Source organism: Prosthecobacter sp. (genome assembly GCF_046154365.1).
Classification (GTDB): Bacteria; Verrucomicrobiota; Verrucomicrobiia; order Verrucomicrobiales; family Verrucomicrobiaceae; genus Prosthecobacter.
This window is the reverse complement of the sequence record NZ_JBJXFV010000058.1, coordinates 1-45,855: the sequence shown is the minus strand read 5'-3', so window position 1 is coordinate 45,855 and position 45,855 is coordinate 1. Positions and strand designations below refer to the sequence as shown.

General features: G+C 59.6%; 41 protein-coding genes and 2 tRNA genes. 31 read left to right on the top strand and 12 right to left on the bottom strand.

Translation table 11 applies throughout. The features are described 5' to 3' along the window. Nucleotides 1-231: 231 nt before the first annotated feature. Nucleotides 232-1,860: a sulfatase gene (locus ACKVY0_RS06375; protein ID WP_409213956.1), complete on the bottom strand. Its 1,629-nt coding sequence runs from the start codon at nt 1,858-1,860 to the stop codon at nt 232-234. A 96-nt stretch (nt 1,861-1,956) separates the two neighbouring features. Between ACKVY0_RS06375 and ACKVY0_RS06370 the strand changes: the two genes are divergently transcribed. Together ACKVY0_RS06370 and ACKVY0_RS06365 are read left to right on the top strand one after the other, a co-directional pair. Beyond that, complete coding sequence (locus tag ACKVY0_RS06370; RefSeq protein WP_409213955.1) at nt 1,957-2,259, top strand: hypothetical protein; 303 nt, start codon at nt 1,957-1,959, stop codon at nt 2,257-2,259. Nucleotides 2,260-2,323: 64 nt separating this feature from the next. After that, nucleotides 2,324-3,751, top strand: coding sequence for an efflux transporter outer membrane subunit (locus ACKVY0_RS06365; RefSeq protein WP_409213954.1), 1,428 nt, complete (start codon nt 2,324-2,326; stop codon nt 3,749-3,751). 55 nt (nt 3,752-3,806) lie between these two features. On the opposite strand, the gene ACKVY0_RS06360 is transcribed toward ACKVY0_RS06365, so the two are convergent. Further along, a complete protein-coding gene (locus ACKVY0_RS06360) occupies nt 3,807-6,398 on the bottom strand; it encodes a hypothetical protein (RefSeq protein ID WP_409213953.1) in 2,592 nt (863 codons plus the stop codon). Nucleotides 6,399-6,477: 79 nt separating this feature from the next. Between ACKVY0_RS06360 and ACKVY0_RS06355 the strand changes: the two genes are divergently transcribed. The 10 genes from ACKVY0_RS06355 to map all read left to right on the top strand — a co-directional run bounded on the left by ACKVY0_RS06355 (nt 6,478) and on the right by map (nt 14,733). Continuing rightward, the gene (locus tag ACKVY0_RS06355) at nt 6,478-8,562 is read left to right on the top strand and encodes an FAD-dependent oxidoreductase (protein ID WP_409213952.1); all 2,085 of its coding nucleotides are present in this window, start codon (nt 6,478-6,480) and stop codon (nt 8,560-8,562) included. A gap of 246 nt (nt 8,563-8,808) precedes the next feature. Next, nucleotides 8,809-9,066, top strand: a complete 258-nt coding sequence (locus ACKVY0_RS06350; protein WP_409213951.1) for a hypothetical protein — start codon at nt 8,809-8,811, stop codon at nt 9,064-9,066. Nucleotides 9,067-9,244: 178 nt separating this feature from the next. Continuing rightward, on the top strand, nt 9,245-9,832 hold the full coding sequence (rplE, locus tag ACKVY0_RS06345) for a 50S ribosomal protein L5 (protein ID WP_409213950.1): 588 nt from the start codon (nt 9,245-9,247) through the stop codon (nt 9,830-9,832). Between the two features lie 30 nt (nt 9,833-9,862). Continuing rightward, on the top strand, nt 9,863-10,252 hold the full coding sequence (rpsH, locus tag ACKVY0_RS06340) for a 30S ribosomal protein S8 (RefSeq protein ID WP_409213949.1): 390 nt from the start codon (nt 9,863-9,865) through the stop codon (nt 10,250-10,252). A 22-nt stretch (nt 10,253-10,274) separates the two neighbouring features. Beyond that, a complete protein-coding gene (gene rplF, locus ACKVY0_RS06335) occupies nt 10,275-10,814 on the top strand; it encodes a 50S ribosomal protein L6 (protein ID WP_409213948.1) in 540 nt (179 codons plus the stop codon). Nucleotides 10,815-10,832: 18 nt separating this feature from the next. Beyond that, nucleotides 10,833-11,189 carry a 50S ribosomal protein L18 gene (gene rplR / locus ACKVY0_RS06330; RefSeq protein WP_409213947.1) on the top strand — a complete coding sequence of 119 codons (357 nt, stop codon included), beginning with the start codon at nt 10,833-10,835 and terminating at the stop codon, nt 11,187-11,189. A 21-nt stretch (nt 11,190-11,210) separates the two neighbouring features. Beyond that, a complete protein-coding gene (gene rpsE / locus ACKVY0_RS06325; protein WP_409213946.1) occupies nt 11,211-11,822 on the top strand; it encodes a 30S ribosomal protein S5 in 612 nt (203 codons plus the stop codon). A gap of 28 nt (nt 11,823-11,850) precedes the next feature. Further along, nucleotides 11,851-12,294 carry a 50S ribosomal protein L15 gene (gene rplO / locus ACKVY0_RS06320; RefSeq protein ID WP_409213945.1) on the top strand — a complete coding sequence of 148 codons (444 nt, stop codon included), beginning with the start codon at nt 11,851-11,853 and terminating at the stop codon, nt 12,292-12,294. Nucleotides 12,295-12,385: 91 nt separating this feature from the next. Next, on the top strand, nt 12,386-13,888 hold the full coding sequence (gene secY, locus ACKVY0_RS06315) for a preprotein translocase subunit SecY (protein ID WP_409213944.1): 1,503 nt from the start codon (nt 12,386-12,388) through the stop codon (nt 13,886-13,888). Nucleotides 13,889-13,905: 17 nt separating this feature from the next. Further along, nucleotides 13,906-14,733, top strand: coding sequence for a type I methionyl aminopeptidase (gene map, locus ACKVY0_RS06310; protein WP_409213943.1), 828 nt, complete (start codon nt 13,906-13,908; stop codon nt 14,731-14,733). Between the two features lie 158 nt (nt 14,734-14,891). Here the strand turns inward: map and ACKVY0_RS06305 are convergent, their stop codons facing one another. Both ACKVY0_RS06305 and uxaC read right to left on the bottom strand, forming a co-directional pair. After that, on the bottom strand, nt 14,892-15,746 hold the full coding sequence (locus ACKVY0_RS06305; RefSeq protein ID WP_409213942.1) for a PAS domain-containing protein: 855 nt from the start codon (nt 15,744-15,746) through the stop codon (nt 14,892-14,894). A 120-nt stretch (nt 15,747-15,866) separates the two neighbouring features. Beyond that, entirely contained in the window at nt 15,867-17,273 is a 1,407-nt protein-coding gene (uxaC, locus tag ACKVY0_RS06300; protein WP_409213941.1) for a glucuronate isomerase, read from the bottom strand. Between the two features lie 55 nt (nt 17,274-17,328). On the opposite strand from uxaC, the gene ACKVY0_RS06295 reads away from it, so the two are divergent. Continuing rightward, entirely contained in the window at nt 17,329-18,369 is a 1,041-nt protein-coding gene (locus ACKVY0_RS06295; RefSeq protein ID WP_409213940.1) for an aminopeptidase, read from the top strand. A gap of 12 nt (nt 18,370-18,381) precedes the next feature. Here the strand turns inward: ACKVY0_RS06295 and ACKVY0_RS06290 are convergent, their stop codons facing one another. Next, the gene (locus tag ACKVY0_RS06290) at nt 18,382-19,719 is read right to left on the bottom strand and encodes a CCA tRNA nucleotidyltransferase (RefSeq protein ID WP_409213939.1); all 1,338 of its coding nucleotides are present in this window, start codon (nt 19,717-19,719) and stop codon (nt 18,382-18,384) included. A gap of 95 nt (nt 19,720-19,814) precedes the next feature. Here ACKVY0_RS06290 and ACKVY0_RS06285 point away from each other — a divergent pair, with 95 nt between their 5' ends. Beyond that, a complete protein-coding gene (locus ACKVY0_RS06285) occupies nt 19,815-20,294 on the top strand; it encodes an Lrp/AsnC family transcriptional regulator (RefSeq protein ID WP_409213938.1) in 480 nt (159 codons plus the stop codon). A 20-nt stretch (nt 20,295-20,314) separates the two neighbouring features. Then, nucleotides 20,315-21,496 carry a pyridoxal phosphate-dependent aminotransferase gene (locus ACKVY0_RS06280; RefSeq protein WP_409213957.1) on the top strand — a complete coding sequence of 394 codons (1,182 nt, stop codon included), beginning with the start codon at nt 20,315-20,317 and terminating at the stop codon, nt 21,494-21,496. A gap of 109 nt (nt 21,497-21,605) precedes the next feature. On the opposite strand, the gene ACKVY0_RS06275 is transcribed toward ACKVY0_RS06280, so the two are convergent. Beyond that, nucleotides 21,606-23,744: an alpha/beta hydrolase family protein gene (locus tag ACKVY0_RS06275; RefSeq protein ID WP_409213937.1), complete on the bottom strand. Its 2,139-nt coding sequence runs from the start codon at nt 23,742-23,744 to the stop codon at nt 21,606-21,608. Nucleotides 23,745-23,906: 162 nt separating this feature from the next. Here ACKVY0_RS06275 and ACKVY0_RS06270 point away from each other — a divergent pair, with 162 nt between their 5' ends. From ACKVY0_RS06270 to rpsI, 4 genes are all read left to right on the top strand, one after another. After that, nucleotides 23,907-27,071, top strand: coding sequence for a tetratricopeptide repeat protein (locus ACKVY0_RS06270; protein WP_409213936.1), 3,165 nt, complete (start codon nt 23,907-23,909; stop codon nt 27,069-27,071). Nucleotides 27,072-27,198: 127 nt separating this feature from the next. Next, nucleotides 27,199-27,283 (top strand) — tRNA-Leu (locus ACKVY0_RS06265). A 158-nt stretch (nt 27,284-27,441) separates the two neighbouring features. After that, nucleotides 27,442-27,873: a 50S ribosomal protein L13 gene (rplM, locus tag ACKVY0_RS06260; RefSeq protein WP_409213935.1), complete on the top strand. Its 432-nt coding sequence runs from the start codon at nt 27,442-27,444 to the stop codon at nt 27,871-27,873. 22 nt (nt 27,874-27,895) lie between these two features. Beyond that, entirely contained in the window at nt 27,896-28,288 is a 393-nt protein-coding gene (gene rpsI / locus ACKVY0_RS06255) for a 30S ribosomal protein S9 (protein ID WP_409213934.1), read from the top strand. 91 nt (nt 28,289-28,379) lie between these two features. On the opposite strand, the gene bcp is transcribed toward rpsI, so the two are convergent. Together bcp and ACKVY0_RS06245 are read right to left on the bottom strand one after the other, a co-directional pair. After that, entirely contained in the window at nt 28,380-28,850 is a 471-nt protein-coding gene (bcp, locus tag ACKVY0_RS06250) for a thioredoxin-dependent thiol peroxidase (RefSeq protein WP_409213933.1), read from the bottom strand. Nucleotides 28,851-28,881: 31 nt separating this feature from the next. Next, complete coding sequence (locus tag ACKVY0_RS06245) at nt 28,882-29,913, bottom strand: hypothetical protein (protein WP_409213932.1); 1,032 nt, start codon at nt 29,911-29,913, stop codon at nt 28,882-28,884. A 274-nt stretch (nt 29,914-30,187) separates the two neighbouring features. On the opposite strand from ACKVY0_RS06245, the gene ACKVY0_RS06240 reads away from it, so the two are divergent. The 4 genes from ACKVY0_RS06240 to ACKVY0_RS06225 all read left to right on the top strand — a co-directional run bounded on the left by ACKVY0_RS06240 (nt 30,188) and on the right by ACKVY0_RS06225 (nt 34,653). Beyond that, nucleotides 30,188-32,566 (top strand): ABC transporter permease, encoded by a 2,379-nt coding sequence (locus ACKVY0_RS06240; protein WP_409213931.1) that lies wholly within the window; start codon nt 30,188-30,190, stop codon nt 32,564-32,566. A gap of 39 nt (nt 32,567-32,605) precedes the next feature. Continuing rightward, complete coding sequence (locus ACKVY0_RS06235; protein ID WP_409213930.1) at nt 32,606-34,096, top strand: DUF1501 domain-containing protein; 1,491 nt, start codon at nt 32,606-32,608, stop codon at nt 34,094-34,096. Nucleotides 34,097-34,123: 27 nt separating this feature from the next. After that, complete coding sequence (locus ACKVY0_RS06230) at nt 34,124-34,498, top strand: DUF423 domain-containing protein (RefSeq protein WP_409213929.1); 375 nt, start codon at nt 34,124-34,126, stop codon at nt 34,496-34,498. A gap of 82 nt (nt 34,499-34,580) precedes the next feature. Continuing rightward, nucleotides 34,581-34,653 (top strand) — tRNA-Phe (locus ACKVY0_RS06225). Nucleotides 34,654-34,678: 25 nt separating this feature from the next. On the opposite strand, the gene ACKVY0_RS06220 is transcribed toward ACKVY0_RS06225, so the two are convergent. Both ACKVY0_RS06220 and pssA read right to left on the bottom strand, forming a co-directional pair. Further along, on the bottom strand, nt 34,679-35,878 hold the full coding sequence (locus ACKVY0_RS06220; protein WP_409213928.1) for a hypothetical protein: 1,200 nt from the start codon (nt 35,876-35,878) through the stop codon (nt 34,679-34,681). Nucleotides 35,879-35,969: 91 nt separating this feature from the next. Then, complete coding sequence (gene pssA / locus ACKVY0_RS06215) at nt 35,970-36,839, bottom strand: CDP-diacylglycerol--serine O-phosphatidyltransferase (protein WP_409213927.1); 870 nt, start codon at nt 36,837-36,839, stop codon at nt 35,970-35,972. Nucleotides 36,840-36,942: 103 nt separating this feature from the next. Between pssA and ACKVY0_RS06210 the strand changes: the two genes are divergently transcribed. The 3 genes from ACKVY0_RS06210 (at nt 36,943) to sufT (ending at nt 38,710) form a co-directional block, all read left to right on the top strand. Then, nucleotides 36,943-37,503 (top strand): rhodanese-like domain-containing protein, encoded by a 561-nt coding sequence (locus ACKVY0_RS06210; protein ID WP_409213926.1) that lies wholly within the window; start codon nt 36,943-36,945, stop codon nt 37,501-37,503. Nucleotides 37,504-37,617: 114 nt separating this feature from the next. Further along, nucleotides 37,618-38,106 carry an iron-sulfur cluster assembly scaffold protein gene (locus ACKVY0_RS06205; protein ID WP_409213925.1) on the top strand — a complete coding sequence of 163 codons (489 nt, stop codon included), beginning with the start codon at nt 37,618-37,620 and terminating at the stop codon, nt 38,104-38,106. A gap of 46 nt (nt 38,107-38,152) precedes the next feature. After that, nucleotides 38,153-38,710 carry a putative Fe-S cluster assembly protein SufT gene (gene sufT, locus ACKVY0_RS06200; RefSeq protein ID WP_409213924.1) on the top strand — a complete coding sequence of 186 codons (558 nt, stop codon included), beginning with the start codon at nt 38,153-38,155 and terminating at the stop codon, nt 38,708-38,710. A gap of 26 nt (nt 38,711-38,736) precedes the next feature. Here sufT and ACKVY0_RS06195 read toward each other — a convergent pair whose 3' ends face one another. Beyond that, nucleotides 38,737-39,207: a pentapeptide repeat-containing protein gene (locus ACKVY0_RS06195; protein WP_409213923.1), complete on the bottom strand. Its 471-nt coding sequence runs from the start codon at nt 39,205-39,207 to the stop codon at nt 38,737-38,739. Nucleotides 39,208-39,310: 103 nt separating this feature from the next. Between ACKVY0_RS06195 and ileS the strand changes: the two genes are divergently transcribed. The 4 genes from ileS (at nt 39,311) to ACKVY0_RS06175 (ending at nt 43,514) form a co-directional block, all read left to right on the top strand. Next, nucleotides 39,311-42,145 (top strand): isoleucine--tRNA ligase, encoded by a 2,835-nt coding sequence (ileS, locus tag ACKVY0_RS06190; protein WP_409213922.1) that lies wholly within the window; start codon nt 39,311-39,313, stop codon nt 42,143-42,145. A 48-nt stretch (nt 42,146-42,193) separates the two neighbouring features. Further along, nucleotides 42,194-42,985 carry a hypothetical protein gene (locus ACKVY0_RS06185; RefSeq protein WP_409213921.1) on the top strand — a complete coding sequence of 264 codons (792 nt, stop codon included), beginning with the start codon at nt 42,194-42,196 and terminating at the stop codon, nt 42,983-42,985. Between the two features lie 140 nt (nt 42,986-43,125). Beyond that, a complete protein-coding gene (locus ACKVY0_RS06180) occupies nt 43,126-43,323 on the top strand; it encodes a hypothetical protein (protein WP_409213920.1) in 198 nt (65 codons plus the stop codon). Further along, nucleotides 43,320-43,514, top strand: coding sequence for a zinc finger domain-containing protein (locus ACKVY0_RS06175; protein ID WP_409213919.1), 195 nt, complete (start codon nt 43,320-43,322; stop codon nt 43,512-43,514). Before ACKVY0_RS06180 ends, ACKVY0_RS06175 begins: the two co-directional genes overlap by 4 nt. Here ACKVY0_RS06175 and ACKVY0_RS06170 read toward each other — a convergent pair whose 3' ends face one another. Further along, on the bottom strand, nt 43,515-44,966 hold the full coding sequence (locus ACKVY0_RS06170) for a TIR domain-containing protein (protein ID WP_409213918.1): 1,452 nt from the start codon (nt 44,964-44,966) through the stop codon (nt 43,515-43,517). It abuts the gene before it with no gap. Between the two features lie 304 nt (nt 44,967-45,270). On the opposite strand from ACKVY0_RS06170, the gene ACKVY0_RS06165 reads away from it, so the two are divergent. Continuing rightward, nucleotides 45,271-45,855, top strand: a 585-nt coding sequence (locus ACKVY0_RS06165; RefSeq protein ID WP_409213917.1) for a transposase, incomplete at its 3' end; no start/stop codon positions are given.

The window sequence follows — 45,855 nt, the reverse complement described above, 5'->3', positions numbered from 1 at the left end:
CGCGGTGTAGCCGCATTCGCCAGAATGCGGATCTGGCATGTGTGCAGGATGCTCCACGCTCTGGCGAGCGTGGCTACGCGGTGTAGCCGCATTCGCCAGAATGCGGATGTGGCATGTGTACAGGACGCTCCACGCTCTGGTGAGCGTGGCTACGCGGTGTATCCGCATTCGCCAGAATGCGGATGTGGCGTGTGTGCAGGATGCTCCACGCTCTGGCGAGCGTGGCTACGATCACTTCGCCTTGCCTTTGCCTTTCTTCCCCTTGCCTTGCTGACCGGTCTTGGTGTCCTGCGTAAACGGCGGATTTTCAAACGGCACCGGATCAGCCGTGACACGCGGATCGCCCACCGCCTTGAGCTTAGCCATCAACTCCGCCGCCATGTTAGCCTTCGTCTCCGCGTAAGCGGGTTCGGCGGCTACGTTGACCGTCGAATCCGGGTCTTTGCTGAGGTCGTAGAGCTCTTCCTGCGGCCGTTTGGCAAAGGCGTAGTCGAAGTGCCACTTGTACTGCGAATCGTTGCGATGCGCGATGAGCCAGGCCTTCGCGGGTGAGGAATCCATGTCCGGGAAGGCCTCATAGGTGTTGTTTTCGAGCGCTTCCTGAGCGGGCGTGACGCTGTCGGTCAGATTCTTGTAGTCGCCCATCGGCATGCGCTCGGGTTTGAAGTTGTGGATGTAGAGAAAGCCGTCCTTGCGCAGCGCCCGCTGCGGATACGGCAGATTGCCTTCACGGGCGATGCTCACATGCCGCTCACGCCCTGTGATGACGTAATCACGCTCCTTCTCGACCTGGCCCGCCTTGCCAGCCTTCATCAAACTCACGATGCTTTTGCCATTCACGCCCGGCGGAATCGTCGCGCCGCCGATTTCCATGAAGGTCGGCGAGAGATCCATCAGATTGACGAAATCGTCGATGAAGCGTCCGCCGGGCTGGCCAGGCCAGCGAATCGCCAGCGTCACGTTCACGCCGAAGTCATAGAGGTTGCACTTGCCGCCAGGGAAGCCGGGTGCGCCATGATCGCCGCTGATGACGATGACGGTGTTGTCGAGTTCGCCCGCTTCTTCGACCTGCTTCACCAGCACGCCGACCTGCGCGTCGAACGCCTGAATCTCGCCGAGATAGCTGGCGAAGTCCTCGCGGAACTCCGGCACGTCGGGCAGATGTTTGGGCAGCTTGCCCTTCAAATCATCGGGATTGATGCCCCACAGTGCCTGGCCGCTGCCCTTGATCCATTTGCGATGCACATTCGTCGGCCCATGCCAGAACAGGAACGGCGCTCCTTTGGGCCGTGCAGCGAGGAAGCTGGCAAAATTGCCATGCACCTCGTCATACATCAGTTGCTTCGCCGCATCGAGTGCCGTGCCGCCCGCGACGAGCTTCGTCACCTCCTCCGAGAAATTGTTGAAGCGCCCGCCGGACTTCTGATACGCATGTGCCTGACCACCAAACGGTGCATCCGCTGGATCGCCCGGACTCCACACCTTGAACGCCTTGCCGATGTGATAGCCTTTGTCCTTCAGCAGCAGCGGAAAGCTCGGAATCGCCGGATCCCACACTGCGCCGTTCAAAATGGCCGCACGACCGCAGTTGAAGAAGTAGCGTCCTGACAGCAGCGCACTGCGGCACGGCGTGCAGCTCGGCGCATTCACATAAGCGCGGCGAAACAAGGCTCCCTCACGCGCAATGCGGTCGATGTTCGGCGTCTTCACCACCTGATTAGGGGAAGGGAACTTCTCATGCTCCGCATAGATGCTCGCATAGCGCCCCCAGTCGTCCGCGAAGCAGAACAGGATGTTCAACGGCTTCTCAGCCGCATGGCTGAGCGTGGCAAGAGCGAGGAGACAGGTCAGGAGGCGCATGGAGCCTCTCAAACGCCGCCTCGCACTCAAACCTTCGCCAAAATTGGAGGTAAACTCCCCATCGACAGGCCTTGCCTGCTCCCGACGTTTTCAGTCATGATTCACGCCCTGCTCGACACCACCCAAGTCATCGGCACTTTCGAAATCGACGGTGCCACGCATGAAATTTGCGCCGAAGCCGAAGCCACGCATGATCGGCGCACGAACCAGCTCACCATCAGCCTGCGCTCCTTCCTCCGCGCGACACAGCACGACCACATGGGCGAAACCACGACTCCCGCCTGGCTGCCTGCGCCGCAGACTGTGACCGAGCATGTTGAAGTCGATGAAGCACACGAAATGGCCAATGATGTCTTCGCAAGCTGGTGCCACAAGGTGAAGGGAGCGATTCCTGGATGAGACAGGCACTCCGCCGCCCTCATGTTGGTTGCACGCGCAGGGTTTCGCCACATGAATGCAGTTGATGAAAAATCCACGCACTGAGCACTGGGCACTGAGCACTTTTTGCCTGGCAACCTTGCTCGCCCTCTCCGCCTGCACGGTGGGGCCGAAATTCAAGCTGCCGGACGTGCTGCTGCCCACGAAGTGGAAGAACGGCGGTGCCGCGAGTGTGAGCGATCTGCCGGTGCCGGGCGAGTGGTGGCGGTTGTTTGGGTCTGCGGAGTTGAACCGGCTTGTCGCGCAGGCGCTGGAGAGTAATCAGGAACTCCGTGGTGCCTTGGCGCGCGTCGAGACGGCGCGGGCGCTCGTTGGTGTGCAGCAGGCGGACTGGTTTCCGCAGCTCAGCATGAAGAATGCGATGAGCTATGAGCACCTGTCGCAGAATTCCTTTGGTGCGAACCTGCCGGCAGGCGTGCCGCTGCCATCGCTGGAGCGGCGGCGGTTTCAAAATGTGTTCGAGTTGGGTTGGGAACTCGATTTGTGGGGCCGTGTGCGGCGTGGTGTGGAGGGTGCCCGTGCTTCGCAAATGGCAGCGGCGGAAACACTCGCGGCCCAACGTTTGAGCCTCGCCGCCGAAGTGGCGCGGTTGTACTTCCTGGCGCACTCGCTGGACCGGCAGATGCAGGTGGTGAGTGAGACGTTCGAATGGCGTGCAGAGGCCGTGAAACTGCAGGAATCACGCTTCCAAGGTGGTCTGGCGAATGAAATGGACGTGGCACGTGCTCGCACGGAACTCGAACTGTCCCGCAATGATCTCGCCGTGCTCGAACGTCAGCGTGGCAACGCGGAAAACGCCCTCGCGGTGATCTGCGGCCAGATTCCCTCGACCTTCCGCATCGCCCGCAACGCGAACCTGCCTGCTGCACCGAAAGTGCCGGGCGGACTGCCTTCCACGCTGCTGCAACGCCGCCCGGACATCCGCGCCTCCGAGCAGAAAATGCGCGAAGCGAATGCGCAGATCGGGGTGGCGAAGGCCTCCTTCTTTCCCGCGTTCAGCATCGGTGGCAGCGGTGGTCTGGAGAGTATCGGTGCGGCGCACTTTTACGACGCGCGCAGCAAGATCCTCAGCATCGGCCCCAGCATGACGCTGCCGATCTTCCAAGGCGGCAAACTGCGGGCAAATTTGCAGGCGAGCAAAGCACGTTACGAAGAAACGCTGGCCGCCTACCGCCAGAGCATCCTCATCGCACTCAAGGAGGTCGAAGACAGCATGCTGGATGCGCGGGCGTATGCGAAACAGCAAGCGGCGCTGGATGCGGCGATTGCCTCGGCGCATGACACGCAGCGTCTGGCGGACCTGCGTTATCAAAAAGGTCTCGCAAGCTATTTTGAAGTCGTGGATGCCAATCGCACCGTGCTGAATGCCAAACTGCTCGCAGCGCAGGTCGAGGGCCAGCGGTTGATGGCGAGCGTGGCGATGCTCAAGGCGCTGGGTGGTGGATGGAAGTGAGGAAAGTTGTCTTGTTGCTTCGCAACAAGACGGCTCCAGTTGCGAAGCAACTGGGCTACTTCACCTGCACCCACACCGGCGACGACCACGCCATGTTCCCATCCGTCTGCTCGACACGGAGGTAATAGCGATTTTCGCCCGCGATGGGCGCTTCATCCGTGAAGGTTTGTTCGAAGGTCTTTGCGTTTGGTTCCCACTGTTGATGATTCTGTTCGTTGCGGACGAGGGTGATGCGTTTGAGGGCGGCGGTGCCATCCACTTTGAGTTTGAGCACGGGTTTGCCGCTCACGGCGATCTCGGTGCCGAGGAGTTTTTCGTTGCAGGAGAATTCGACGAAGATCTTGTCGGTGGCGGCGATGGTGCGACGGGCGTTGAGGCCTTCGATGATGCCTTCGCGCGTGAAGTCCTTCACATAAACGCCGCCGTAGCTCGTGTGCGTGGAAATGTGGTCGCTGTTGGCCCACACGCCGAGCTTGTGGCCGAGTTCGAGTGCGTGCTGATACACGCCGTTGTTCTTCTCGGTGAAGCTGCGGATCGGTTCACCGACGACCGGTTTGCCGATGACCGTGGAGGAGTGGTTGTAGTCCTCACCCACGCGCAAGCCCACGGTGGGCTGCGGGGCGTTGAGACCTTCATAGCTGACACGCGCGCCTTGATAGATCTCGATGACGTTTTCGACGCGATGATCCACGGGCGGGATCTGATCCCAATCGGTGCCCATGCCGGTCGCGCCCGTGTGGGAGATGGCGGTGACGGGTTTACCGTAGCGCGTCAGCACGTCCCACAGCTCGGTGGGATGCAACTCGGGTGTGCCTTCGGTTTTCACGGGGAAAATCTTCTGCCAGGGCGAGTCGAGGTAGTTCTTGCGCTGGATGTACACAATGGGACCACCGCGTTGGGCAAAGACCATGTTGCGATGACCGAAGGGCCACTTCTGCTCGCGCTCATACGCATACATGCTGGTGAAAAAGCCGGGTGAGTAGAAGACATCGACGAGCTTTTGGTTCAGCCACCATTCATAAGGCGTATAAACCTTCGCGATGTCGGTGTGGTCGCTGGTGCCGAGGGTGTCGAGCTTGCCCATGTCGATGGCATATCGGAATTGTTCCTGCACGCAGCCGTCGTTGGCGGTGATGCAGTTGGAGACGTCGGTGTGGCGATGGTAATCGCCCCAGTAGAGCTTGTACGTCACACCGTCGTGCGTCCAGGTGTGGCGGTCATCGCGATCACGCTCTGGCGTAACAGGATTGATGTACTCGGGGAAAGGTTCACGCGGTTTTGCCACAGGCGCGGCGACAAGTGGCAGGTCCAAATCCGTGGCGATCTTCGCGAGATGAATGCCAGCGTTGAGTTGGAGCTTCGAGGTCCGCAAATCGCTCGGCCAGGCGATCCACAGGCTGCCGTCTTGAGATAGGGCGTGTGTTGTTTGGCGATCCTGTGAGTAAACACTGTCGGGAATGGCAAAGGGCTTGGTCCATTGCTTCGTGGCGGCATCGTAGCGCGTGAGGGCGATGCGCCAGCAGTAGGCTTTGAAGTAGCGCACGGTCAGCCATGGGCGACCAGCGGCATCGAGCATGAGATGCGGCAGATTGACGGCGGCGACGACGTTCGGCGCGGGCTGATTGCCTTTCTTCTTTGGTTCAGGGGCTTTGGCCTTGGCCTTCGCTTCTGCCTTGGCTTTCGCTTTGGGATTGTTGCCGCGTGGTGCTGCTGGCTTCATCGGCTGCGGACCGGGGAGATCGGTGAAGAGGGCGTCAGGGCTGGGCAATTCCTCAGTCTTGCCGCTCGCGAGGTCAAAGTAGGCGATCACCGTGTCCTTGCGGCCATTCAATCCTTGCGGATGGCCGTGTGCCCGCATGTCGAGTCCCCACTGCTGATTGCCGCGCTCACAGGCGAGCCAGATGCCGTTGCCGTCTTTAGTACCGATGGCGCTGACGCGGCCTTCGTAGCGGTCGGTGGCGATGAGTTTCTTCGTTTCGCCGACTTGGAGATCGGCGCTGATCTTCGTGGCATAGATGTTGAATTCGTTGCCACGTGATGAATCGAACAGCACCCACGCATCCGTTCCAGCAAAGGCCACGCAGGGTTCCCAATCGCCACCGGCATCTTTGGTGACCTGAATTTCAGCGGACCATTCTTTGCGAGCGGGGTCAAACACACGGCAAAAGACATCGCCTTGAGTGCCACGCATCCCCTGCCAGACGACCCACACTTTTCCGGTGGGATTGGTCGCTGCTTTGGCAAAGACATTGCCGCCATTGGGTGAGCTGGCGAGCTTCATGATCTCCGCTTGGCCATCGCGGATTTGCGCGGCGTGCAGGTCCATGATGTTTTGGTCATTCACCTGCGACCACACGACATGCAGTGCCCCATTCCCATCGGCAGCGATCGTGGGCTGATGAATGATGCCCGGCTCGCCGAGAGTCATCACGGAGGTCAAAGCGTCGCCTGACTGCTGCGCGAGATGCAGCGTGTCCTGCTTGCCGTCCCATTCGACATAAGCCACCCACGGCTGACCCTTGGCATCGACACACAGCGCAGGGAAATCAGTCTGCATGCTGTCTTGGCGCAAAATGTGCGGCTTCGGCAGTAAATCCTGGGCGCAGAGGGAGGATGAGATGAGGAGAAGGCTGAAGAAGCGGAACATGCGGCTGTAAACAATGTGTTTGCCGATTCCTTTCAGGCAGCGATGGAAACGGCCCGTCCAACCAAGCTGATCACACGCCATGAAACACAGAGCCATTTTCACTTCGATTCTGATCTCCAGTCAGCTACTTTCAGCCGCCGATCACGACATCGTCATCTACGGCGGCACCTGCTCCGCGATCATTGCGGCGGTGCAGGCGAAGAAGATGGGGAAGTCCGTCATCATCGTCTCGCCGGACAAGCATCTCGGCGGCTTGAGCAGCGGCGGACTTGGCTTCACCGACACGGGCAACAAGGCGGTGATCGGCGGGCTTTCGCGTGACTTTTATCACCGCATCTACCTGCATTACCAGAAGCCCGAAGCGTGGAAGCAGCAGAAGCAGTCGGAATACGGCGGCAAAGGGCAGGGGACTCCCGCCGTCGATGGTGAGAATCGCACGATGTGGATCTTCGAGCCGCATGCGGCGGAGCAGGTGTTTGAAGACTATGTGAAGGAGTTCGGCCTCGAAGTCGTGCGCGATGAATGGCTGGACCGCGCGAAGGGCGTGAAGCGGGACGGCGACAAGATCATCGCCATCACGACGCTCAGCGGCAAGACCTATGCCGGGAAGATGTTCATCGACGCCACTTATGAAGGCGATCTGATGGCGGCGGCAGGCGTGGATTATCACGTCGGACGTGAGGCGACCTCGGTCTATGACGAGAAGTGGAATGGCATTCAGGTCGGCGTGCTGCATCACCGGCATCACTTCGGCGCGGTGAAGGAGAAAATCAGCCCCTACAAGATGCCGGGCGATCCAAAGAGCGGTGTGCTGCCGCGGGTGAGCACGGAGCCTCCGGGTGAATTCGGCGCAGGCGACAAGCGTGTGCAGGCCTACTGCTTCCGCTCCTGCTACACCACCGATCCAAGCAACCGCATCCCGTTCCCGAAGCCGGAGGGATATGATGCGGGCCAGTATGAAATCCTGCTGCGCGTGCTGAATGCGGGCTGGGGCGAGTTCTTTGAGAAGTTCGATCCGATTCCGAATCACAAGACGGACACGAACAACCACGGGCCGTTCAGCTTCGACAACATCGGCTTCAACTACGACTACCCCGAGGCCAGCTACGAGAAGCGCCGCGAGATCATCGCCGAGCACCGGACTTATCAGCAGGGTCTGCTGTGGTTCGTGGCGAACGATCCGCGCGTGCCGAAGGCGGTGCAGGAAGAACTGCAAACCTGGGGCCTGCCGAAGGATGAGTTCAAAGACAACGGCAACTGGAGCCATCAGCTCTACATCCGCGAAGCACGCCGCATGATCGGCAGCTATGTCATGACGGAGAACGAGCTGCTCAAGAAGCGCCCCACGCCCGACAGCGTCGGCATGGGCAGCTACGGCATCGATTCGCACAACATCCAGCGCTACATCACCCCGGAAGGCTTCGTGCAAAACGAAGGCGACATCGGCGTGAGCACGAAGGGGCCGTATGAGATCGCGTATGGCTCGCTGGTGCCGAAAAAAGGGCAGGGGAGCAACCTGCTCGTGCCGGTGGCGATGTCCGCTAGCCACATCGCCTATGGCAGCATTCGCATGGAACCCGTGTTCATGATTCTGGGCCAAAGCGCTGCGACGGCTGCAGTGATGGCGATGGATGCGGACATCAGCGTGCAGGACGTGCCGTATGAGAAGCTGAAGGCGCAGATTCTCAAAGACGGCCAGATCCTGCATTACGACGGTCCCTCCAGCTCCAAAGGCGTCGATCCCAAGTCGCTCAAAGGCATCGTCATGGATGATGCGGAAGCGAAAGTGACCGGCGAGTGGAAGGAGAGCGGCGCAGCGAAAGCTTTTCTCGGCGACGGCTATCGCCACGACAACAACACGAAGGACGGCAGTTGTAGCCTACGCTTCGAGCCGAAGCTGCCAAAGACCGGCAAGTACCGCGTCTTTCTCGCCGCACCACCGAACAGCAATCGTGCCTCGAATGCGATGGTGGAGGTGCAGCACACGGGAGGCGTGAAGAAGCTGAAGATCGACCTCAAAGCGCCGCAGGAGGCCGAAGGCGTGTTCTGGATCGACCTCGGCGAATACGAATGCGGCAACGACACCGCGATCACGATCTCCAATGAAGGCGTGGACGGTTACGTCGTAGTCGATGGCGCACGCTGGCTGCCGGTGGAGGAGTGAGGAAGGGCAGTCCTGGTTGCGCGCCTGGTCCTCCAAGCGCCGGGTGCCACGGCGGCGTGTTGAGGACAATGCGCCCTGCGTCGGTGGATCGCCCACCTTCATGCCCAGCGTGGCAATCGCGGTGGCAACGCCACCAGCGGCAACAAGCTCGAATTCGGGGGAAAGAACCGCGCCTTTGCCAGCCAATGGACACAAGTATTCGGCAGACATGTCGAAGTCTTTTGTGATGATTCCCTTCATTATCTTGTGAACCGGAGAGAGCAGATCGACTTACTCTTCCTGGACTCCTGGGACACCTATGTTCCCGGATTTGCCGAATACGGCCTCAAGGAAATCCAGACGAGCGAAAGACTGCGGCACGCCAAATCCATGGTGGTGTATAACGACACCTCTATTTTAGCGGGACAGTCGCAGGGTAAGGGAATGCAGGGAGTGCCGTGGATGATGGAGCGTGGCTGGAAGCCGTTTCACATCGGGCATCAAACGGTTTTGGTGCGGGCGTGAAGAACAAGTAGGTACGTCGTCTTTTTCCCAGGGTGCTTGCAGTCCTTTTGGAAAAGTTGAAAAAGAGGGTTGCCAAGTGAAGTCAACTCGCCACTGTCCCGGCCCCTCGCCTCCCCCCTCGTTTCCTGTTGGCATCACCGCCAGCCCGCGATGGACAGGAGCCACCGCACAACATTCCATGGAATACTCCCTCAAGACCCTCTATCAACAGAAGCGCGACGAACTGAAGACTCAGCTCGGCCTTTCCAACCTCCACGAAGTCCCCAAGCTTGAAAAAATCGTCGTCAACTGCTCCGTTGGCAGCCAGGGCGAACGCAAGCAGGCGATGGAAGATGCGGTGAACGAAGTCACCCTCATCACCGGCCAGAAGCCCATCATCACCAAGAGCAAGAAGGCCATCGCCAACTTCAAGCTGCGTGAAGGTGAAAACATCGGCGTCAAGGTCACCCTCCGTGGTGTCAAGATGTACGACTTCATGATGCGTCTCGTGCGCACCGCCATCCCGCGTATTCGTGACTTCCGTGGTGTCGCCCCCCGTGCCTTTGACGGCCGTGGCAACTACACGCTCGGTGTCTCCGACCAGTCCATCTTCCCCGAGATCGAGATCGACAAGATCAAGCGTCCTCTCGGCTTTGACATCACCTTCGTCACCAGCACGAACAATGATGATCATGCACGTGAAATGCTGCGTGCCTTGGGCATGCCGTTCCGCACCCGCACCGCCCAGCCAAAGAAGGAAGATGGCTCTGAAGCCGCTGCCGCCTAATTTTAAGAACCCCCGGATACACTTAGCGTCATGACCGACCCGATCGCAGATTATCTCACCCGCATCCGCAATGCCTGCTCCGCGCAGCAGGAGCAGGTGCTCATACCCTTCTCGAAGATGAAGGCCGAACTCTCCCGCATCTTGCAGGAAGAAGGCTACATCTGGGGCTATGAAGTGGACACCAGCGCCACCCATCCCCGCCTGAAGCTCAAGCTCAAGTATCAGGACAAAGCTCCGATCATCCGCAAGATCGACCGCGTCAGCAAGCCTGGTCTGCGCAAGTACGTCGGCAGCGACGAGATCCCGCGCGTCCTCGGCGGCCTCGGTATCTCCATCCTTTCCACCCCGCGCGGCATCATGACCGGCGCCAAGGCCCGCAAGGCCAAGGTGGGCGGCGAACTCCTCGCCACCGTCTGGTAAACCTCCAACTGTCACCACCCTCATGTCACGCGTAGGCAAGCAACCCATTTCCATTCCCGACAAGGTCAGCATCAAGATCGGTGCCGACCGTTCGGTGCAGGTCAAAGGCCCCAAGGGCGAACTTGGCTGGACCCTCCCGCTCGGCGTCAAAGTCGCCACGGAAGCCAACATCATCAACGTCACCCGTGAGTCCGAAGATCGCCATGTGCGCGCTCTTCATGGCACCACGCAGCGTCTGATCACCAACATGCTTATTGGCGTCAGCCAGGGCTACACCAAGAACCTCGAAATCCACGGCGTCGGTTTCCGCGCCGCGGTCAAAGGTTCCGAGATCGACCTCCAGCTCGGCCAGTCCCATGAACGTCTGCATCCCATCCCGAAAGGGGTGAAGGTGACCGTCACCGAAAACACCAAGATCGCCATTGAAGGCATCGACAAACAGATTGTCGGCCAGCTCGCTGCCGACATTCGCGCCTACTATCCGCCGGAGCCTTACAAGGCCAAGGGCGTCCGTTATGTGGGTGAACACATCCGCCGCAAAGCCGGCAAGTCCGTCAAGTAATCACCGGAGATACCCATCATGGCTCTTACCAATCGCAAAGACATCCGCGCTCGCATCCACAAGCGCATCCGCCGCAAACTCAGCGGCACCGCCGAGCGCCCTCGCCTCGCTGTTTATTTCTCGAACGCCAACGTGTATGCCCAGGTCATCGACGATGCCACCGGCACGACGATCGTCTCGGCTTCGACCAAGGAAAAAGGCTACGGCGCTGGCAAGGCCAACGTCGAGCACGCTTCCAAAGTGGGTGCAGTTCTCGCTGAACGCGCCATCGCCAAGAACATCTCCGAAGTGGTCTTTGACCGCGCTGGCTTCATCTACCACGGCAAGGTCAAGGCGCTTGCCGACGCCGCCCGTGAAAAAGGCCTCAAATTCTAATCCACCCGCATCCTTTCTATTATGGCCGATGAAACAGTAATTCTTGAGACCCCGCCGGTGGCAGTCGCCGCAGTGGCAGCACCAGCCGAAACCGCTGCGCCTGCTCCTCAATCCGCCTGGCGTGGTCGTGATGACCGCGATGCCCGTGCTGCGGATGGTGGTGTCGAAAAAGTCGTTCACATCAACCGATGCGCCAAGGTCGTCAAAGGTGGCCGTCGCTTCAGCTTCAGCGCCCTCGTCGTCTCCGGTGATGCCAAAGGCAAAGTCGGCTGCGGGTTTGGCAAGGCCAACGAAGTCTCCGACGCCATCAAGAAGGCCACCGAGGCCTCCCGCAAGAACATGTACACCATCTGCCTCAAGGACAGCACGATCCCGCATGAAGTGGTCGGCTCCCACGGTGGCGGACACATCATGCTCAAGCCTGCCACGCCTGGTACCGGCATCATTGCTGGTGGCGGTGCTCGCGCCGTGCTTGAAGCCGCTGGTGTGAAAGACGTGATCGGCAAGTCTCTCGGCTCCAGCAATCACGCCAACGTCATCAAGGCCACGCTCGCCGCCCTGTGCGCCCTGCGCCCTGCCGACGAAATCCTCCGCGCCCGCGGCAAGCAGATCAAAGAGCGCAAAGCTCTGTGAACATTGAACTCTGAACTCTGAACTTCGAATGCAACTCCAAGACGTCAAACCCCGCCCCGGTGCCAAGAAGCGCCGCAAGCGCATCGGCTGCGGCGAAAGCTCCGGCCACGGCAAAACTTCCGGCAAAGGCAACAAAGGCCAGATGGCACGCGCAGGTCGCGGCATCCGCCCCGGCTTTGAAGGTGGTCAGATGCCCATGCATCGCCGTCTCCCCAAGAAAGGCTTCAACAACAAGGCATTCAAAGACGTCTTTGAAGTCGTCAATGTTGGCGAACTCAACAATGCCTTCCAGGACGGTGCGGTCATCAACGAAGCCGCTCTGCGTGAAATCGGGCTCGTCAGCCGCACTTGCGATGCCATCAAGATCCTCGGCAGCGGCGATCTCGCCCGCAAACTCACCATCCAGGGCGCGCAAGTCAGCGCCACGGCCCGTGAAAAGATTGAAAAAGCCGGCGGTTCCATCGCTGCCTGATTTTTCCTGACCCAACCGTTTTGATGGGCCGGTCTCCGCGCAGCGCATGCTGTCAGGACACCAGGCCCATCTTCGCTTCCAGCCTCCTTCCATGATCTCCGCCTTCGCCAACAGCTTCAAAGTCCCCGAACTGCGCTCGCGCATCCTTTTCACGCTGGCGATGATCGTCATCGTCCGCATCGGCACCTCCATCACGCTTCCTGGCATCGACGCCACCGTGCTGGGCGAGTGGATCAACAACAAGGCCGGTGACAACGCCTCCGGTGCGGCCCAGGTCGCCGCCTTGCTCAACATCTTCAGCGGTGGCGGCCTGCAAAACTGCGCCATCTTCGCCTTGGGCATCATGCCCTACATCAGCGCCAGCATCATGCTGCAGCTCCTCACCGCCGTATGGCCGCCGCTTAGCAAGCTGGCCCGTGAAGAAGGCGGTCGTCAGAAGATCACGCAATACACCCGTGTCGCCACCATCGTGCTGTGCGTGTTCCAGGCCACGCTACTCGCGCAGTCGCTTGCCAATCCGCAGCAGAACTACCTCATGGCCGGTTTGCAGGATGCCATCGACAGCTTGGGCGGGCGTCCGCTCGTGCCGCACTACGGCATCGGCTTCGTCTTCACCAGCGTCATCACCATCACTGCGGGCACCATGCTCATGATGTGGTTGGGCGAGCAGATCACCGACCGTGGCATCGGCAACGGCGTTTCCATCCTCATCTGCGTCAACATCGTCTCCGATCTTCCTGGTGCGCTGATTCAGGTCTGGCAGACCTTCGTCGGCAGCGTCAAAGCCAGCCCCGCCAGCGCCTTCACCCTCGTGCTGCTCATGGGCTTCATGATTCTCGTCATCGCCGGTGTCATCGCCCTCACGCAGGCCACGCGGCGAATCGCCATCACTTACGCGAAGCGCGTCGTCGGTCGCAAGGTCTATGGCGGCCAAACACAGTATCTGCCGCTCAAGATCAATTATTCCGGCGTCATGCCGATCATCTTCGCCCAGGCCATCCTGCTGTTCCCGTCCACCATCCTCGCTTCCTTGTTTAAAGACGTGCAGTGGATTCAAAAGATGGCCATCTTCATCAGCACCGGTGCCACCTACTACGTCATCTCCGCCATGCTGATCTTCTTCTTCAGCTACTTCTGGGTCGCCACCATGTTCCAGCCCACGCAGATTTCCGAAGACCTCAAAAAGAGCGGTGGTTACGTCCCCGGCATCCGTCCTGGCAAGCCCACCGCCGACTTCCTCGATTTCACCATGAGCCGCCTCACCTTTGCCGGGGCGATCTTCCTCACCGGCCTCTATGTGATGCCCGGTGTCGTCAGCAGCTCCATGAAGATCTCCAGCTCCGCCGCTCAATTCTTCGGCGGCACCAGCCTACTCATTCTCGTCGGCGTCGTGCTTGATGTCATGCGTCAGGTCGAAACCCACCTCCTGCAGAGCCACTATGACGGCTTCCTCAAGAAAGGCCGTATCCGTGGCCGTGTGGACCGTATCCAGCAGGGTGGTCGTGCGATGGACTCCACCACCGTCGTCTGGATCTGGGTTGGTCTCGCCATCATCGTATTGATCGGCGTCGTGTACAAGCTGACCCTTCAGTGAGTTTCTTCCACCGCGTCATGGCACTTGTGAAATCGGGGAACATCCCCATCCGCCACGGCGCGCAGCAGCAGTCCATCCGCAAGGCCGGCCAGGTCGCCCGTGATGTCCTGATCAAGACGGCCTCCCATGTCCACGCCGGTGCCACCACCGCCGAGATCGACCGCATCGCCGCTGCTGAAATGAAAGCACGCGGTGCCACCAGCGCCTTCCTCGGCTACCGCCAGTTCCCCGGCAACATCTGCATCTCCGTCAACGAGGAAGTCGTTCACGGCATCGGTGGCCCGCGCGTCATTCAAGACGGCGACATCGTCAAAATCGACGTTGGCGTCTATTACGACGGCTGGGTCGGCGACAACGCCCTCACCGTTCCCGTTGGCAACGTCGCCAAAGAAACGCTGCACCTCCTCGCCGCCACCGAAGAGTCCCTCCTCAACGCCATCAAGTATGCCCGTGACGGCTGGATGCTCGGCGACCTCTGCCACAGCGTCGAACATCACGTCAATCAATACGGTTACAGCGTCGTGCGCGAATTCGTCGGCCACGGTGTTGGTCGCAAGCTCCACGAAGAGCCCCAGGTGCCCAACTACGGCAAAAAAGGCGAGCGTCCCCGCCTCAAAGCCGGCATGACCATCGCCATTGAGCCCATGATCAACATGGGCACCGAGAAGACCCGCATCCTCGCCGACAAATGGACCGTCGTGACCACGGATCGCAAACCGTCCGCTCATTTCGAGCACGTCGTCCTCATCACCAACGACGAGCCGGAAATTCTCACCGCCCGTGACCGCATGTTCCCCAAAGGCGTGGCGGATCTGACCCCGCGTCCGGTCAGTGAACTGGGCTGACCGTCACGAGAAGCTTTTTGGTAACGCGCCCCAAACGTCTGTGGCCCCGCTGAAACAGAAAGCGATGTGCGGGTAAAGCATTGGCCCGGTTGAGCTGATGGGCTGCGGGAAGCATATGAATCAACCGTTCCACTGCGCGCCAGTGCTGGCGTGCTCAATCAGAAGGCAGACTTTGCGTTTTGGATCCTATCCACGGCCTGACGGACGATATCGGCGGCTTCGCCTGGCTTCAAGACGATGCCCGTGGCCGTGGCGCCGTCCATGAGCGCCCGTATCACGACCTCGACCCGTGCGATGGCCGCCGCCATACCCTGGAGCGCCGGAGCGGCGGACTCGTCCTGCTGGTTGGACAAGAAGCCGAGGCCGAGTTCGAGCGTGGCGAGAGGATTTTGAATCTCCTGTGCCACCCCGAAGGCGAGCCGTGCGAGGCTTTGCAGCTTTTGAAAGTCGATCAACTGCTCCTGCGCGGTCTTGAGTTCCTGATGCGCCTTGTTGAGTTCGGTGAGTGACTTGGACAACTGCGTCTTCTGCGAAGCGACCGCCGAGAGCGCCTCGTGCAGCGAGTCCTGCGTCTCCCGCAGCCGGGTGATGTCCTTGGAGATGCCACAGGTGCCGATGATCTCGCCTGCTTCATTGCGCATGGGGATTTTCGCCACCAAGGCCCAGCCGGTACGGCCATCGAGCAGCAGTTTCTCCTCGACCTTGCCGGTGATCGCCGTGCCGCTGCGCATCACCTCCTGCTCGTCATCGAAAGCGGCCTGCGCGAGTTCATGGTCGAAGAAATCGAAGTCGCTTTTGCCGATGATTTCCGCCGCATCCTGGGCGCCGAGGTAGCTGGCCTCGGCCTTGCTAACGAGAATGAAGCGGCCCTGCTTGTCTTTGAAGTAAATCCGGTCCGGCATGTATTCGAGCAGGCTGTGCAGGAAATCACAGCGCCCGCGCTCGTCGCTTGGCTCCGCCGTAGGCGATGCTGCTGTGCCAGCAGAGCTTGGTGGCTGTGGGATGGTTTTCATGCGGCACATTCGGGGCGGACAACCCGGAGCTGGCAAAGACTATCAAGCGGCAGGACGTACGGCGAGTGAATTCTCGGTGCGGGGTCAGATTCCTGTCTTCGCGGCTCAAACCACATTCTGCTATGACACCTTCAACCCCAGATAAGCCTGCGCATTCGCGTAGCAGATGTTCTTCACCATGCTGCCGACGAGGGCGTCGTCGTTGGGGATGGCACCGGCTTCGATGTCAGCACCGAGCAGATTGCACAGCGTGCGGCGGAAGTACTCGTGGCGCGGGAAGCTCATGAAGCTGCGGCTGTCGGTGAGCATGCCGATGAAGCGGCTCAGGAGGCCGAGATTGCTCAGGGCATTGATCTGCCACTCCATGCCTTCCTTTTGATCCACAAACCACCATGCGGAGCCGAACTGCACTTTGCCGGGCGTGGTGCCATCGGCGAAATTGCCGGCCATGGTGCCGAAGACGTAGTTGTGCGCGGGATTGACGTTGTAGAGCACGGTCTTGGGCAGCGCGTTCTCGGTGTCGAGGCGGTCGAGGAAACGCGAGAGCGTCTCCGCCTGCGGATAGTCGCCGATGCTGTCGCAGCCGACATCCGCGCCGATTTGGCGAGCAAGACGGCTGTTGTTGTTGCGCACCGGGCCGAGGTGAAGCTGCATGGTCCAGCCGCGTGCGGCATTCAGTCTGCCGACGTGCAGCATGAGGTTGCTGGCGAACTGATCCTGCTCCTGCGCACTCGCCGCCGTGCCACTGCGAGCTTTGGCGAAGATGCGCTCGGCTTCGGCATCGCTGACGAAGTTGGCGTGGCAGTAGTTTAAGCCGTGATCACTCAAGCGACCGCCGACGCTGTGGAAGAAATCGTGACGTTGCTTCAAGGCATCGAGCAGCGACGCGTAGCTTTTCACTTCGATGCCACTCGCCGCGCTGAGCTTGTCGCACCATGCGTTCCAGGCCTCGGGCAGATGCACGGTGAGCGCCTTGTCGGGGCGGAAGGTCGGATACACGCCCACTTCAAAACCATCCGCCGCGCACTGGCGGTGCCAGGCGAGATCATCAATGGGATCATCGGTGGTGCAGAGCGCCTTCACTTTCTGCGTGCGCAGGATGCCGCGGGTGCTCATCTCCGGCTGCGCCAGCATGGCCTCGGTCTGCTCCCAGATCGCAGGCGCGGTCTTTTCATCCAGCAGCGTGTCGATGCCGAAGTAGCGCTTCAGTTCGAGGTGCGTCCAGTGGTAGAGCGGATTGCGCAGCGTGTGCGGCACCGTTTTGGCCCAGGCCATGAACTTGTCACGTGGACTGGCATTGCCGGTGATGAACTCCTCCGGCACGCCGTTGCAGCGCATCGCGCGCCACTTGTAGTGGTCGCCTTCGAGCCAGATCTCGAACAGGTTCTTGAACTGGCGGTTCTGCGCGATGTCCTTCGGCGGCAGATGGTTGTGGTAGTCCAGGATCGGCTCGTCCTTGGCAAACGTGTGGTACAGGCGGCTGGCGGCCTTGGTGGAGAGCAGGAAATCGTCGTGAATAAAGGACATCAGTGCTTTTTAGAGTTTCAGGTTTCAAAGTTCAATGTTTAATGTTCTCCATTCGATGTTCGTTCCGACCCGCCACTGGATTGCTCTCCTCACAGCACTGCTGGTGTGCTCGTGCAGCACTGTGTCGTTTTATACACAGGCTGTCAGCGGGCAGATGGAGCTTTCGCGCAAGGCCCGGCCCAATGCCACCGTGCTAGCCGATGCCGCTGTCAGCGCCAACGTCAAACGTAAGCTGCGGCTCATCGAGGAGTTGCGCGCCTTTGCCGCCCGCGAGTTGCACCTGCCAACGAAGAGTTTTGGCAAGTTCTGCGACCTGAAGCGGCCCTACGTCGTGTGGGTGGTGTTTGCGTCGCCTGAATTCTCCGTCGAGGCGAAGACCTGGTGGTATCCGTTCGTCGGCAGCCTCAAGTACCGTGGCTTCTTCGATGAAAACGACGCGCAGCGGGAAGGCGCACGGTTGCGCAAGCAGGGACTCGATGTGTTTGTCGGCGGCGTCGATGCTTACTCGACGCTGGGTTATCTGCGCGATCCGGTGCTGAACACCTTCCTGCACCGCAGCGATGCGGATCTGGCCGAACTCGTTTTCCACGAACTCACCCACGCCAAAGTCTTCATTCCCGGCGACACCGACTTCAACGAAGCCTTCGCCACTGCGAATGCCGAGAACGGCGTGCGCCACTGGTATCGCTCCAAGGGCGATCTGAGCGGCCTGCGTGCCTATGAAGCCAGTTTGAAGAAAGGCCGCGAGGTCATCGGCTTGCTGCTGCGCACGCGGGAGAAACTGAAGAGCGTGTACTCGAATACGTATCGCAGTATTGAAACCGAACGCCTAGCCAAGCATCACGCGTTCGAAGCCATGCTGCACGAGGCCAATCAACTGCGCGCCAAGGCGGGGCAAAGCCGACTTGAGCATGCCGCCGCCCAACACTGGAACAACGCCCGTCTTAACACCGTCGCGACCTACTACACACTGGTGCCAGGCTTTGAGCGCCTGCTGAAGAGCCACAACGGTGATCTCGAAGCCTTCCATCGCGAGGTCGCCGCCATGCGGCGATTGAGCCCCGAGAAGCGGACGGAAGCGCTGGCAACCAAGTGAGATTGGAGAGGACTACTCCTCAACTGCCTCAAACACATCCGCCACCGGCGCATGCTGCGCGACCCACGCCAGTGCCTCTTCCTTCGTCTTGAGCGTGCCTTCGAGCTGCAAGGTTTGCAGCGTGGTCAGCAGTCGGCCCAGCGCTTTGCCCGCGTGCCAGCCGAGGGCGATCAAATCGGAACCATTGATGAGCCGAGGCGGCAGCATCGGCTCGTTCGCGAACTCCTGCTTTTTGGCGAGCAGGAAGTCGTAATTGTCGGTGAAGCCGTTCGAACCGAGGCAATCGACGCGGTGCAGCGCCAGTTCGTCATCGAACGATGACCGCGCCATGAAGCGCCGCAGCGTGGCGGTGCGCATCTTTTGCACGTTCATGAAGGCCATGTGGTTTTCCACGGCGACAACCGTGGGTTCGATCACATCGTTGGCAAATTTCAGGCGGCGCATGATGCCGCCGGTCATCTCAGCACCGAGCTTGTCGTGACCGTTGAAGCGGATGCGACCCGTGTCGGCGTCGCGTGTCTGCGTGGCCGGTTTGGCGATGTCATGCAGCAGCACGCTCATCACTAGAGGCAATGAGGCATCTGATGGAAGCAAACTGAGCATCAGTCGCGTGTGGATGAACACATCGCCCTCGGGATGAAACTGCGGCGGTTGCTCGCAGCCCTGTAGCACGAGGATTTCCGGCAGGAACTGCGCCATGAGGCCGCTGTTCACGAGCAGATCGAATCCGCGCACGCGATTCGGGCTGAGCATCGTTTTGACGAACTCCTCGCGGATGCGCTCGATGCTCACGCTCTTGATTTTTTTGGCCAGGCCGCAGATCGACTCCCACGTTGCATGCTCGATGTCAAAACCAAGCACCGTGGCAAAACGAATCGCCCGCAGCAGGCGCAGGTGGTCTTCCTCGAAACGATCTTTCGCCACGCCGATGGCGCGCAGCAGTCCCATGCGCAGATCGACCTGACCGCCGACGTAATCGATCACACGTTCCGTCAGCGGATCGAAGAACAGGCCGTTGATGGTGAAATCGCGACGCTCGGCATCGAGTTCCGGCGTGGAGTAGGTCACGCTATCGGGCCTGCGGCCATCGCTGTAGCTGCCATCGCTGCGAAACGTGGCCACTTCGACATGTTCATGGTTCAGGCGCACGATCACGACGCCAAAATGCGCGCCCACGGTCTGAGCACCGGGGAACAGCTTCACGACCTGCTCAGGCGTGGCGCTGGTGGCCACATCGAAGTCCTTCGGCTCGCGTCCAAGCAACATGTCCCGCACGCAACCGCCTGCCAGCAGGGCGGTGTGGCCGGCTTGCGTGAGTTTTTCGATGATCTGGACGGCAGTGGCGCGCATCCTTCGATGTTCAATGTTCTCGGTTCAAAGTTCAATGTTCATTCTGCTTTCCGCTGTTCAAACCACGCTCTCGCGTTAGAATCGCGGCCCTTATCATGGACCCGCTCATCGAACTGCTTCGCAACAACTCCAACCGCACTCCCAAGGAGATCGCCTTGGCTTTAGGCATCACCGAAGCCGACGTCGTTGCGCAGATCGCGGCAGCGGAAGCTGATGGCACGATTTTGGGTTACAGCGCGGTGGTGGATCGTCTGAAGGCGGGGGACCGCCGTGTGACGGCCTTGATTGAGGTGCGCATCACGCCGGAGCGCGATGGTGGCTTTGACCGTCTGGCCCGTCGCATCTCGAAGTTCGATCAGGTGCGCGATTGTTACCTCATGAGCGGTGGTTATGACCTCGCCGTGATCGTGGAGGGCAAGGATTTGCTCGATGTGGCAACTTTTGTGGCCGAAAAGCTCAGCACCCTCGGCGGTGTGTTGTCCACGGCCACGCGCTTTCAATTGAAGGCGTACAAAGAAAACGGGTTTCTGTCGAACGACGGCGGCGATGAAGAGCGCCTGCTGGTGGCTCCATGAGTGTCGAGGACATTGAGGTCATGGACTACGACAACAAAATTTCCCACGTCATTCGCGATCTGCCGCGCTCCGGCATCCGCGATTTCTTTGAACTCGTCATCGGCCGCACCGATGTCATCTCGCTCGGCGTCGGTGAGCCCGACAAACCGACGCCGTGGCCGATCCGCGAGGCGGTGATCCGCTCGCTGGAAAAAGGCCAGACGAGCTACACCTCGAATCTGGGCCTCGAATCGCTGCGCATCCTCATCAGCGAGTATGTGACGAAGCACTTCCGCACCACCTACGATCCGAAGACGGAGATTCTCGTCACCGTTGGCGTGTCCGAGGCGCTCGACATCGCCTTCCGTGCCGTCTTGAATCCTGGTGACGAAGTGATCTATCATGAGCCGTGCTATGTGAGCTACAGCCCGAGCATCAAGATGGCTTACGGCGTCCCCGTCGTGGTGCAGACACGCGAGGAGAATGAATTCGCCCTGATGGCGGCCGATGTGGAGAAAGCGATCACGCCGAAGACCAAGGTCATTGCGATGAACTTCCCCACCAATCCAACCGGCGGCATCATGCCGGAGGAGGAGCTGGCAAAGATCGCCGCACTGGCCGTGAAGCACGATCTGCTCGTTTTCACTGACGAAATTTACAGCGAGCTGCTGTACGACGGCCGCAAGCACAAGAGCATCGTCGAATACCCCGGCATGCGTGAGCGTACCGTGCTGCTGCATGGCTTCAGCAAGGCCTTTGCCATGACCGGCTGGCGTCTCGGCTACGCCTGCGCTCCTGCGCCGTTGCGTGAGGCGATGATGAAGATTCATCAATACTGCATGCTCTGCGCTCCCATCATGAGCCAGATGGCCGGCATTGAAGCATTGAAAATGGGCGAGAGCGCCTACGAGGACATGCGCCAGAGCTACGAGCAGCGCCGCAACCTCATCGTCAGCCGTCTCAACGGCATGGGCCTGCACTGCTTCAATCCCGGCGGCGCCTTCTACGTCTTCCCGGACATCCGCAGCACCGGCCTCACCAGCAAAGAATTCGCCATCCAGCTTCTGGAGAAGAAAAGCGTCGCCGTCGTCCCCGGCAGCGCTTTCAGCAGCGCCGGTGAAGGTTTCGTGCGCTGCTGCTATGCGACGGCTCCCGAACTCATCGCGAAGGCGATGGATCTGATGGAGGAGTTCGTGAACGAGGTGCGCGCCCGCAAGGCTTGATCAAGCCTGTCTGAACAGCTTGTTAGCCTGGGCATTGGTGCGGTTCATGACTCGAAGCGGTTCATGTCGATGAGTTCATTCTTGGGCGGAGGTTGTGGTAGCGGCGGCCCTATTCAGAGCGGCTAGATTTTGATTCGACCGGCTCCCGAACCTGCAACTGCTTCTCCTTGCCGAGGTTTTTCGTGATCGTGGCGGGATAGTCCCAGGCCTCTTTCTTGTCCGAATAGATCACGACGCGGCTGCGCATGGCGGCCATGGCGGCGGCTTGGGGGAGGTCGAGATGCTTGAGCACGTTGAGCATTGCCGGGCCGACGGCTTTGGCATCGCCTTCGACAGTGCCGTTGTGCGTGAGCGGCATGTCGTGGAGGTCGAGGCGTTTCACGCCGTCTTCAAACAACGAGGCGTAAAGGGAATCGACGGCCATGTCGCGATGGGCCTGAATCCAGAGCGGTGTTTCCTCGAAACCGGGGATGGCGCGGATGGTTTGCAGCGTGCGGCGGATGTCCCACACGCGCATGCCATCGAGCGTTTGGCCGAGGAGATAGAAGCGGCGCAAGCGCTGGGTTTGGGCCTTCTCACTGCCAGTCCAGGCCGTGGGGCCGACACCGCGTGGGCAGATGTAGGCCATGCCCCATTTGAAGGTCGTGAACATCTTTTTCTCCTGCTCGAACGCGGTGTCATCCTTCGCTGCGCCGGGGAAAACTTCGATCAACTTGCCAAAGCGCGAGTGATAGGCGGCGCAGAACTCATCCCAGCCGGGTTCATCGAGCACGTTGAGCGCGACAAGCTCCAAATCCTGCGCCCGGAGGCCGTCGCGATGCACGATGTAGAGGCGCAGACGAAACGGTGACTGGCTTTCAAAATCATAGGCCGTCATGCGGATGCCATCGCGCTCGGCGCTGTTTTCCTTCTGCGGATTCACGGAGGCGATCTCCTGCGGCCAGCCGGCGAAGACCTTCTCCTTCAACGCTTTCATCCAGGTATCGTTCTGCTTCTTCCAATCGCCTTCATTCGTCGCTGGCGCAGGTGTTTTGGCCAAGGGGACGAAGGTTTCGTCGATCTTGGTGTTGAGCTGGTCTTTCGGCAGTTCAGCGAGCACACGCAGCGAGGCGGGGTCGTTGGTTTTCTTTGCGCCTTCATCAATGACCTGCATCGGATCAGCGCCTTTGAGATGACGCTCGAACCAGTGGAACGCGCCTATGTTCAGCGGTTGCAAATCTTTGTGCGGTCCTTCGGCCACTTGCAGGCCGATCTTGTCCTCGGCACCGAGCAGCGAGTAGATTTTGCGCACGTTCTGGTAGATGCGGAACACGCCGTCGATGGGGAAGATGGTGTCCTTGTCCGTGTTCACGATCAGCAGCGGACGCGGTGCCGCGAGCGCGACCATGCGCTCAAAATCCCAACGGTAGGTATTCACGAAGAACATGCAGTCGCAGTGGCCTTCCACACAGCCATCGATGACCTGGTTCTGCATGTCCGTGACGCCCGCTGTTGGTGCGGAAGCTTTGATGCGTTCATCCAGCGCGGTGATCCACCATGAATATGCACCACCACCGCTGCGGCCGGTGACGCCGAAGCGGGTCTTATCCACTTCCTTGCGGGTTTCGAGATAATCCAGCGCACGGATGCAGCTCCAGGCTTCCAGTCCCGCAGGCGTGTAGCCGCGTGACCACCACCAGAAGCGGCCCTTGCTGTAGGTGCCGTGATGTTCGCCACGAATCTCGCCGAGCTGCACGGTGTCGATGATGAGGCAGGCGTAGCCGTGTTTCGCAAACCAGACGCCATGATGCTCGTAACCGGCCTTGTTGCCGAGGCTGACGCCGTCCTTCATGACGTTCGCATGACCGCAGACATACAGAATCGTCGGCAGCGGCTTCTCCACCTTCGCTGGCAGATAGAGATTCGCGGTGACATACAAACCGGGCAGCGACTGGAAGTTCAGCTTCTCCACGACATAGCCTTCGCCCTTCAACTCACCGGTCTTCACGGTTTGCAACGGTGTTTTCTCCGGCAGGGGATCAAGACCGAGCATCTCAAACATCTGCCGACGGTATTCGGGTGCTTTGGAGTTCCAGTCATCCGCGCTTTCGATGTGACCGACACCGTTGGTGGCGGTGATCTCGCGGGTTTGCTCGGCGAAGTAGCGGTCGAGGAGCTTGTTGCCCGGCGTGGCCGGTGTTTTTTCAGGATACGGCGAGGCAGCGAGGACGAGTGATGGCAGTAGGCAGAGGAGCAGGGGATTGCGCATGGTGATGCAGCCAAAACGCTCGGGAAAACCATTCTGTTCACGAACGTTTCGGACGCGCATGACCCGGCTGCATGCAGATGAAGGCAAGAAGACACCTGCAACTGCTTGCAGTTTTTTGACGAAGCCCGCATATTTTTCGGCTTTTTAGAGCACCAGCCTTCAATGTCCCCCGATTCCGCCTATGCCGACCAGCTCTTCCAAGAAGCGCTTCAACGCGCTAATCAGGCGGACCGGCTTGCGTATCTAACGGCGGCATGCGGCAAGGATACAACGCTGTGGAATGCCGTCTGGGACCGGCTGCAGCATGACTCCAGAGTGATCTCCGGCGCTCGGAAAACTGGCAGTATGAAGGGCCGCACGGTGGCGGTGAACACCGCACTGGCGAATGAAAAGCCCAATGACATCATCGGCTCGTACTGCCTGGTCAAACACCTCGGCGAAGGTGGCGCCAGTGTGGTGTGGCTGGCTGAGAACGTTCACAACGGGAAGCAGGCGGCCCTCAAAATCATGCAGACGGATGCGCGGGATTTCCTGGACCGTTTCGAGCCTCAACTGCCTCATCTGAAGCTGCTGGACCACCCTGGTATTTCCACGCCGTTGGATTGTGGCACCACCCCGTCGGGCAGGCCTTACATCCTCATGGAGCTGCTGAATGGAGTGCCCATCACGCAGTTTTGTGATGATCAAAGGCTGCCCTTGCCGGTGCGGGTGCAGTTTTTCTTGCTGGCCTGTGAGGCGCTCAATCACGCGCACCAGAAAGGCGTGGTGCATGGCGGGATCAAACCCGGCAATGTGCTGCTCAACTGGGATGACAATAACCGGCCGGTGCTCAAGATCGTGGATTTCGGGATCGCGAAGGCGCTGAATCATGCACTGGCAAATCCAGATGGCATCCTGCTGGCTCCGCCTGCGTATTTTTCTCCAGAGCATGCGCGTGGAGAGCAGATCGGGCTGCGCAGTGACATCTATGCCATGGGCATGCTGCTGTATGAGCTGCTTGCCGGACGGCTGCCGTTGGAAAAAGAGATGTCGGGCGCGAGTCTGGAGGGACTGATCCGTTGTGCGTGCGATCTGGTGCCATTGAAGCCTTCCGCCTGCCTGCAATCATTGCCCAAGGCTCAGTGCGCGGGCATCGCGCTGGGCCGCCAGATGGAGGCGGCGAAGCTGGAGTTCGCGCTGGAGTACCAGTTCGACTGGATCGTGATGAAGGCGCTGGACAAGCAGCCTGCGGGCCGTCACGCAACGCTCAGCGCTTTGGTCAGCGATCTGCAGCATCATCTGGCGCTGAGTACCGACGATGAACTCTACCGAGTTGGCGGCCCACGCCCGCGGAAGCTGCTTCACGACACCCTGGGCATTCTCAAGCTGGCCACTCTTATCACGCTGACTCTAGCCGGTACGTTCCTGGTCACGAGCCGGTTCATGGGGAGTCAGGCTGAAGTCAAAGCGCAGGCAACGGCGGCGAAATTTCGCGAGCAACATTTGCGCGACCTGCATGAGCATGGGGCTGCCGAGCAGGTGGCGGCACTCAATGATGCCGTCGCCCATCTGGGGGAGCTTGCGGAGCATCCTGTGGCTGCGGCGGAGGTGCAGGAGGAGATCGGCCTGACTTACATGGCGCTGGCGGAAACTGCGGACGCGCAGACACAGTTCGAAGGGGCACTGGAAAAACGTCGGCTCGCGCTCGGCCCTGAGCATCCCGACACGCTGCGCGCAATGACGGAGGTGGGAACCGCGCAGCATGTCGAAGGCCAGCATGCGGAGGCGGAGAAGCGGCTGCGAAGCTCGCTGGATGCACAGCGGCGGGTGCTGGGGCCGGAACATCCTGACACACTCGTGACGGTCCGTGTGCTGGCGGTGGTCTGTGAGGCGGAGAACAAGCCTCCGGATGCCGAGACCCTGTTCCTGGAGCTTTACCAGATGCAAAAACGTGTGCTCGGCCCCGATCACCTGGACACGCTGGCCACATTGACTGATGCGGCCAGGGCCTGCACCGCTCAGGGCAAATTTGAAGAGGCCATCAAGCTGCGTGAAGAGCAACTGGCAGGCATGCAGCGTGTGCATGGCGCAAGATCTCCAAAGACACTCGTGTCGATGTCCATCACTGCCGCGACGCTCGAAGCTGGTGGCAAGAGGGCGGAGGCGGAGCAGATGTTTCTCACCGCGATGAAAGGCATGCAGGAAGTGCTGGGCGCGGATCATCCAGAGACGCAGGCGCAGATGGAGGCGCTGGCCGCCATGCATGCGCGGCACCTTCAGCACGATGAGGCCATCAAACTTCGGCAGCAGATGGTGCCCCTCAAGCAGCGCCTCTTTGGCATGGCACACCCACAGACGCTGCGTGCGATGAATCTGCTGGCTGCCGAATATGAGGCTGCGGGAAAACCGGATGAGGCGCTGGAAACACAGGCGCGCATCCTCGCCATTCTTCAAGACACCAATGGCCCTGAACATCCTGACACGCTGGCCCATCTGGAGCAGATGGCCCAAATGCATACAAGACACGGCAGACATGCCGAGGCCGTGAAGCTTTACGCCCAGGTGCTGGCGGTAAAGCAAGGGCGGCTCGGCACGCATGCCGCCCAGACTCATCGTGCGATGCACCAACTGGCGCTGGCCTATGACGCCGACGGCAGAGTGGCGGAAGCCGAAGCACTCGAACTGCAAACGCTCACGCTGACGAAGGCGGCCTTTGGACCTGGAGATCCCGACACGCTGGCCCAGATGCGAGGGGTGGCGGAATTTTTTCAGCGTCACGACAAATCTGCCGAAGCCGAGAACATGTACCGGCAGATGCTGCAAATCCAACAACCCGCGCTCGGCCCCGGCCACAACGACACACTCGATACGCTGAGCCGGCTTGCGGCCACTTGTCAGAAGCAGGGCCGCCTGCAAGACGCTGATGATTTGTACTTCCAAGTGCTGAACCAGCGCTTGCAAGAGGCACAACCCGATCAAGCTCGCGTCGCCGCCATGTTGAATCTTGGTGCTTGCCGGCTGGCGGCAGGCAAGCCTGACGAAGCGGAACTGCTGCTGCGGGAAGGAATTCAGCTTCAAACCAAGCACTCGGCCGGCCATTGGCTCCGCTTTCATGCGGAGAGTCTTCTGGGTGCCACAAAACTGGCGCAGAAGAAGCATGCGGAGGCTAGAACATTGCTCCTAGCCAGTTACGAAGGCCTCAATGCCCGCCGAGACACCCTTCCGGCAGATGCCCGAGGGCTGCTGCGGGACTCCATTGTACGCCTCGTGGACGCCTGCGAGTCCACCGGTTCGGCAGAAGCTGCGGTTTGGCGGCGCAAGCTGGCGGAATTCGACCAGACGCGATAGGCCGGAAAGCCCCAGGTCAAAGCAGCATGAACAGAAAAAGTCAGACCGGCAGTTTTGCAAAAAGACAAATCAGAGGTTGCATAAAAAGTGAAGTGTCTATATTCGCGCCCCTGTTTCAACAGACCCTGCTCGGGTGGCGGAATTGGTATACGCGCAAGACTAAGGATCTTGTGCCGAAAGGCTTAAGGGTTCGAGTCCCTTCCCGAGCACCACTGTGACACGCATCAAAAACGTGTCGCCCGGCGTGATCCCCAACGCGCTGGTCAGTGACTGTGAACAACTTAGTTTTTCGATCTTGACACTTCGGGGTCTCCCCCTACTTTCGCGACCCTTCTTCCCCAGCCGGGAAGATTTTCGTACACAGCACTCAATGAAGACGTTTTCAGCCAAAGCCCAGGACCAAAACCCCACATGGTGGGTCATCGACGCCAAGAATCAGATTCTCGGTGATGTGGCCGTTGCCGCCGCCAATCTCCTGCGCGGCAAGACCAAGCCCACTTTCACCCCGCATGTCGATACCGGTGATTTCGTCGTCGTACTGAACGCCGCCGAAGTCCGTCTCAGCGGCAAGAAGGAGCAGCAGAAGATTTACACCTCGAAGGCTGGCTACGTCGGCAATCAGAAGATCGAAAACGTCGAGCGCGTGCGTGCGCGTCGTCCAGAACTTCTCGTGGAACGTGCCGTGAAGGGCATGGTGCCGCACAATCGTCTGGGCCGAGCCATTATGGGCAAGCTCAAGATCTACACTGGTGCCGCGCATCCGCATGAGGCGCAGAATCCGAAGACCTTCGCCGTCGCGTAATTTTTCCCATCGTATCCATCGCATGAGCAAACCTCTCAAAACCGCCACCGGCCGCCGCAAGACCGCCATCGCCCGCGTCTTCATTCTCGAAGGCTCCGGCAGCATTACCGTCAACGGCCGCGACTTCGAGGAGTACTTCCCGACCGTCGCCCTGCAGAACCAGATTCTGTTCCCGCTGGCCCTCACCAATTCCCGCCAGACCTATGATTTCAAAGTGAACGCCAGCGGTGGCGGCAGCACCGGCCAGGTCGGTGCCGTGCGTCTCGGCATCGCCCGTGCGCTGATCAGCGTGAATCCTGAGCTTCGCCCCGTTCTCAAGAAGAATGGCCTGCTCAGCCGTGACTCCCGCGCCAAGGAACGTAAGAAGCCAGGTCGCCCAGGCGCCCGCAAACGCTTCCAGTTCTCCAAGCGTTAATCAATCAGTTCAGGATCCAGTTCGATGTGTTCAAAGCCCCGCCGAGTGCGGGGCTTTGTTTTTGGGAGTTATGCCCGTTGAAGCTGACGCTTCAAAGCACCGCCAGCACGGCCGCCAAGTGCTCATCAGGCTTCACCTTCTCGAAGATGGCGGCGATCTTGCCATCTTTATCGATCACAAAGGTGCTGCGCTCGGTGCCCTTGTAAGTCTTGCCATACATGCTCTTTTCGACCCACACCCCGTAGGCGTTCACAATCTTCTGGTCCACATCGGTGATGAGCGGGAAGGGGAGTTCGTGCTTCTGGATGAACTTCGCATGGCTCTTGATCGAATCGGTGCTCACACCAAACACGAGAGCCTTCTTTGCGATGGATTGCCACCCATCTCGCAGCGCACAGGCCTGCTTCGTGCAGCCGGGCGTGTCGTCCTTCGGATAAAAGTACAGCACCACGCTCTGCCCCTTAAGTTTGCTCAGTGTGACGCTGTCACCGTCCTGGTAACTGCCGCCGATAACGGCTGCGGTGAAGTCGGGTGCCTTGGCGTGGAGTGTGGGTTTGGGCATAATGGCAAACGAAGTCAAAAAACACCTGCGCCTACTCCAGATGGCGGCCGAGCATGATGTCGAGGTTGCGCTCGACGATCTCGCCCATGGATTTGCAGGAGTCGAAGAGGTGGGAGCTGTGGTACTGGCCCAGCTCGGCGCGGAGCTGGATGACTTTTTCAAACGGCTCGACGGCGTTGTTCTTCATGCAGCGCAGCAGGGCCATGATGCGGGTGTGCTCGGAGAGGTAGCGGCGGGAGATGAGGCTGCGCTCTTCCTCCTGATACTGCTTCATGGTGGGAAAGTTCAGGCAGGAAGAGCAGAGCTGGACGACGGGATTGTTCTCTTTGAAGAACTGCGGCAGGTAGAGGCTCTTGCGGCCCTCGTAGCTCTGCTGGTCGAAGTCGATGGCACGGACGCGGTACTGCACCTCCTCAAAGTCGGGCGTCATGTCGATGACGTAGTTGTAGCTGCGCATGTCGCCGAGCAGGCGGATGAAGCAGCGCTCGCTGAATTTGACGAACTCCTTCGCCAGACGCACGCCATTGAAGTCGGGGCGATGCAGGTAGTCGCGGATGAAGGCATCACCGGGCACCCCGGCGATGTGTTCCTCCACCAGCGTGCCGCCACGGTGCATGAGGTAGTTGATGCGGTTCGGGGAGAGCAGGTGCTCCAGTTCCAGGCCATAGACTCGCGAGGCATCCGCCGTCTTCACGTAGAAGTGGTCGTAGTTGTCATTGTACTGGTTCACCACGCGCACACGGAAGGGGCGCGAGTTGCCGAACTCGCAGTAATCAACGCGCTCGATGAACAGGTGCGGCACGGCGTGGAAATCGCCGGTGCGGAGCTGGGAGTAGATGCTGGTGAGCTTCGGGTAGATCTCCTGCTGGTACTCACGCGGATACATGACGCTGCTCCAGTGCGTGGCGTTGCCCTCCTTGTCGTAGAGCGGGTAGCTGTCGGCAAAGGAGCGCAGCTCGTCATACGTCGTTGGTAGCGAGTAGCAGCGGCCAAACTGGTCGAGGTACGAGATCAGCTCATCCGTGACGGGGATGAAATTCTTGCGCTTCGTGATCTCGTTCATGCCTGCGGCTGTGTCGCATCTTGTGTTCCAGTTATCAAGGAAGGATCAAGTGCAGTGCCAGACTGCGGTGTGAACGCCATGGATGGATCGAGTTTGCCGCAGAGGGGCGGAGACGCAGAGAGGGCAGAGATTTAATAGATTCAGATTCTCCGCGTCCTCCGCCTCTTTGCCCCTCTGCGGCAAAACCGTGAGCAGGATCAGCTCTCATCAAGCGTGCGCATGATTGATCCTGTTGCCGCCTTCCGGCCCCGCGCCATCATGCGGCCTGCCGATCATGCTGACGCCGCTCGATCTCAAATTGTTCCGCGACCTTGGTCGCATGAAAGGGCAGATCGTGGCGGTGAGTCTCGTCATGGCTTGCGGGCTGGCGATGATGATCATGACGCGCAGCATCATCCTGACGCTGGAAAGCACGCGCGATGCCTACTATCAGCGCTACCGGCTGGCGGATGTGTTTGCGTCGTTGAAGCGTGCGCCGCTGGCGCTGGCGGACCGCATTGCGGAGCTTCCCGGCGTCGCCGCCATTGAGGCACGGGTGGTTGTCGAGGCCACGCTCGATCTCGCCGGCGTTACCGAGCCAGCGTCCGCGCATATCGTCTCATTGCCGGAAGATCGGCCGCAGACGCTGAACCAGGTGTTCATTCGTCAAGGCCGGTTGCCGCTGCCGGATGAGCGCCAGCAGGTGGTGATAAGCGAATCCTTCGCCCTAGCGAACCAACTGCACATTGGCGCCAGCATCGTCGCGATCATCAACGGTCATCGCGACACCCTCATCGTCTGCGGCATCGGCCTCTCGCCAGAATTTGTCTTTGAGGCACGTCCCGGCCAGACTTTGCCCGATAACAAACGCTACGGCGTGTTCTGGATGAACTACAAGGCCATCGCCGTGCCCTACAACCTCGACGGGGCGTTCAACGACATCTGCATCGACCTCGCACCCGGAGCACAGGCGGGGCTGGTGATGGCGGAAATGGACCGCCTGCTGGCCGATAATGGTGCGATGGGCTCCTATACCCGCCGCGATCACAACAGCGCGCAGCGGCTCGATGATGAACTGCGCGTGGTGCGTGCCTTGTCCGTGGCATACCCCGTCGTTTTTCTCAGCGTAGCGGCGTTCATGGTGAATGCGGTGCTCGCACGGCTCGTGCGGCTGCAACGCGAGCAGATCGCGCAGTTGAAGGCGCTCGGTTACTCCTCCTGGCAGGTGGGGCGGCACTATCTGAACTACGCGCTTGTCATCGTTGTGCTCGGCACGCTTATCGGCGGTTTGGCAGGGCGCTACATGGGCGGCGGGCTGGTGAATGTCTATACCCTGTTCTTCCGCTTTCCTGACTTGAGCTTCCGCATGGATTACAGCGCGCTGGGTCTCGCCCTCATCGTGAGTGCGGGCGCGTCGGTCCTCGGCGTTATCAGCGTCGTGTGGATGGCGGTCAAACTGCCGCCTGCGGAGGCGATGCGGCCGGAACCGCCCGCCGATTTCAAACCCTCGCTGCTGGAGCGGCTGGGACTCACGCGTGGCAGCAGTCCCGCCTTTCGCATGGCCCTGCGCAACATTGAGCGCCGTCCGCTGCAGGCCGTCTTCACCATCTTCGGCCTCGCTTTGGCCACCGGACTCATGGTGTTGCCCGGTTCGATGGCCGACAGCATCGACTACCTGCTCACCTATCAATGGAATGACGTGCAGCGGCAGGATGTGGTGGTGTTTTTCAACGAACCCGGCTCAGGACCGGCTCTGCACGATCTGGAACAGCTTCCTGGGGTGCAGCGTGTCGAGCCGGTGCGCGCGGTGCAGGCACGCATTCATCACGGTCATCATTCGCGCAAGCTCGCCATCATGGGGCTGCCGCGGGAGGCCGATCTGAACCGCCTGCTCGATGCACAGCGCCGCCGCATCGTGCTGCCGGAGGAGGGCATCGTCATGTCGGCAAAGCTCGGCGAAATCCTCGGCGCACGCATCGGCGCACGCATCGGCGATGTCGTGCAGGTCGAAGCGCTGGAAGGCCAGCGCGCCACGCGTGAAGTCGCCATCCGTGGTTTCATGGAAGACTTCGCCGGTGTTGCCGCCTTCATGGACATCAACGCGCTGCGCCGGCTGATGCGTGAAGGAAACACCGTCAGCGGTGCCTATCTCGCCGTCGATCAGGCGCGCTGGGCCGAGTTCATGCGCGAGGTGAAGGACACGCCGCGTATTGCGATCACCTTGGTGAAACAAGACCAGCTCGACTCCTTTCGCAGCACCACCGGCCAGAGCATCGGCATCATTCGGAAGCTTTACCTCACGCTCGCCATCATCGTGGCCTTTGGCGTCGTCTATAACAGCGCCCGCATCGCCCTGTCCGAGCGCAGCCGCGATCTTGCCACGCTGCGGGTGGTCGGCTTCACCCGGCGTGAGATCGCCGGCGTGTTGCTGGGAGAACTCATCCTGCTCATCGTCGTCGCGCTGCCCGTCGGCCTGCTGTTTGGCAAAGGTCTCGCCACCTTCGTCATCAACGCCATCAGCACTGAAACGGTGCGCATGCCGCTGCAGATCAGCCTCTACACTTACACGATGTCCGTGCTCGTCGTCCTGCTGGCCTCCTGCGCCTCCTTCATCGTCGTGGGCCGCATGCTCGGCAAGCTGGACATGGTGGGCGTGCTCAAGGCGCGGGATTGAAGCCTGTTAGTAACGCAGGCCGCGCCACGTTATGAGCCCATGCATCCGGTCGAACAGCAGATCCTTCAAAAACGCCGCGAATTTCTCGCCACGAGCGCCAACGGCATCGGTGCGCTGGCTTTGGGAGCCTTGCTGACCGAACAGGGCCTGATTTCGCCCTCCACGGCCAGCGGTGCCGAGGTCGTACAAGATCCGCTCACGCCGCGTGCGCCGCATTTTCCGGCGAAAGCGAAGAACTGCATCTTCATCTTCATGGAAGGCGGGCCGAGCCAGATGGATCTGTTCGATCCGAAACCCAAGCTCAACGAATTGAACGGCCAGCCGCTGCCGGAGAGCATGACGAAGAACGTGCGCTTCGCTTTCATCCGCAAGGAAACCGCGAAGCTCATGGGCAGTCCGCGCAAGTTCGCGAAATACGGCCAGTGCGGCATGGATTTCAGCGATCTGCTGCCAAACATGGCCAAACATGCCGATGACTGGCTCATGATCCGCAGTCTGCACACGGATCAGTTCAATCATCACCCCGGCCAGCTTGTGCTGCATTGCGGTCGTGCGCAGTTCGGCCTGCCAACGATCGGTTCGTGGCTCAATTACGGTCTCGGCAGCATGTCGCGCAATCTGCCCGGCTACGTCGTGCTCAGCGCCGGTCGTGGCACCAGCGGCGGCGCTTCGTTGTGGCAGAGCGGCTTCCTGCCGAGTTCGTATGCAGGTGTGTTGTTCCGCAATCAGGGCGAACCGGTGCTCAATCTGAAAAATCCGCCCGGCATCCCGATGAATCTTCAGCGCAAGGGCCTGGACACGCTCATGGAGCTAAATCAAAGCCGCTACGAGCATCTGCGTGATCCTGAGATCGCCAGCCGCATCGCCGCGTATGAGTTGGCCTTTCGCATGCAGACCGCCGCGCCGGAATTGATCGACCTGAAGGACGAAAGTGCGCAGACGCGGGCAATGTATGGTGTGGATCGGCCTGACCCGCCGATCAAAGCTTCACGCGGCGGCGGTCCCGGCCAGTACCAAGCCTTTGCCAAGAACTGCCTGCTCGCGCGCCGTCTCGTTGAGCGCGGGGTGCGCTTTGTCAGCCTCATGCACGCGAGCTGGGATCATCACAGCGACCTCAACAACGAACTCTCCTACAACGCCGGCATGGCCGACCAGCCAATCGCCGCGCTGCTCACCGATTTGAAACAGCGCGGCCTGCTCGAAGACACGATGGTGGTCTTTGGCAGTGAATTCGGTCGCACACCGCTGGGGGAGAACCGTGGTGGCAGGCCGGACGTGACAGGTCGCGATCATCATCCCTTCGCCTTCACCATGCTCGCCGCCGGTGGTGGCATCAAAGGCGGCCAGATCTTCGGCGAGACCGATGAAATCGGCTGGAGCGTCGTGCGTGACCCCGTCGATCTGCACGACTTCCACGCCACGCTGCTCAATCAGTTCGGTTTTGATCATCTGCGCCTCACGCATCGCTTCCAAGGCCGCGATTTCCGTCTCACGGATGTTTCTGGGCGGGTGATGAAGGAGTGGATTTGAGTCGCGAACCGGCTAATCATCGAAGCCATGCAGCCCGATCCCTTTCGCCTTCGTCTTTCCGCCCTCATGGGCTTTCTCGCCATTGCCCTCGGTGCTGCGGGCGCACATGGCGGCGTGCATGACAAGCTCAAGGCCACCGGCGAACTCGCGCATTGGGAGACGGCGGTGCAGTATCATCTGCCGCATGCCGTCGTGCTCCTGCTGCTGACGTTGTTTGCCAGCAGCAAGCCAGCGATGATTTGGGCCTGGCGCATGGTGCTGGCGGGCATTTTTCTGTTCAGCGGGTCACTTTACGTCCTCGCCTACACTGGCACGAAATGGCTCGGAGCCGTGACGCCGCTGGGCGGTTTGAGCCTGATGATCGGCTGGGCGCTGGTGGCGGTTTCAGCAAAGGGGAAATGAGCCCGGTCCAATCTGCGCGTGGCATGAAAAACCCGTTGCGCCATGATTGAAGCATGCTCCAATAGCGGCCCTTCAAGTCAGAGGCTCGGTAGCTCAGTTGGTAGAGCATGGGATTGAAGATCCTAGTGTCGGCGGTTCGATCCCGTCCCGAGCCACCTCTTTAATCAAAACGGAGTGTGATCACACAACCACCGCGCTGGCGACGATCTCCGCCGCCAGTCCTGGAATTTTTGTGAGCGTTTGGGCCGGAGTTTCGCGCATGGCAGGCACGCGCAGCGAGCCCTCTTCACCCAGTGATTGCAGCAGGCGATCCAATGCGTGGCCAAAAGCGGTGACGGCGGCGGTTTCTTCGGCGTGATCGTGGTGCAGGTCGTTGAGCAGGGCCACATGCTCGTAGCGCTGGAGCCACTCGGCGGCACGCGGGCGGTAGCGTTCGATGATGCGGCGCAGCAGGCTCTCGGCGGAGCGGGGTTCGGCTTCGCGCAGGACTTGATAGGCCAGACAGCGGGCGACATCGGCGGCGGCGGCGATGAGGCCGGGTTCGTTCACGCCGATCTGATCGTGCGCGAGGCTGCGGTGGCGGTGCTCGAAGTGAAAGCCCAGATCGACCTGGCATTGCTGCTCGCCGGGCAGATGGCGGAAGGCTTCGCACAGGATGGCGATCTCGAGACCCCAGCCGCCGGGCAGACTGAAACCTTTGAGCGCTTCCATGTCGGCGGCAAATTCGCCCGACAGCGGATAGCGGTAGCTATCGAGATGTTCGATCATCGGCTTCGACCCGAGCACGTCACGGCAGGCCTGGATGAGGGGGAAGATGAGCAGCCGCGTGACACGGCCATACAGCCGGTCCGAGACGCGGCTGTAGTAGCCTTTGGCAAAGCGATAGCCCATGCGTGGATGCAGCAGCGGATAGCACAGCCGCCACAGCAGATCGCGGCTGTAGTTCAGGATGTCCGTGTCATGGCTGACGATGATGCCGTCAAAGCCGCGTGCGTGCAGGTAGGCGATGCCCATCCAGATATTTGAGCCTTTACCGGCGTGCGGCCCGGCCAGTCCGGCCTCGTCCATGCGCTCATACACGCGGGAGAGCTGCGGGCCGTCATTCCACAGCAGGTGCGCTTTCTTGCCTTTTAAATTTTGCCGGCAGAGCCGCAGCGCCCGCTCGTGCTCGGCGGCGTCCATGCCGTTCATGCTCAGGATGACCTCGCTGATATGCCCGGCCTGCGACACCTCCTCCAAGATGCGGGGCAGGGCAGGGCGCTCGCATTCGGCGTAGAGTGCGGGCAGCAGTAGTGTCACCGGCTTGTCTGCCGCCCATGCCAGCATCTCGCTCTCACGCGCCGAACTGTCCGCGTGTGCCAGATGGTGAAGGGTGGGCACGCGCGCGTGCTGGTAAAAGTCGGCCATGGAGAGTTCGGTGAACCCTCAATTACGAGCGTGCCGGGCGTTTGCGAAACGAATTTGTTTCCATTCAGATCTGCACGGCGCTGTCGCTGGTGCGCGGCGGCGCCTCTTCGCTGCCATTGAGCGCCAGGGTCTCGGTGTCCGCATCCACTTCCACCGATTCCGCCTCGATCTCGATTTCCTGCCGCCATTTGCGTGAAACCCAAGGGCGGGCGAGCCCGTAGAGCAGGTAGCTCACGAACAGCACCGCCGGCATCCAGTGCCAGTTCATCACCGTGAAGGCGATGACGAAGATGCTGATGAGCACCCAGTGGAATGAGCGTTTCGTGCGCCAGTTCACCGCCTTGAAACTCGGGTATTCGAGACTGCTGACCATGAGGTAGGACAGCAGTGCCATCAGGCCGGCCAGGGCATACTTCCAGTTGCCGATTTCCTTCTCGTTGCTGTCCAGCCAGATGATCAGCAGCGTCAGCGATGAGATCACGCCTGCTGCCGCCGGAATCGGGCAGCCGCGGAAACTCTTGCTGCTGCTTTTCACGTCCGCCGCCGCGAGACAGTTGAACCGCGCCAGCCGCATCGCCCCGCAGACGAGGTAAATGCACGAGATCAGCCAGCCGAGTCCCTTCGGCGTGTCGATCTCCTTCAACACAATGTCGTGGACCAACAGGGCAGGGGCCACGCCGAACGAAACGATGTCTGCCAGCGAATCGAGTTCACGGCCAAACGGACTCTCCGTGCCGCCCATGCGGGCGACGCGGCCGTCCAGCGCATCGAACAGGCAGGCCAGCAGGATGAAGATGATCGCGTAGTGATAGTGCAGGTGGTCGTCGAGATGCCGCCCGTCGAAGATTTGCAGGATGGCGACGAAGCCACAGAGAATGTTGCCCGCCGTCATCAGAGTCGGCAGCACCGGAATGCGAGGTTCTTGGGCGCTCATGAGAGAAAGTTCAGATTCGCGCGACCTTAGCGCCTCTGGCCTCGTTGCCTAGATGAACTTTACGGTTTCCAAGACCGCGTGACCGTCTAATCTCACCGCCCCCATGCCCCCCCTTGAACTTCCGCCCCTGAATGGCGACATGACCATGAGCCAGGTGCTCCAGGCCTATCCTGGTGCGCAGCGGGCCATGTTTGCGCGCTATCACATTGGCGGCTGCCGCAGTTGTGGCTTCCAGCCGGGAGAGACGCTCGCCCAGGTCTGCGAGCGCAACGAAAACATCCTCGTGGCTGAAGCCGTGGCGCATATTCAGGACAGCCATCAAGGCGATGCCTCGCTGCAAATTTCAGCGCATGACTTTGAGCAGCTCCGCCGCAGCAAGACCGACCTGATCGTCCTGGACGTCCGCACCCGTGAAGAACACGAAGCCGTGAAGCTCCCCGGCGCACGTTTGCTCACCCAGGAACTCGTGCAGGAGATCTTCACCAGTGGTGACAAGACGCAGACGCTCGTCCTTTACGATCACACCGGCTCACGCTCGCTCGATGCCGCCGCTTACTTCATCGGTCACGGCTTTGGCGAAACGAAATGCCTCGCCGGTGGCATCGACGCTTACAGCCAGGAGATTGATCCCTCGCTGCCGCGCTATCGCGTAGAAATAGAATGAGTTGATAGTTGAAAGTGGATGGTTGATGGCCTGACAAAAGAATTTGCCCGCCGCGCCTCCGCCCCTCGACCCAGCTTCTGACCATCAACCCTCAACTTTAAACCATCAACACCCGTGGACGAAGCCGCACTCCAGCAAGCCCTCACGAACACGCAAAATCTTGGCGAAATGCCCGATGCCGACGCCGTTGGCACCGTGGGCAGCCCTGACTGTGGCGACATGGTGCGCCTGTGGATCAAATACAAAGACCAGGACGGCCAGAAGGTCATCGACAAGGCCAGTTTTCAAAGTTTCGGCTGCCAGACCGCCATCGCCGTCGCCAGCATCGCCACCGAACTCATTCGTGGTAAAACCAAGGAGGAAGCGCTCTCCATGTCCGCCGAAGAGTTGAGCAAACCGCTTGGCCCGTTGCCGCCGATGAAGATTCACTGCGGCCAGATGGTCGAAGGTGCCCTGCGTGCGGCCTTGGAGGCCGAAAGCAAAGAACAGAAAGCAGAAAGTGGAAATTCAAACCACCCGCCCGATCAGTCCGGCACTCTCGCCGACGCTTTGAACCTCGCTGGCAAAACCCAGGGCAAAATCAAGATCGTCCTCACCTCCTAGGTCTCCCCATCTCCAAGTCTCATCTTCTCCCAGTCCCGTTTCCCCCATGCACTCCTCCCTCGAACTCAAACGCGAAGTCGAAGCCGTCCAAATCCCCAGCGGCGATCTCATCAAGCTGCCGCTCGGCATGAAGGTCATCATCACACAGTCCCTCGGCGGCACCTACACCGTCGCCACCGACTTTGGCCTCGCCCGTATTCAATCCAAAGATGTCGATGCACTCGGCATTGATCCCGACGCCGCCAAGAAAGAGCAGGACGGCAGCTCTTCCAACATCCCCGCCGAGGTCAGCGATCTCGAAGGCCAGGTCTGGAACCAGCTCAAGAACGTCTATGACCCGGAAATTCCCGTCAACATCGTCGATCTCGGTCTCGTCTATGACTGCAAGGTCGAAGCCGATGCCGAAGGTAAAAACAAGGCCGTGGTGAAGATGACCCTCACCGCCCCCGGTTGCGGCATGGGCCCCACCATCGCCGCCGACGCGCAGAGCCGCATCATGACCATTGAGGACATGGATGACGCCGCCGTCGAACTCGTCTGGGATCCGGCCTGGAATCAGGGCATGATCAGCATCGAAGGGAAAATGAAGCTCGGGATGATCTGAGTCGGAGGACGGACCGCCGTTCTCGCTCAGCCCTGCAATCCCTGCGTGTCTGCCAGCTTCGCGCCGGTGATGATCAAGCCGGTTTGAATCGTCCCCGTGAGGTTTGCGGCGATCAAATCGGCATTCGTGAAGTCCGCGTTGGTCAGATTGGCGCCTTCGAGGTTCGCGCCGGAGAGATCGGCACCGCGCACATTCGCGTTGGTCAGATTTGCGTTGCGCATGGACACGCCGCCGAGATCAGCGTCGCTCAAATCCACGCCGCTGAGATTCGCGCTGTCGAAATTTGCCCCGCTGAAATCAGCGCCGGACAGATTCGTGTCACTGAGGTCCGCTTTCGTGAACGTGGTGCCCACAAACTGCGCCTTTGCCATGTTCAGGCCCGACAGCACATTGCTCGCGAGGTTCATGCCTGTTTCATCGAGCTTGCGCCCGCTCTTGCCCCCGCTTTCGAGCCATTGCGTGTGTGCGAGGAGTTCTTCGTTGGTGATGGTTGCCATACGCCATGAATGAAGCAGGGAACGCGGCGCGGTAAAACAACATTTCCAAATCGTTGCCACCCGCCCCGCCCGCGCTACCCTCGCCCTCCTTTTTCCCTGACCCATGAGCGCCCCCGACACTGCCCGTAACTACAAAGACACCGTCCTCCTGCCGAAGACCGACTTCCCGATGAAGGCCGATCTCGTTACGCGGGAGCCGCAGCGCCTCGCGAAGTGGCAGGAGGGGAAGCTCTACCAGCGCATCGTCGCTCAATCGAAAGGCAAGCCCACCTTCATCCTGCATGACGGCCCGCCGTTTGCGAATGGCGACGTCCACATGGGCACCGCGCTGAACAAGGTGCTGAAGGATCTCATCGTGAAGTCGAAGACCATGGCCGGCTTCCACACGCCCTTCATCCCCGGCTGGGACTGCCACGGGCTGCCCATCGAGTTCAAAGTGGTGAAATCCGCCGCCGGACTCACGCCGGTTCAAATCCGCACGCTCTCCGAGGCCGAGGCACGCAAGTACATCGACATCCAGCGCACCAGCTTCAAGCGCCTCGGCGTCTTCGGCGACTGGGAGAATCCATATCTCACGCTCGATCCCGGCTACGAGTCCGGCATCCTTCGCACCTTTGGCAAGGCCGTCGAAAAAGGCCTCGTCTATCGCATGAAGCGCCCTGTGCTCTGGAGCTACGGCGCGCAAACCGCGCTCGCAGAAGCCGAAGTCGAGTACAAGGAGAAAACCTCGCCTGCGGTGTATGTGAAGTTCAGAGCACTGTCTGGTCGGCTTTTTGATGTCGATCCAACGGCATCTTTTGTGATTTGGACAACTACACCGTGGACTCTCCCGGCTAACCTCGCCATCGCAGTTCATCCAGAGTTCACTTATGTGATCAAAAAATATCGAGCGAAGCTCTCTGAAGATGGCCCATCGACTACGGAGTACTTTGTCATAGCTAAAGAGCTGCTGGAAAAATTTGAAGACCGATTCTTCGCCAACCTCGTCGACTTCGAAGGTTTCGAACCAATCGAGATCAAAGGAAGCGAATTGGTTGGATCAGTAGCTAAGCATCCATTCTTGGATCGAACCTCGAAAGTGATCGGAGCCACGTTTGTGACAGCCGACACCGGCACCGGCGCGGTCCACATCGCCCCCGGCCACGGCGCGGACGATTACCAGGCTGGCCGCGAGCACGGGCTCGATATCCTTTCGCCCGTCGATGCCGAGGGCAAATTCACCGCCGAGTGCGGACTGCCTGACTTCGTCGGCAAGCACGTCTTTTCCAGCAACGACGGCATCATCGAGATCCTCACCGCCAAAGGCGCGATCCTCGGCAATGAAAAATACGTCCACCAGTATCCGCATTGCTGGCGCTCGAAGACGCCCATCATCTTCCGCGCCGTCGAGCAGTTCTTCATCAAGATCGACGCCATCCGTGAGAAGGCCCTCAGCGAGATCGACAAGGTCACCTGGCTGCCCGCGTCCTCGCGCAATCGTATCCACGGCACCGTCAGTGGTCGGCCCGACTGGTGCATCAGCCGCCAGCGCACCTGGGGCGTGCCTTGTCCCGTTTTTTATGATGCCAGTGGCGAGATCATCATGCGCACCGACATCATCGGCAAAGTCGCCGACATCGTCGAAAAGCAGGGCACCAATCTCTGGTTCGAAAAAGACGACGTCTGGTGGGCCGAGGCCGTCGGCCTGCCGGCCGATACGAAACGCGGCAACGACACACTCGACGTGTGGATCGACTCCGGTTGCAGCCACGTCAGCGTGTTGGACCGCCATCCCGAGCTGCATTGCCCCGCCGATCTCTACATCGAGGCCACCGACCAGCATCGCGGCTGGTTCCAGAGCAGCCTCATGATGAGCATCGTCGCCCGCGACGCCGCTCCTTATAAGAGCGTCATCACCCACGGCTTCGTCGTCGATACCAGCGGCAAAAAGATCAGCAAGAGCGACCAGGGCACCGGCAAAAGCTCCAAGCCCATGACCGCCGACCACTACTACAACAAGTACGGCGGCGACATGGTGCGCCTCTGGGTCAGCAGCGTCGATTACCAAAACGAAGTCCCCTTCAGCGAAGAACTCTTCCAGCAGACCGGCGAATCCTACCGCCGCATCCGCAACACCTTCCGCGTGCTGCTCGGGAACCTCCACGACGAGCCCAAAGATTTCCCACAGATTCAGGACTCCACAGATTCTGATTCTGAAAAAAAATCTGCGGAATCCCGAATCTGTGGGAATCCGTCTTACACTCTCATCGACCGCTGGATCCTCGAGCGCCTCCACGCCATCACCGCCGAGTGCGTCACCGCCTACGCCGCCTACGACTTCCGCAAGGTCTTCACCGTGGTGAACAGCTTCTTCGCCACCGAGCTCAGCGCCCTCTACATCGACATCACCAAGGACCGGATGTACTGCGACGCCGCCAACAGCCCGCGCCGCCGCGCCACCCAGGCCGCCATCCGCGAGATCACCGAGACCTTGTGCAAGCTCCTCGCCCCCATCCTCGCCTTCACCGCCGATGAAACGTGGGAACACCTCGGCCACAGCGACAGCGTGCACATGCAGGTCTTCCCGCAGCCGAATCCCGCCTTCGCCGGCACCGAGGCCACCGCCGCCGTCGAGGAACTCCTCAAAGTTCGCGTCGTCATCCAGCAGGCCATTGAAAAAGCCCGCCAGGAAAAGAAGATCGGCTCCAACCTCGAAGCCACCGTCGCCCTGACCCTCCCCGCCGAAGGTTTTACCCACCCCGTCTTCAGCGATCCCGCCACCCTCCACGAGTTCCTCATCCTGAGCGACCTCCACATCACCCGCGGCACCGACCTCGCCGCCGTCGTGACGGAATCCAGCCATCACAAATGCGCCCGCTGCTGGAAGCACCTCCCGGATGTCGGAACGCACTCCGAGCACCCGACGCTGTGCGGACGGTGTGCCGAGGCGGTCGGGTGAGATTATTCGATTGGAACTACAGTGCCTATTATTAACCTAGAGTGCTAAATGAACGTGTTTCGTTGGTCCGACGAACAAGAAGGGGAGGCAACTCTTCGGTCGTTGATGGCTCCGTTGCTGGATGAACAAGTCATCCAGGCATTCTTAAATCAACCGCCTGACATGATTGTCAGCGACGACCTTTCATGGTTGGAGAAAGTCGTCAAGAAAGCCCATGGGAAAAAGTGTGGTAATTTACATGAACTCTTAGCCCATCAACTGCGCACCCACTACCATGCGGTCGTTGCCTTTCACGGATGCAGACCAATCACTACTGAGAGCTATCAAAAACAGGGAATACTGCCTTCGAACCCCGAAAGGCTACGGAATGCAGCACGGGAGTTGTTTGGAAACTCTGCATCGGTTCTAGAAGCCATCGATCATTTGGCGCAACGTGAATTTGGAAGCAGTTACGAAGAGCATAATGCGGGTCGATGCTATTTTGAACTTTCGTATGATCATCTTGTGAACAGTTGCGGGCACTACCTGCTGTATGGGAGCGAATATCTTTTGTGCATCGCTAATTCCATTGGAAAAGCGCAGATCCTTCGGAACCGAGGCAGAGCGGTTGTCATAGAATGTATGATTTCCTCAAGTGAGCTGCCCTCATGGTTTTTCAAAGAACTCGCTGGCAACATGGTGGAAAGAATGTTCACACGACTTTTGGATCCATCATGCGAGGCGGAGGAACTGAACTTCGGTTTTTCGATAAAGAACAAGGTGCCTCCCGAGAACATCATCCAGTTTCACTACCCGACCAAGATTCCCAATCCACACAATCGAATGATACGGGAAGACTGAGGCGAACGACATTGGGTGCAACCAAGGGAAAACCGTCAGCAATCTCCTCTCAGCCACGTCCCAATCGCTTTGCCTGTTCGCGCCACCCGCCACCCTGAACCTCATGTTGCCTTCTCATGGTTTTGCAGAACCTTGACTCCATGCAGACAGACAACATCCAGATCACCCTGCTCCGTCTCAAGGACGGCTCCCGCCTCCTCCGCCTCAGCGAGCCTGAAACGGGCTTGGCTTTGGAACGAACCCTGAACCCGAACCGCCCCGTGCTGCGGCAAAAGCAGCAGCTCAAAGCCTTGTTCGAGGCCATGATCCAGCGCTCGGAAGTTCTGGTGAGCGCATGAACCAACGCAATTACATCGCCCGCAGCACCCTCGCCGCCGTCGTGGCCGAATCAGCTCATCCCAAATGGGCCCGCTGCTGGAAGCATCTCCCGGATGGCGGAACGCACGCTGAGCATTTGACGCTGTGTGGGCGGTGCGTCGAGGCAGTGGGGGAGCAAATTCTCTTCACCAATGGTGGCCGGTCGATCTGACTACGAAGGTAGGTTGTCGGTTCTCAGGGAGTCTCGAATCTGGCGAAACCCTTCCGAGCACTTTGATTGATAAACTTTGCGCTTCTCCTGCACGTTCTTCAATGCACTAGCAAGCCTATCATGCGCATACTCCGATTTTGGCTCTTTTGTTAAAGCCCGTTCAAGGTATGCGCACGCCTCTGAAGACAATCCCACGTTTGAGAAAAGATTGCCGATATTGCTGACAATCCATGGACTACTTTCATCTGGCTTCATGAGCTGCTCGGCTCTTCGATAAGCAGTTAACGATACATCCATCAGGTCGAGTGAAAGGCAAGTGTTGCCGAGATATCCCCAATATTCGATTGAATCCGGAAAGTCGGAGGTGAGCTTATCCAGCAGATAAACCGCAATTTCATGAAAATTCAGATCTTGAGCCAATCTTGCGTATTTGAAGCGAACATGCTCGACGCTTGAATCTGCGCCGTAGCAACGGCTAATCACATCCAAGGCTTCGGCTACTTTCTCCTGTTTCTCGAGTAGATCTACCAAAGTTAGAGCCACATCCGGATTTATGCTTGGGTTTGCGGTTTCCAAAATGGAAATGGCGATTTCATGCTCCTCGTTTTCTGCATGGCACTTAGCGATGGCAAGATCAATGGAATGGTCGTGCTGATATTGCTTCTTGATGTCCTTCAAAAGGTTGATGGCGTCAGGAAAACGACCATCCATTTTCAGGAGTGCCGCAGTCCATCTTTTCATTTTAAGTGAATCTGGCTGAGACTCAGCATACTCCAGCAAAGGTTTGATTCCTTGTTTGAAGTCAGTTTTGAACTCGCAATAGCGCAGGCACAATTCAAGTAACGGACTTTTGTCGATGTCCGTGCTTTTGGCCATTTCCGCCTCAATCTTGACCTTCGCGCTTTCAAATTTCTTCTGAAAAAAGTCGGTAGCCCAAGTTGTCCCTTCCGCGACCTGGACAATCGTATCTTCAGACCCTGTTGCTAATCTGGTTTGAAGCGCCCCCAGCTTTTTGATTTGAAGGCGAATCTGGTGAGATGCTGGTCCCGTAGCCGCCTGCATGCTTCCATCAAGGCGGTTTGATTCGTACTTGCCGGCAGTGATTCCGATCAGATCCGAGGGGATGTGGAGTTCTGAGCCGTCTGGGATTAGAAAGAAAACCCGCTCACGCCCTAGCTTTCCAATAAACAAACCAAATTCGAATAACACATTGTCTCGAACTGAAGCTCCTTCCTTTCCGCGAATCTTCACAAGATCGTCGGCACTAAAAACAAAAACTCCGAAGTCGTTTGTCGCCAAGACTTTCACCAATGATTCGATGGTTGTAGATGACAGTTCAAAAACCCCTTGATCCCAAACGGTTATCTCTGCGTCGTGAAGCAGGTTTTGCTGGACTGCATAGGCGATATTTAAGCCTTCAACTGAAGATCCAATAAATGCACGGGGTTTCATGGCGGTGATTTCTGAGAGTGGTGGCGACAATCAACCAGACGCTGGATGGCGCAACCATTCATCAAGCCAAGGGTTCTGAACTTGGGAAATGACGACAGTGTGTAACAAATGGACAAGCGACAAGCAATCCCCCCTCAGCCACGCCCCAATCGCTCCGCCTGTTCGCGCCACCCGCCCCCGACTTCCCGGCGTGCTCGTTCCGGCCGAGGCTGACGTGAGCGGAGGGATTTTAACCGCTGATAGAGAAAAGATGCCAGGCATACAGTGCTTGCTTTCGCCTCCATTTTGACCATTATCCGCGCCCATGAGCACCTCGAAAGCCTCTGAAAATCAAGCCATTCCGCTGGAAGACCAACTTGTTGGCATCAATGCCAAAACAGCCCCTTATCCTGCCGCGCGGTCGTGGTCGGGCGGGCGGCGGCGGATTCTGGGGAAGGGGCCGCTGGAGAGCTACACCTACCATGTGATGTCGCGCACTTGCGGCGGGGAGGTGTTCTTTGATGACGTGGAGAAGGAAGCGCTCAAGCGCGTGATGTGGCGGCTGGCGGACTTCTGTGGCGTGAAGCTGGTGACTTACTGTATCATGGGGAACCATTTTCATGCGCTGGTGGAACTGCCGAAGCGTGAGGTGTGGCTGGAGCGCTTTGCGGGGCCGGAGGGCGAGGAAAAGCTGCTGGAGCATCTGCGGGTGCTATACAGCAAGGCGTATGTGGGCTGTTTGCGCACGGAGATCGCCGAACTGCGGCGGCGGGGGATGGAGACGCTGGTGCAGGAGAAGCTGGCGGCGATCCAGCAGCGCTTCTGCGACCTGTCGATCTATGTGAAGGAGGTGAAGGAGCGCTTCAGCCGCTGGTTCAACAAGCGGCGCGGGCGCAAAGGCACGCTGTGG

What these genes read in the sequence shown, in the direction of transcription:
- map (WP_409213943.1), top strand. Translation starts at nt 13,906, where the DNA reads ATGGCACTTGTGAAATCGGGGAACATCCCCATCCGCCACGGCGCGCAG.
- ACKVY0_RS06240 (WP_409213931.1), top strand. Translation starts at nt 30,188, where the DNA reads ATGCTGACGCCGCTCGATCTCAAATTGTTCCGCGACCTTGGTCGCATG.
- ACKVY0_RS06270 (WP_409213936.1), top strand. Translation starts at nt 23,907, where the DNA reads ATGTCCCCCGATTCCGCCTATGCCGACCAGCTCTTCCAAGAAGCGCTT.
- ACKVY0_RS06355 (WP_409213952.1), top strand. Translation starts at nt 6,478, where the DNA reads ATGAAACACAGAGCCATTTTCACTTCGATTCTGATCTCCAGTCAGCTA.
- ACKVY0_RS06375 (WP_409213956.1), bottom strand. Translation starts at nt 1,860, where the DNA reads ATGCGCCTCCTGACCTGTCTCCTCGCTCTTGCCACGCTCAGCCATGCG.
- rplE (WP_409213950.1), top strand. Translation starts at nt 9,245, where the DNA reads ATGGAATACTCCCTCAAGACCCTCTATCAACAGAAGCGCGACGAACTG.
- rplO (WP_409213945.1), top strand. Translation starts at nt 11,851, where the DNA reads ATGCAACTCCAAGACGTCAAACCCCGCCCCGGTGCCAAGAAGCGCCGC.
- ACKVY0_RS06185 (WP_409213921.1), top strand. Translation starts at nt 42,194, where the DNA reads ATGAACGTGTTTCGTTGGTCCGACGAACAAGAAGGGGAGGCAACTCTT.
- rpsI (WP_409213934.1), top strand. Translation starts at nt 27,896, where the DNA reads ATGAGCAAACCTCTCAAAACCGCCACCGGCCGCCGCAAGACCGCCATC.
- secY (WP_409213944.1), top strand. Translation starts at nt 12,386, where the DNA reads ATGATCTCCGCCTTCGCCAACAGCTTCAAAGTCCCCGAACTGCGCTCG.
- ACKVY0_RS06275 (WP_409213937.1), bottom strand. Translation starts at nt 23,744, where the DNA reads ATGCGCAATCCCCTGCTCCTCTGCCTACTGCCATCACTCGTCCTCGCT.
- ACKVY0_RS06180 (WP_409213920.1), top strand. Translation starts at nt 43,126, where the DNA reads ATGCAGACAGACAACATCCAGATCACCCTGCTCCGTCTCAAGGACGGC.
- ACKVY0_RS06290 (WP_409213939.1), bottom strand. Translation starts at nt 19,719, where the DNA reads ATGCGCGCCACTGCCGTCCAGATCATCGAAAAACTCACGCAAGCCGGC.
- ACKVY0_RS06230 (WP_409213929.1), top strand. Translation starts at nt 34,124, where the DNA reads ATGCAGCCCGATCCCTTTCGCCTTCGTCTTTCCGCCCTCATGGGCTTT.
- ACKVY0_RS06280 (WP_409213957.1), top strand. Translation starts at nt 20,315, where the DNA reads ATGGACTACGACAACAAAATTTCCCACGTCATTCGCGATCTGCCGCGC.
- ACKVY0_RS06365 (WP_409213954.1), top strand. Translation starts at nt 2,324, where the DNA reads ATGAAAAATCCACGCACTGAGCACTGGGCACTGAGCACTTTTTGCCTG.
- ACKVY0_RS06370 (WP_409213955.1), top strand. Translation starts at nt 1,957, where the DNA reads ATGATTCACGCCCTGCTCGACACCACCCAAGTCATCGGCACTTTCGAA.
- ACKVY0_RS06360 (WP_409213953.1), bottom strand. Translation starts at nt 6,398, where the DNA reads ATGTTCCGCTTCTTCAGCCTTCTCCTCATCTCATCCTCCCTCTGCGCC.
- ACKVY0_RS06210 (WP_409213926.1), top strand. Translation starts at nt 36,943, where the DNA reads ATGCCCCCCCTTGAACTTCCGCCCCTGAATGGCGACATGACCATGAGC.
- uxaC (WP_409213941.1), bottom strand. Translation starts at nt 17,273, where the DNA reads ATGTCCTTTATTCACGACGATTTCCTGCTCTCCACCAAGGCCGCCAGC.
- rplM (WP_409213935.1), top strand. Translation starts at nt 27,442, where the DNA reads ATGAAGACGTTTTCAGCCAAAGCCCAGGACCAAAACCCCACATGGTGG.
- ACKVY0_RS06295 (WP_409213940.1), top strand. Translation starts at nt 17,329, where the DNA reads ATGTTCGTTCCGACCCGCCACTGGATTGCTCTCCTCACAGCACTGCTG.
- rpsE (WP_409213946.1), top strand. Translation starts at nt 11,211, where the DNA reads ATGGCCGATGAAACAGTAATTCTTGAGACCCCGCCGGTGGCAGTCGCC.
- ileS (WP_409213922.1), top strand. Translation starts at nt 39,311, where the DNA reads ATGAGCGCCCCCGACACTGCCCGTAACTACAAAGACACCGTCCTCCTG.
- rplF (WP_409213948.1), top strand. Translation starts at nt 10,275, where the DNA reads ATGTCACGCGTAGGCAAGCAACCCATTTCCATTCCCGACAAGGTCAGC.
- ACKVY0_RS06245 (WP_409213932.1), bottom strand. Translation starts at nt 29,913, where the DNA reads ATGAACGAGATCACGAAGCGCAAGAATTTCATCCCCGTCACGGATGAG.
- ACKVY0_RS06195 (WP_409213923.1), bottom strand. Translation starts at nt 39,207, where the DNA reads ATGGCAACCATCACCAACGAAGAACTCCTCGCACACACGCAATGGCTC.
- rpsH (WP_409213949.1), top strand. Translation starts at nt 9,863, where the DNA reads ATGACCGACCCGATCGCAGATTATCTCACCCGCATCCGCAATGCCTGC.
- ACKVY0_RS06285 (WP_409213938.1), top strand. Translation starts at nt 19,815, where the DNA reads ATGGACCCGCTCATCGAACTGCTTCGCAACAACTCCAACCGCACTCCC.
- bcp (WP_409213933.1), bottom strand. Translation starts at nt 28,850, where the DNA reads ATGCCCAAACCCACACTCCACGCCAAGGCACCCGACTTCACCGCAGCC.
- ACKVY0_RS06235 (WP_409213930.1), top strand. Translation starts at nt 32,606, where the DNA reads ATGCATCCGGTCGAACAGCAGATCCTTCAAAAACGCCGCGAATTTCTC.
- ACKVY0_RS06170 (WP_409213918.1), bottom strand. Translation starts at nt 44,966, where the DNA reads ATGAAACCCCGTGCATTTATTGGATCTTCAGTTGAAGGCTTAAATATC.
- pssA (WP_409213927.1), bottom strand. Translation starts at nt 36,839, where the DNA reads ATGAGCGCCCAAGAACCTCGCATTCCGGTGCTGCCGACTCTGATGACG.
- ACKVY0_RS06175 (WP_409213919.1), top strand. Translation starts at nt 43,320, where the DNA reads ATGAACCAACGCAATTACATCGCCCGCAGCACCCTCGCCGCCGTCGTG.
- ACKVY0_RS06305 (WP_409213942.1), bottom strand. Translation starts at nt 15,746, where the DNA reads ATGAAAACCATCCCACAGCCACCAAGCTCTGCTGGCACAGCAGCATCG.
- rplR (WP_409213947.1), top strand. Translation starts at nt 10,833, where the DNA reads ATGGCTCTTACCAATCGCAAAGACATCCGCGCTCGCATCCACAAGCGC.
- sufT (WP_409213924.1), top strand. Translation starts at nt 38,153, where the DNA reads ATGCACTCCTCCCTCGAACTCAAACGCGAAGTCGAAGCCGTCCAAATC.